Source organism: Streptomyces sp. DH41 (assembly GCF_029813785.1).
Lineage (GTDB): Bacteria > Actinomycetota > Actinomycetes > Streptomycetales > Streptomycetaceae > Streptomyces.
The window spans coordinates 1-44399 of sequence record NZ_JARVKY010000040.1; the positions used below are offsets into that span (position 1 = coordinate 1).

31 protein-coding genes and 17 pseudogenes are annotated in these 44399 nt (G+C 69.1%); 26 read left to right on the forward strand and 22 right to left on the reverse strand.

The window, feature by feature from the left end; genetic code table 11:
• The 4 genes and pseudogenes from QC283_RS37115 to QC283_RS37130 all read right to left on the reverse strand — a co-directional run.
• A pseudogene (locus tag QC283_RS37115) lies at window positions 1-190 on the reverse strand (cupin domain-containing protein); the annotation flags it as partial.
• An 83-nt stretch (window positions 191-273) separates the two neighbouring features.
• A pseudogene (locus tag QC283_RS37120) lies at window positions 274-525 on the reverse strand (helix-turn-helix domain-containing protein); the annotation flags it as partial.
• A gap of 728 nt (window positions 526-1253) precedes the next feature.
• On the reverse strand, window positions 1254-3398 hold the full coding sequence (locus QC283_RS37125; protein ID WP_279566202.1) for a cellulose binding domain-containing protein: 2145 nt from the start codon (window positions 3396-3398) through the stop codon (window positions 1254-1256).
• Between the two features lie 288 nt (window positions 3399-3686).
• Window positions 3687-3893: pseudogene (locus QC283_RS37130) on the reverse strand (IS3 family transposase); the annotation flags it as partial.
• 227 nt (window positions 3894-4120) lie between these two features.
• On the opposite strand from QC283_RS37130, the pseudogene QC283_RS39700 reads away from it, so the two are divergent.
• Window positions 4121-5882 (forward strand): annotated as a pseudogene (locus tag QC283_RS39700) (IS481 family transposase); the annotation flags it as partial.
• A 51-nt stretch (window positions 5883-5933) separates the two neighbouring features.
• On the opposite strand, the pseudogene QC283_RS37155 reads toward QC283_RS39700, so the two are convergent.
• Window positions 5934-6214, reverse strand: a pseudogene (locus QC283_RS37155) (Hsp70 family protein); the annotation flags it as partial.
• A gap of 317 nt (window positions 6215-6531) precedes the next feature.
• Entirely contained in the window at window positions 6532-6921 is a 390-nt protein-coding gene (locus tag QC283_RS37165; RefSeq protein ID WP_279566205.1) for a MerR family transcriptional regulator, read from the reverse strand.
• A 170-nt stretch (window positions 6922-7091) separates the two neighbouring features.
• Here QC283_RS37165 and QC283_RS37170 point away from each other — a divergent pair, with 170 nt between their 5' ends.
• The 4 genes and pseudogenes from QC283_RS37170 (at window position 7092) to QC283_RS37185 (ending at window position 11560) form a co-directional block, all read left to right on the forward strand.
• Window positions 7092-7583, forward strand: coding sequence for a flavin reductase family protein (locus QC283_RS37170; RefSeq protein ID WP_279566206.1), 492 nt, complete (start codon window positions 7092-7094; stop codon window positions 7581-7583).
• A 13-nt stretch (window positions 7584-7596) separates the two neighbouring features.
• Window positions 7597-8937: an NtaA/DmoA family FMN-dependent monooxygenase gene (locus QC283_RS37175; RefSeq protein ID WP_279566207.1), complete on the forward strand. Its 1341-nt coding sequence runs from the start codon at window positions 7597-7599 to the stop codon at window positions 8935-8937.
• A gap of 210 nt (window positions 8938-9147) precedes the next feature.
• Window positions 9148-10572: a GTPase ObgE gene (obgE, locus tag QC283_RS37180; RefSeq protein ID WP_279566208.1), complete on the forward strand. Its 1425-nt coding sequence runs from the start codon at window positions 9148-9150 to the stop codon at window positions 10570-10572.
• A 56-nt stretch (window positions 10573-10628) separates the two neighbouring features.
• Window positions 10629-11560 (forward strand): annotated as a pseudogene (locus QC283_RS37185) (IS5 family transposase).
• Here the strand turns inward: QC283_RS37185 and QC283_RS37190 are convergent.
• Window positions 11541-11978, reverse strand: a pseudogene (locus QC283_RS37190) (protein kinase domain-containing protein); the annotation flags it as partial. The pseudogenes QC283_RS37185 and QC283_RS37190 overlap by 20 nt on opposite strands.
• Window positions 11979-12623: 645 nt before the next feature.
• Here QC283_RS37190 and QC283_RS37195 point away from each other — a divergent pair.
• Both QC283_RS37195 and QC283_RS39510 read left to right on the forward strand, forming a co-directional pair.
• Window positions 12624-13120: pseudogene (locus QC283_RS37195) on the forward strand (transposase family protein).
• Window positions 13121-13648: 528 nt separating this feature from the next.
• Window positions 13649-13813 carry a CGNR zinc finger domain-containing protein gene (locus tag QC283_RS39510; protein ID WP_336620687.1) on the forward strand — a complete coding sequence of 55 codons (165 nt, stop codon included), beginning with the start codon at window positions 13649-13651 and terminating at the stop codon, window positions 13811-13813.
• Between the two features lie 246 nt (window positions 13814-14059).
• Here QC283_RS39510 and QC283_RS37205 read toward each other — a convergent pair whose 3' ends face one another.
• Entirely contained in the window at window positions 14060-15043 is a 984-nt protein-coding gene (locus tag QC283_RS37205; protein WP_279566211.1) for a helix-turn-helix transcriptional regulator, read from the reverse strand.
• A 132-nt stretch (window positions 15044-15175) separates the two neighbouring features.
• On the opposite strand from QC283_RS37205, the gene QC283_RS37210 reads away from it, so the two are divergent.
• On the forward strand, window positions 15176-16528 hold the full coding sequence (locus QC283_RS37210) for an MFS transporter (protein ID WP_279566212.1): 1353 nt from the start codon (window positions 15176-15178) through the stop codon (window positions 16526-16528).
• A 279-nt stretch (window positions 16529-16807) separates the two neighbouring features.
• Here the strand turns inward: QC283_RS37210 and QC283_RS37215 are convergent, their stop codons facing one another.
• Window positions 16808-17281 (reverse strand): MFS transporter, encoded by a 474-nt coding sequence (locus QC283_RS37215; protein WP_279566213.1) that lies wholly within the window; start codon window positions 17279-17281, stop codon window positions 16808-16810.
• A 214-nt stretch (window positions 17282-17495) separates the two neighbouring features.
• Window positions 17496-18146 carry a type III effector protein gene (locus tag QC283_RS37220; protein WP_279566214.1) on the reverse strand — a complete coding sequence of 217 codons (651 nt, stop codon included), beginning with the start codon at window positions 18144-18146 and terminating at the stop codon, window positions 17496-17498.
• A gap of 127 nt (window positions 18147-18273) precedes the next feature.
• Here QC283_RS37220 and QC283_RS37225 point away from each other — a divergent pair, with 127 nt between their 5' ends.
• From QC283_RS37225 to QC283_RS37235, 3 genes and pseudogenes are all read left to right on the forward strand, one after another.
• On the forward strand, window positions 18274-18711 hold the full coding sequence (locus tag QC283_RS37225) for an Hsp20/alpha crystallin family protein (protein ID WP_279566215.1): 438 nt from the start codon (window positions 18274-18276) through the stop codon (window positions 18709-18711).
• A gap of 128 nt (window positions 18712-18839) precedes the next feature.
• Window positions 18840-18965 (forward strand): annotated as a pseudogene (locus tag QC283_RS37230) (DUF2267 domain-containing protein); the annotation flags it as partial.
• Between the two features lie 72 nt (window positions 18966-19037).
• A complete protein-coding gene (locus QC283_RS37235) occupies window positions 19038-19478 on the forward strand; it encodes a DUF2267 domain-containing protein (RefSeq protein ID WP_279566216.1) in 441 nt (146 codons plus the stop codon).
• Window positions 19479-19614: 136 nt separating this feature from the next.
• Here the strand turns inward: QC283_RS37235 and QC283_RS37240 are convergent.
• A pseudogene (locus QC283_RS37240) lies at window positions 19615-19842 on the reverse strand (ISAzo13 family transposase); the annotation flags it as partial.
• 1 nt (window position 19843) lies between these two features.
• On the opposite strand from QC283_RS37240, the pseudogene QC283_RS37245 reads away from it, so the two are divergent.
• The 3 genes and pseudogenes from QC283_RS37245 to QC283_RS37255 all read left to right on the forward strand — a co-directional run.
• Window positions 19844-20222 (forward strand): annotated as a pseudogene (locus QC283_RS37245) (TerD family protein); the annotation flags it as partial.
• 208 nt (window positions 20223-20430) lie between these two features.
• The gene (locus QC283_RS37250; RefSeq protein ID WP_279566234.1) at window positions 20431-20811 is read left to right on the forward strand and encodes a hypothetical protein; all 381 of its coding nucleotides are present in this window, start codon (window positions 20431-20433) and stop codon (window positions 20809-20811) included.
• Between the two features lie 131 nt (window positions 20812-20942).
• Window positions 20943-22121 carry an ABC transporter substrate-binding protein gene (locus QC283_RS37255; protein ID WP_279566217.1) on the forward strand — a complete coding sequence of 393 codons (1179 nt, stop codon included), beginning with the start codon at window positions 20943-20945 and terminating at the stop codon, window positions 22119-22121.
• Window positions 22122-22343: 222 nt separating this feature from the next.
• On the opposite strand, the pseudogene QC283_RS37260 reads toward QC283_RS37255, so the two are convergent.
• Together QC283_RS37260 and QC283_RS37265 are read right to left on the reverse strand one after the other, a co-directional pair.
• Window positions 22344-23151 (reverse strand): annotated as a pseudogene (locus tag QC283_RS37260) (IS5 family transposase).
• 1156 nt (window positions 23152-24307) lie between these two features.
• Window positions 24308-25069: a hypothetical protein gene (locus QC283_RS37265; protein WP_279566218.1), complete on the reverse strand. Its 762-nt coding sequence runs from the start codon at window positions 25067-25069 to the stop codon at window positions 24308-24310.
• A 455-nt stretch (window positions 25070-25524) separates the two neighbouring features.
• Between QC283_RS37265 and QC283_RS37270 the strand changes: the two genes are divergently transcribed.
• The 3 genes and pseudogenes from QC283_RS37270 to QC283_RS37280 form a co-directional block, all read left to right on the forward strand.
• Window positions 25525-27891 carry an Orn/Lys/Arg decarboxylase N-terminal domain-containing protein gene (locus QC283_RS37270; RefSeq protein WP_279566219.1) on the forward strand — a complete coding sequence of 789 codons (2367 nt, stop codon included), beginning with the start codon at window positions 25525-25527 and terminating at the stop codon, window positions 27889-27891.
• A 399-nt stretch (window positions 27892-28290) separates the two neighbouring features.
• Entirely contained in the window at window positions 28291-28524 is a 234-nt protein-coding gene (locus QC283_RS37275; protein ID WP_279566220.1) for a TetR/AcrR family transcriptional regulator, read from the forward strand.
• Window positions 28525-28643: 119 nt separating this feature from the next.
• Window positions 28644-29251 (forward strand): annotated as a pseudogene (locus QC283_RS37280) (MFS transporter); the annotation flags it as partial.
• Here QC283_RS37280 and QC283_RS37285 read toward each other — a convergent pair.
• The 4 genes from QC283_RS37285 to QC283_RS37300 form a co-directional block, all read right to left on the reverse strand.
• On the reverse strand, window positions 29133-29738 hold the full coding sequence (locus QC283_RS37285) for a GNAT family N-acetyltransferase (RefSeq protein WP_279566235.1): 606 nt from the start codon (window positions 29736-29738) through the stop codon (window positions 29133-29135). The pseudogene QC283_RS37280 and the gene QC283_RS37285 overlap by 119 nt on opposite strands.
• Window positions 29732-30217 carry a rhodanese-like domain-containing protein gene (locus QC283_RS37290; RefSeq protein ID WP_279566221.1) on the reverse strand — a complete coding sequence of 162 codons (486 nt, stop codon included), beginning with the start codon at window positions 30215-30217 and terminating at the stop codon, window positions 29732-29734. The genes QC283_RS37285 and QC283_RS37290 overlap by 7 nt, the downstream gene beginning before the upstream one ends.
• Window positions 30218-30379: 162 nt before the next feature.
• The gene (locus QC283_RS37295; protein WP_279566222.1) at window positions 30380-31360 is read right to left on the reverse strand and encodes a helix-turn-helix domain-containing protein; all 981 of its coding nucleotides are present in this window, start codon (window positions 31358-31360) and stop codon (window positions 30380-30382) included.
• A gap of 87 nt (window positions 31361-31447) precedes the next feature.
• Window positions 31448-32329: a helix-turn-helix transcriptional regulator gene (locus tag QC283_RS37300; RefSeq protein WP_279566223.1), complete on the reverse strand. Its 882-nt coding sequence runs from the start codon at window positions 32327-32329 to the stop codon at window positions 31448-31450.
• Between the two features lie 209 nt (window positions 32330-32538).
• Here QC283_RS37300 and QC283_RS37305 point away from each other — a divergent pair, with 209 nt between their 5' ends.
• The 4 genes from QC283_RS37305 (at window position 32539) to QC283_RS37320 (ending at window position 35827) form a co-directional block, all read left to right on the forward strand.
• Entirely contained in the window at window positions 32539-33555 is a 1017-nt protein-coding gene (locus QC283_RS37305) for a zinc-dependent alcohol dehydrogenase family protein (RefSeq protein WP_279566224.1), read from the forward strand.
• Between the two features lie 27 nt (window positions 33556-33582).
• Window positions 33583-33993, forward strand: a complete 411-nt coding sequence (locus QC283_RS37310) for a (R)-mandelonitrile lyase (RefSeq protein WP_279566225.1) — start codon at window positions 33583-33585, stop codon at window positions 33991-33993.
• Window positions 33994-34262: 269 nt separating this feature from the next.
• Entirely contained in the window at window positions 34263-35030 is a 768-nt protein-coding gene (locus tag QC283_RS37315) for a glucose 1-dehydrogenase (protein ID WP_279566226.1), read from the forward strand.
• Window positions 35031-35059: 29 nt separating this feature from the next.
• A complete protein-coding gene (locus QC283_RS37320; protein WP_279566227.1) occupies window positions 35060-35827 on the forward strand; it encodes an SDR family NAD(P)-dependent oxidoreductase in 768 nt (255 codons plus the stop codon).
• 373 nt (window positions 35828-36200) lie between these two features.
• Here the strand turns inward: QC283_RS37320 and QC283_RS37325 are convergent, their stop codons facing one another.
• Both QC283_RS37325 and QC283_RS37330 read right to left on the reverse strand, forming a co-directional pair.
• Entirely contained in the window at window positions 36201-36593 is a 393-nt protein-coding gene (locus tag QC283_RS37325; protein WP_279566228.1) for a hypothetical protein, read from the reverse strand.
• Window positions 36594-36965: 372 nt separating this feature from the next.
• Window positions 36966-37424 carry a winged helix-turn-helix transcriptional regulator gene (locus QC283_RS37330; RefSeq protein WP_279566236.1) on the reverse strand — a complete coding sequence of 153 codons (459 nt, stop codon included), beginning with the start codon at window positions 37422-37424 and terminating at the stop codon, window positions 36966-36968.
• Window positions 37425-37534: 110 nt separating this feature from the next.
• Here QC283_RS37330 and QC283_RS37335 point away from each other — a divergent pair.
• A pseudogene (locus QC283_RS37335) lies at window positions 37535-38728 on the forward strand (MFS transporter).
• Between the two features lie 105 nt (window positions 38729-38833).
• Here QC283_RS37335 and QC283_RS37340 read toward each other — a convergent pair.
• Window positions 38834-39460 (reverse strand): TetR/AcrR family transcriptional regulator, encoded by a 627-nt coding sequence (locus QC283_RS37340; protein ID WP_279566229.1) that lies wholly within the window; start codon window positions 39458-39460, stop codon window positions 38834-38836.
• A gap of 99 nt (window positions 39461-39559) precedes the next feature.
• On the opposite strand from QC283_RS37340, the gene QC283_RS37345 reads away from it, so the two are divergent.
• Together QC283_RS37345 and QC283_RS37350 are read left to right on the forward strand one after the other, a co-directional pair.
• On the forward strand, window positions 39560-40213 hold the full coding sequence (locus QC283_RS37345) for a CatB-related O-acetyltransferase (protein ID WP_279566230.1): 654 nt from the start codon (window positions 39560-39562) through the stop codon (window positions 40211-40213).
• A gap of 58 nt (window positions 40214-40271) precedes the next feature.
• Complete coding sequence (locus QC283_RS37350) at window positions 40272-41468, forward strand: macrolide family glycosyltransferase (RefSeq protein ID WP_279566231.1); 1197 nt, start codon at window positions 40272-40274, stop codon at window positions 41466-41468.
• Between the two features lie 379 nt (window positions 41469-41847).
• Here the strand turns inward: QC283_RS37350 and QC283_RS37355 are convergent.
• Both QC283_RS37355 and QC283_RS37360 read right to left on the reverse strand, forming a co-directional pair.
• A pseudogene (locus QC283_RS37355) lies at window positions 41848-42036 on the reverse strand (cytidine deaminase); the annotation flags it as partial.
• 185 nt (window positions 42037-42221) lie between these two features.
• A pseudogene (locus QC283_RS37360) lies at window positions 42222-42823 on the reverse strand (helix-turn-helix domain-containing protein).
• A 160-nt stretch (window positions 42824-42983) separates the two neighbouring features.
• Here QC283_RS37360 and QC283_RS37365 point away from each other — a divergent pair.
• Both QC283_RS37365 and QC283_RS37370 read left to right on the forward strand, forming a co-directional pair.
• Window positions 42984-43559 carry a class I SAM-dependent methyltransferase gene (locus tag QC283_RS37365; protein ID WP_336620686.1) on the forward strand — a complete coding sequence of 192 codons (576 nt, stop codon included), beginning with the start codon at window positions 42984-42986 and terminating at the stop codon, window positions 43557-43559.
• A 55-nt stretch (window positions 43560-43614) separates the two neighbouring features.
• Window positions 43615-44103, forward strand: a pseudogene (locus tag QC283_RS37370) (DinB family protein).
• The last annotated feature ends 296 nt before the right edge of the window (window positions 44104-44399 follow it).

Sequence of the window (44399 nt, forward strand, 5' to 3'; positions counted from 1 at the left end):
GGCCGTCGCCGTCGAAGATCGTCACCATCCGGCCCTCGGCGCCGTCCGCCGCGACCGCGGCGCTGTAGGCATGGAGCACCTCAGGGTCCCAGGCGAAGCCCTCGACGGGTTTCGCTCTCGACCCCAGTCCGAGGTGTACGGGGGTGGTCCGCAGGTCGATGGCGTTGGGTTCGTGATTGACGAGTCTCATGCCGACGATCGTCACAGGACGGCAATCGGGTGGTCCTGAAGGAAAGGGAACGGAAGCCGACGCGATGGGCGGCCGGTCGGCGACTACCCGGTCCCGAGCAGGACTTCGCCTCGGCGCCATGCTGTCGGCGATCGGCCCGTGAACTCGCGCCAGTCCCGGGCGAGATGGGCCTGGTCGGCGTAGCCGGAGACGGTGGCCACATCGGCCCACGGAAGCGGGTCGTGCATGGTGGCCAGTTCGTGCGCGTGCTCGAAGCGCAGAACCCGGGCGAAGGTCTTCGGCGACAGGCCCACCTCACCGCGAAACCGCTCGGTGAGATACCGACGGCTCCACTCCTCAGCACCACGCCGGTGTCCTCGTCGACCAGGGTGACGGTGGCATCCGGCATCACACCGTACGCGCCGACCCAGGCGACGAACTTGTTTCGGGCCTCGGCCTCCTCCCCCACCACGCCGTGCATGGTGGGGAAGCCTGCGGCGGTCAGGGTCAGGTGGTAGCGCTGGTCCGGGCAAGGGATCGTCCTGCCAGACTTCATCCGGCGTGTAGGCCCCTCAGGGGCAGGCCCGCCGCGGCAGCACCCGCACGGAGGTCATCGAGGAAGTCCTCCAGGGCCGAGTGCGGGATCCGGGGAATGGGCCTCACACAGCCGAGTGCTGCGCGGGCCCATCTGCCGTACCGGAACCGGTCCAGGTCGCGATGGGGGCTGAGCACCGGAAGTTACGAACGCGGCAGCAGTGACAAGGAAGCTGATGCCAAGGCTGGGGAACATCTGGACGACCTGCCGAGGGCCATCACGCCGTGGCGCACCTCCTCGCTACCCCGGAAGGGCGCGGTGGGGGCAGGAAAGCGGCGGAGCACTGGCTCGCCGATCTTCGCTTCTACGGAGCGGTCCGGCTGGGCGCCTGCATCAGCCACCCGCAGCAGGCGAGAGAAAGCATCGAGCAGCGCCAACAGTTCGCCGCGCTCGGGGTGGGTGGGCGACGGGTGACCTGACTCGGCGCGCCCGCACCCGCGCTCCCGTGGCCCGACCCGTCGGAGGGCGGAACGGGCCACGGGCGTCGGCTCAGGAGGTGCGGCAGACCGTGCCGTTGAGGGTGAACGTCCTCGGGGCGGGGTTGGCTCCGTCGTTGGCTCCGACGAATCCGAAGGTGGCGGTGGAACCTCCGCGCGGGGCCAGCTCGGCGTTGGTGCCGTTGTCGGTCACATGGACGCGCGTGCCCGAGCTGGTGACGTTCGCGTTCCAGGAGCTCTGCACGGACTGGCCGGCGGACGGCCAGGTGAAGTCCAGGGTCCAGCCGTTGATCGGGGCGTCTCCCACGTTGGAGACCGTGACGGTGGCGACGAACCCACTGCCCCAGCCGCTGTCCACCCGGTAGTTGACCAGGCAGCTGCTGTCGTCCGGAGCCGTGGTGGCGAAGGTCAGCGGCTCGGAGGGGCGCGAGAGGCGGCCGTCGGCGTCCCGGGCGAGGATGTTGACCGTGTGCTCGGAGCCCGGCGGCAGGTTGTGCAGCGTCGCCGAGGTGGAGGTCGAGGTGGCGAGCAACTGGGCGTTGGTGCCCAGGCGTTCGTACACCTCGTAGCGCACCGCCTTGCCGTTCGCTGGGGCCGTCCAGTTCACCGTGGCGGTCGAGCTGCCCACGGCGGTGGTCTTCGGTGCGCCGGGCGCGCCGACCGGGGCCGCGGCGGCGTGCGGGGCGACGGTGATCGTGGTGATCGAGTACGGCGGCAGCACCTGGTCGCCCCCGGCGGTGGCGGCCACCTGGGTGACATCGGTGTCGCCGCGGCCGTAGCGGTGCACGACCGGTGTCTGCGTAGTGGGCGTGTATCCGGCATAGCTGATGTCCGCGGTGCGGGAGTTCAGCGGGTCTTTGTTGATCAGCATCACGCTCAGCGTGCCGTCGGCCCGGTGCACGGCGTGCGCGGAGACCTGGTCGCTGTCGGTGGCGGAGGCGACCATCGTGTCACCGGGACGGCCCAGCTTGGTCAGCGACTTGATGCCGTAGTACGGGTGGAACGGCGTGTTCACGGCCGGCTGGCAGACGTCGCCGACGCAGCCGCCGCTGGAGAGCAGGCCGAAGTCGTTGAAGTCGGTGTCGCCGTCCACCGTCTCCACCTTGGTGGGCCCGTTGTGGACGTTCCACCAGTCGACGTTGAAGACGCCGTTCTCCAGCGCCGTCATATAGGTGTCCGCGGCGAACAGGCCGTTGGGGCGGCTGTTCATCTGGACGTTGGAGTTGACCTCGGTGAGTGCGATGCCGATCTTCGACGAGCGTTCCCCGGCGTACCGGTCGATCTGCCGGCGGACCTCGCGGAGCTGTCCGGGCAGCCGGGCGGTCCGGTCCAAGGCCTCGTCGGCGGTGGCGCCGCCCGGGTAGGAGTGCACGATGGCGAAGTCGATCGTCCCGGCGACCGCGGACAGCACCGTGTGGTTCCAGTCTGCCGAGTCACCCGGGCCGACGATGCCGTCCGGCCAGTCGCCCGGGGTGGTCAGCACGGCGCCGATTTTGATCGTCGGGTCGACTGCCTTCATCGCCTCCGCGTAGGCGAGGACGTTGCGGGCGTACTCCCGCGGGCTCTTGTCCGGGTGGTCGTCGGCCTCCCAGCCGCTGCCGTAGTGGCCGTTGCCGTAGATCTCGTTGCCGATCTCCCAGTACTTTGCCCCGTAGCCGCGGGTGACGTTGGCATACCGGACCCAGTCGGCGGCCTCCTGCGGTGTGCCGGTGCCGTAGTTGGCGATGATCATCGGCTGGGAGCCGGAGGCGCGGACGCTGCCCATGAACTCGTCGAAGGTGGTGCCGGGAGCCACGTAACCGCCGGGGGCGGTGTGGTCCTTCCAGTGGTAGATGTCGCCGTAGGAGCCGCCTGGGTAGCGCATCACGCCGACGCCCGCCTCGCCCAGCAGGCCGGTCACCTCGGGGTCGTTCATGTGCGAGTCCCAGAGCGCGTGGTTGACGCCGAACGCCGCCTTGTCGATGGTGCCGAGCCCCACCCCCGCGTTGACGGAGACCTCGACGGTCGACGCCTCGTCGGCGGCCGTCACCGCGGCGGTCCGGCCGGTCGCGGCGGGCGCAGGGGGAGCGGCGGCGAGGGCGGCGACCGTGGCCAGGGCGCAGAAGAGCGCGGCTGCGGGGCGTCTGCCCGCTGTTTTTCCGGCTCCGCGGGGCGGCCGGCCTAACCGGCTGGTGCGAGGGAGGTGTGCGAGCGGCATGACGTGTCCTCCTCGGGCGAGCGCCGCGTAGGCCGGCAGGACGCCCGGTGTGTGATCGGTGGGGTGCCTTCGGTGCGACGCCCATGGGAGCGCTCCCACGATGATGCGGGGGAGGCATGACTGCGTCAATGGTGCGGACCAGGGCGATCCGACGCCCGCCACCCGTGCCGCCGCGGGGCGAGCCGTTCGGCCTCCGCGTGCCACCAGGCGGGCGGAGGCGGGCTGGTGACGCGGGCGTCGGCGGCCCGGGTACAAGCGGGACTGCTGCATGATCGGGTGACAGCGGGGTTATGCAGCCAGAGCTGCGGGTGGGGTCGTGACGGTCTCGTACTCGACGGAGGCTAATCGGCCCAAGCGTCTGTGGCGCCGGCGTCGGTGGTAGGTCCGCTCGATCCAGGTGACGATCACGATCCGCAGCTCCTGACGGGTGGCCCAGGTGCGGCGGTCGAGGACGTTCTCCTGCAACAGCGCGACGAAGCTCTCCATGGCTGCGTTGCGAAGCGAAATGATCACAGCAGTACCGCCATCCGACGGGAGCGTCCCGCCTCACCCCTTGGTGGGGCTCAGCGCCGGAGAACAGCACCGGGGTGCCGGCGATTCTCGGTGTGAGGTCTCAGGAGATGCTTGACCGTTTGTGCTCTGGACATGGTTGACACGATCGGTTGAACGTCCGCCGTCTGCTGGCCTTTGATGAGCCAGCCAGCGGTGCTTCGGTCGATGGCGTGGATGTTCAACAGTTGGCGGAGTACCGCTACCGGGCTGTCCACGAGATGCTTGGCGGGCTCCCGATCGTTGAGGTCGCGGCCCGGTACGGCACTTCGCGTCAGACGCTGCGCAGCTGGCGGCGGCGGTTCGAGCAGGAGGGCATGCCCGGTCTGCTGGATCGCTCGCGACGCCCGCGGAACAGTCCCACACGCCTGTCGGCCGAGGTGGAGGCCAAGATCTGTGAGCTGCGTCGCCGGCATCCGCGCTGGGGTGCCCGTCGGATCTCCCGTGAACTGGCTGTCAGCGGGCTGAGGTCGGCGCCGTCGCGGGCCACGGTCCATCGGGTGATGTCACGCGACGGCCTGGTCCGCATCCAGGAACAGCGAAGTCCGCGCAAGTACCGTCGATGGCAGCGCGCCCAGGCACCTGTGGCAGTTGGAGCTGGTCGGCGGGGTGCCGCTGGCCGACGGCCGGGGGTGCAAGATGGTCACCGGCATCGACGACCACTCCCGCTTCGTCGTGATCTTCTCTGTCGTGGCCGTGCCCAGCGACCGCACTGTGTGCTCGGCCTTCACCGCCGCGATGCGCCGCTTTGGGGTGCCCTTCGAGGTCCTGTCGGACAACGGCAAGCAGTTCACCGGCCGTCATACCCGCCCTCAGCCGGTGGAGGTCCTCTTCGAACGTATTCGCCGGTAGAACGGCATCACCCAGCGCCTGACCCTGACCAAGCCGCGTTCACCCACCACTACGGGCAAGATCGAACGCTTTCACCGCACCCTGCGCGAGGAGTTCATCGATCACGTGGTGCCGTTCGAGTCGCTGGCCGCAGCCCGGGAAGCGATCAACGGCTGGGTGCACGCCTACAACCACCAGCGTCCGCACCAGGCCCTGAACATGGCTACCCCCATCAGTCTCTTCCGGCCTCACACCGCTGCTGTCGGTCGCGATGACGAGCATCCTGAATAGGCGGTCGCAGCGCCTGAGTTGTCCATCGAGGTCGTCGAACCCTCGATTCTGCCGCCGCAAGGCACCGCGGTCGAGTTCGAGGTGCGGGTGCCTCCCAGCGGCGAGATCACCCTGGTGACGGGCAGGCAGCGAGTGGGCATCCACCAGGCACTGGCCGGCAGGATGCTGACGGTCTGGGTGAATCACCGCAGCGTCCACTTCCTCCTCGACAGGCACCTCGTCACCGCGGTCCCGACCCGGCTGCGGCCAGAGGATCTCGCCTACCTGACCATGCGCTACGGAGACCGTCCGGCCGGCCCCGAGCCCGCACCCGCGGCTCTGCCCAGGCCCGCAGCGGCACGGCGATCCTCGCCGCCGGCGAACCTGTCGAGGTCGACCGCAAGGTCCATCACGACGGGCTCGTCAGGCTCGACGGCGGCCGTTACCAGGTCGGATTCGCTTTCGCCGGCCGCACGATCACCCTCCGCCTCGACGGACACCCCATGCACGCCATCGCCGACAACGCCCTGATGGGAACGTCGCCCTGCCCCGTTCCGGCCGACGGTCTGGGGCAGATCGGACGGGGCACGGACGGTGACGTCCCCGCTGCGGCCTCCGCCCCTGCCGGCCGGCGCCATCCGGGCCCAGCGCAAGGTGCATACGAGCGGCCGCTTCATGATCAACGGCCAGTTCATCAAGCTCGGCCCGCGCCATGCGGGAAAGATCGTCACCGTCGTCACCGAGGACACGCACTACCGGATCCTGCATGGGGAGGACGAACTCGCTGCCAGGTCTCGCAAGAACCTCGAGCCGATCACCAGGCTCCACGGCAAAGGCATGGGCACCCAGAGGGACCGTCAAGAGTCTCCTGACGACAAACCGTCAAAGCTTCTGCAGCACGAAGGCGCTGATCTGCTGCGGGTTGATGTCCTTGCCGTCCAGGTTGACCCCTTCCAGTCGGTGCCCGTGTGGCGCTTGACCGACCGGATGGTCCTGTCGACGTTCGGGACCGCCTGACGCTTGGCCACCTCGCCGACCAGCACCTCACCGTTCTTGGCGAAGGCGACGACGGACGGCGTGGTCCTGACGCCCTCGGCGTTGGTGATGACGGTGGGCTCGCCGCCCTCCAGAACGCTGACGACGGAACTGGTCGTGCCCAGGTCGATGCCGACCGCACGCCCCGCGGCGGAACGTGGAGGACTGCCGGCTGTCCGGGGCGGGGTCGTGGTGCGTACCTCCCGGTGCAGCTGGGCAAGGCGGTCGTGCACGTGCTGTGCCGACTGCGGGCGGTGTCCCGGATCCCGGCGCAGCAGTCCGGCAATGAGCTCTGTCAGCGCAGGTGGCAGGCCGACGCCTAGGACTTGTCCGGCCGATCATGTGCGGAGCCAGGTGATCAGGGCTGCAGCGGTGGCTGTGCCGAGGAAGACGTGGCCGCGCTTGTCGTACCTGGTTGCCACGGCTCGGGACTGCTTCAGCAGGCGGCTCACCGTGCGCCCGCCGCAGGCAGCACCCCTGCCGTGATGTCCATCGCCTCGATGTAACGGGTGAGTGCGTCGCGGTTCTGCTCCAGGAAAGCGATGCGCTCGGTCATCTTGTCGCGTTGCGCGATCAGCATCTCGCGCAGTTCCGGGTCCGGATCGGCCACCACGATCTCCGGGCCTTGGTGAAGGCAGGGCAGCATGTCGCTGATGATGCGCGTAGGTACGCCTGCATCGAGCAGCCCGCGGATCTTGTGTACGCGGTCGATGAGGTACTCGTCATACTCGCGGTACCCATTGTCGAGACGGCGCGGTGTGATGAGCCCCTGCTCCTCGTAGTACCGCAGCATCCGAGTGGGGACTCCGGTCTTCTTGGACAACTCCCCGATGCGCATGACTCCTCCTCATCGAGATGGGCGTCGATGCCACCGCGTGCGGACTGCCGTGTACGTCAGGCATCCGTCTCCGGTCCTTGCCCGCCGGTTGCGCCGGGTCGGTGGCGAGCGTCACTGTGACGACTTCCATTTGACATTAACATGGGTGTGAAGGTTGGACCATGTGTCTCATGACGCAGACAACCACACCGTCCGTGACGCCGACGGCGATGAGGCGCGCGCTCGCAGGCTTCGCGACGGGCCTGTCCGTCGTCGCCGCCGAGCTCGACGGACAGATCGTCGGCATGCCAGCCAACTCGCTCGCCTCGGTGTCGCTGGACCCCCCACTCGTGTCCCTCGCGTTCGCGCACACGTCGACGACATGGCCGATTCTCCGCCGCGCGCCGCGCTGGGGCATCAGTGTTCTCGGTGAAGCACAGGCACAGGTGCTCCAGGACCTTCGGCGGCCCGCCGCTGAACGCTTCGGCGGTATCGAGATGCACATCGACGGCGGTGCCGCGTTCGTCCCGGGCGCTCTCGCGACGATCACCGTCACTCCCCGCACGGCCGTGGAGGCCGGTGACCACACTCTCGTGCTGCTTGAGGTGAAGGACCTGCACAGGGACGAGACGCAGCGTCCACTCGTGTTCTTCGACAGCACGACCCACACGCTCTCCCACTGAAAGGAACGCCCGCATGGCAGGCAAGAAGATGATCCTCGGCATGGCACTGACCGACGGCTACGGCAACCTCGCCGGAGCCTGGCGCGCACCCCATGTCGACGCCGACAACTACGCCAGGATCGAGGCGAACATCCGCTACGCGCAGGCCGCCGAGCGCGGCGGCTTCGCCTTCCTGTTCACCCCGGACTTCCCCGCCGTACGCGGCAATGACGAGCGCTCGACGATCAACAACATCATGGACCCGATGATGCAGTTGGCCGCCATCTCGCAGGCCACCTCCCGAATCGGCTTCGTCGCGACGGGCTCCACTACCTTCCAGGAGCCGTTCAACACCGCACGCCAGTTCAAGGCGCTCGACGTGATGAGTCACGGTCGCGCCGGGTGGAACGCCGTCACGACGAGCGATCCGGCTGTGTCGGCGAACTACGGCAGACCCGTCGCGGAGCGCGCCGCGCGCTACCAGCGTGCACATGAGTCGATCCAGGTCGTCCAGGCGCTCTGGGGCAGTTGGCAGGAGGACGCCTGGATCAAGGACCAGACCTCCGGACGCTTCATCGACGCCTCGAAACTTCGGCCCATCAACCTGGAGGGCGAGTACGTCGCTTCTCGTGGGCCTCTCGCGATCCCGCCGTCGGAGCAGGGCCAACCGGTGATCTTCACCTCTGGGGGGCCCAGCCCACACCTGCTCCAACTCGCCGGCCGCTACGCGAGCGGCTTCATCGCCGAGGTGTGGACGATCGAGGAGGCCCGCGCACAGAGAGAGATGGTGCGCAACGCCGCGCGGGAAGCCGGCCGCGACCCCGACGAGATCAAGTATTTCGCGGGCCTGATGACGACGGTCGCCCCGACGGTGCGCGAGGGTCTCGACCGCCGCCTCGCCCTGGCAGGTGACGTCATCGAGGCGCGGCTGCCCCACCTTGGCGCGCTGCTGGGACTGCATATCGATCCGAAGCGCTACGACGAGCCCCTCACCCCGGATCAGCTGGCCGCCGCTTACGCGTCTCCGATGGATCCGCGCTCCTCCATCGCCTTGGAAGTCGCGCGCGGAGGCTGGTCGCCCCGCGACATCCTCGCCCACGGGGTGATCGACTACCACCCGACCACGGTCGGTCCCGGAGAGGTGCACGCCGATCACCTGCAGAAGTGGTTCGAGGCGGGTGTCGTCGACGGGTTCTGGCTCTCTCCCGACATCTACGAGGACGGCGTCGACGCATTCGTCGACGAGGTCGTGCCGATCCTGCGCGCACGCGGCATCTACCCCACCGAGTATCCCGGGACCACCCTGCGGGAGAACCTCGGTGTACCCAGGCAGTACGGTCCTGACCCCCGCATCAGGAAGGCTACGGCGGGGTGACGACCAGCCACCAGGGTCCGTCTTCAAACTGAGCTTGTTCCGCTCTGACGGAAGCCTGGGCCACGCAACGCACGGCCGGCCGTCACAGCACCCTCCGAGGGCGGATCTCAGCTTCCCCGCCAACCGGGGAAGCGGTCCGTCCTCGGCGCCTTGCATCAAGAGACATTCCAAGCATTCCCGTATTTTTCTGCAGTACCTGGAGGCCCCACCATGACGACCTTCGTGGACCGTGTCGAGCTGCATGTCTCCGCGGGTGACGGAGGCCACGGCGTGGCCTCCGTGCACCGCGAGAAATTCAAGCCGATGGGCGGCCCCGACGGGGGCAACGGCGGGCGCGGCGGCGATGTGATTCTTGTCGTCGAGCAGGCCGTCACCACGCTGCTGGACTACTACCACCACCCCCACCGCAAGGCCACGAACGGCCAGCCCGGCGCCGGTGACAACCGGTCCGGCAAGGACAGCCAGGACCTCGTGCTCCCCGTCCCGGACGGCACCGTCGTCCTCGACAAGGCCGGGAACATCCTCGCCGACATGGTCGGCCAGGGCACCACCTTCGTCGCGGGCCAGGGCGGCCGCGGCGGCCTCGGCAACGCCGCGCTCGCCTCCGCCCGCCGCAAGGCGCCCGGCTTCGCGCTGCTCGGCGAGCCGGGGGAGAGCCGGGACATCGTCCTGGAGCTCAAGACCGTCGCCGACGTCGCGCTCGTCGGTTACCCGAGCGCCGGGAAGTCCTCGCTGATCTCGGTGCTCTCCGCGGCGAAGCCGAAGATCGCGGACTACCCGTTCACGACCCTCGTGCCCAACCTGGGCGTCGTCACCGCGGGCTCCACCGTCTACACCATCGCGGACGTCCCGGGGCTCATCCCCGGCGCCAGCCAGGGCAAGGGCCTCGGCCTGGAGTTCCTGCGCCACGTCGAGCGCTGCTCCGTCCTCGTACACGTCCTCGACACCGCCACGCCGGAGTCGGACCGCGACCCGGTCTCCGACCTCGACGTGATCGAGGAGGAGCTGCGGCTGTACGGCGGCCTCGAGAACCGCCCGCGCATCGTCGCCCTCAACAAGGTCGACATCCCGGACGGCCAGGACCTCGCCGACATGATCCGCCCGGACCTGGAGGCCCGCGGCTACCGCGTCTTCGAGGTCTCCGCGATCGCGCACAAGGGGCTCAAGGAGCTCTCCTTCGCGCTTGCCGGGATCATCGCCGAGGCGCGCGCCACCAAGCCGAAGGAGGAGGCGACCCGCATCGTCATCCGTCCCAAGGCCGTCGACGACGCGGGCTTCACGGTCACCGCCGAGGGCGAGGACCTCTACCGGGTGCGCGGCGAGAAGCCCGAGCGCTGGGTGCGCCAGACCGACTTCAACAACGACGAGGCCGTCGGCTACCTCGCCGACCGGCTCAACCGCCTCGGCGTCGAGGCGGCCCTGATGAAGGCCGGCGCCCGGGCCGGCGACGGCGTCGCGATCGGCTCCGAGGACAACGCGGTCGTCTTCGACTGGGAGCCGACCGTGCAGGCCGGCGCCGAGATGCTCGGCCGCCGCGGCGAGGACCACCGCATGGAGGCACCGCGCCCCGCCGTGACACGGCGCCGCAAGCGCGATGTCGCGCAGCGCGAGTACGACGAGTTTGCCTCCTTCTGAGACCTGCGCCTCCTCCGGTCATGTGTCTGTCTGACTGGTGGCTCGTTGTCCCAGGCATGGGGCGGGGTGACTTGACAGATGCGGAGTGGGAACGGCTTCGGCCGTTCCTGCCGGTCAGCAACGGGCGTTGTGGCAGGTGGCGGGATCACCGGCAGGTGATCGACGGGATCCTTCACCGGGTGCGGACCGGGGTGCAGTGGCGTGATCTGCCTGAGCGTTTCGGGCCGTGGAAGACGGTGTACGAGCGCCACCGGCTGTGGTCGGCCGACGGCACCTGGGAACGGCTGCTGCAACAGGCCCAGGCCGAGGCCGACGCCGCGGGCGAGATCGACTGAGACATCGCGGTGGATTCCACCATCGTGCGCGCCCACCAGCACGCGGCCGGGGCCCGAACCGATCTGCCGCTGGCTCCGGCTTTAAAGGGGGCGGACGGCCTCGAACATCAGGCCGAGGCGTTGTGGCAGAGCCTGCTCGCCCGCCTGGCGGAGATGGTGCAGGAGGTGAGGGCCTGGGCCGCTCGCGCGGCGGGTTCACCAGCAAGCTCCACCTGAGCGCCGATGGCCGCTGCCGCCCGCTGTCCCTGGTCGTCACCGGCGGACAGCGGGCGGACTGCACCCAGTTCACAGCGGTGCTGGAGAAGATCCGCGTTCCTCGGACCGGGCCGGGCAGGCCGCGCACCAGGCCCGACAGCCTCGCGGCGGACAAGGCTTACAGCAATGGCCCCTGTCGGACCTACCTGCGTCGCCGGGGTATTCGGCACACCATTCCGGAGAAGTCCGACAGCCGGGCCGCCCGCCTGCGTAAGGGCTCACGCGGCGGACGGCCGCCCGGCTATGACGAAGAGTGGTACAAGAAGCGCAACACCGTCGAGCGGGCGATCAACAAGTTGAAGCAGTCCCGAGCCGTGGCAACCAGGTACGACAAGCGCGGCTACGTCTTCCTCGGCACAGCCACCGCTGCAGCCCTGATCATCTGGCTCCGCACATGATCGGCCGGACAAGGCCTAGGCGGTCCACCGCGGGCGCGTCCTCTTCGATCTTGCGCAGCAAGACGGCGTAGGCGTTGGTGTCGGTGAAAGGTGGGTGCCCGGTGAGCAGGGCGAACAGAACGCCGCCGAGTGCGTACAGGTCGCATCGGTGATCGGCTGCGGCTCCGGTGAACTGCTCGGGAGCTCCGTACTGCACGGTCCCGGCCGGGCTGAGCAACGAGCTCGAGGCGACGGTGAAGGTGTTGGTGATGTCGTAGTGGACGACACCGGCCTCGTGGGCAGCACAGAGCGCCGCGGAAACTTCCTCTCCGATCCGCAAGGTGTCCTCGATGCTCATCGGACGCTCGGGGCTCACATGCGCGGCAAGCACGCCGCCGCGGACGCGTTCCATGATCAGGTAGCGGTAGCCGTCGTAGGTGCCGCGGTCGTAGAGCGTGCGACGCGGGGGCGCGTGATCTGGGCGGCGGCCACGGCCTCCCGTTCGAAGCGGTAGTGCATTTCGTGCGACGCCGCAGGGTCGGGCACCAACAGCTTGACGGCGACATCGCGATGCAGGTCACGATCACGGGCGGCCCAGACCACCCATACCTCCCCGGCCCAGCCGTTCGGTCAGTCGGTACCTGCCGGCAATCGTCGTATCGCGCTCCGCCCTCACTTCCTCCCGCAGCAGCGCTCTCCGGACACCCTCAGTGCTACAGGGGACGTCGCACGGTCACGTCCGGTTTCCCAGCACGCCGCATTCGCACCATGCCCGTCCGAGTGAGCACCGCCCCCGGATCCGGAGCTGTTGGCGTCGGCCGACTGCCAAGAAGCAGGCTCTGCCGACGCCGGCGAGCTGCGCAACGGGACGACGCCCGGCTCGCGACCGGTTCGGTCCGGAGTGCACGCCTCCCCTGTTCACCATTGAGCTCTTTCAGAGTGGCCACTGATCAGGTGACCAGCCGGCGTCTCGCAACGCACGAACCTCCTGTGCCGTTGAGAGAGGTGTTCGACGTCTCGACTCATCAGCACAGGAGCCTCGTTGGGCTCTACCCTGCCTCACGCCCTGGTCGAGTGGGTAACCATGGTCATCGTCACCCGTGAGGGTGATCGCCGCTGCAAGCTCCGGCCGCACCAGCGTGCTCTCGCCGCCAAAAGCACCGCCGCCACGGCGTGAACCTGCAGGTCATCGCCGATCCTGCGGGCAACCTGCCCGGCCGCGCCCACGACCGGACCGCAGCCCGCACCCGCACCCACACCCACACCCACACCCACACCCACACCCACACCCACACCCACCGCATCATCCGGATCTGCGAACGCCAAGGCGTGCCCGTCCTCGCCGACCGCGCCTACACCGGTGCCGGCTCCTGGGTGACGACGCCGATCAGACGCCTTCCGCACCAGGAGCTCACCACGACCCAGCGGACGATCAACCGAGTCCTGTCGGTGACGCGGGCGCCAGTCGAACGAAGCGTCGCGCGACTGAAGTCCTGGCGCATCTTCCGCAGAGCCCGCTGCAGTCCCAACCGCATGACCGCCATCGCCAAAGCCGTCCTCACCCTGGAGAGGCGACGCTGAGAACGCTCATTGAGCCATTCTGGCCAGCGGCGAGGGCACGATGGACATGCCCGCCGGTGCGATGGGCGAGGGGGCACCGGTCCACCCGTACTGCACCTGGCGTACGGAGCAGGAAGTACGCGACGCCTGTGCGGAGATGACCTCCCCCCTGGGTTGTGCCGGGCGCGGCCCCGAGCACGTGCGGGGGTGCCTGCGCGCACTGCCGGTGAAGGAACTGCCGGCAGCGCCCCTGTTGCGGATGGCGAACCCCAGGACCTCTGGCGTGACGACCACGAGGTGGACAGATGGGCACGTGAGCACGGAGGTCTCGGCGGCGACGAGGAGCGCAGGTGGTTGCGCACCGCCCGAAACGCGCTCCAGGCGGTGGAGTCGGGCACATCGACGGAGCTTCGACTGGACCGGGTCCTCGCAGGCGTTCGCAAAGTCCCACAATCCAGCGCGTCGGGCATCGAGTGGCGCCTGGAGGTACCGCCTGAGCGCAGGCTCGCCGTGGAACTCGTCCTCGCGTGGGCGGACGTCAAAGAGCGTATGCCCGGGCGTCTACGGCCGTGCGAGAACTCCGAATGCCGGCTCTTCCTACTGGACCGCAGCCGTGCCAACACCGCACGGTGGTGTTCGATGAAGACCTGCGGGAACCGGCTCAAGGCCCGTCGGCACCTGGCACGGGCACGGGAGACCCCACGACCCGAGTAGGACGCCGGGAAGAGGGGTGGGCGGCCCTCACTCCGCCGGCCCAACCGGTCTCAGAGATCGAAACGTCGGCGAGGACCTCACCGCCGACAGCCCCTGCGGTCAGCGCGTCGGCTGGAGGGGGTGAGGGCCGTGCGGACCGCGTACCGGCCCGCCCATGAAGCCCGGCGGGGACGCTCACACCAGAACACGGCCCCGCGGTCGGCAAGCTGCGGGGCCGCGCAGACCCTGGCCGGACTTCGACCAGGGTCACACCCGCGTAGTCGCGGCAGTGAGGCCTGCCATCCGGGTCAGACGCAGGGAAGTGGACTCATCGGCCGGCGTCATCACGGTCATCCGGTGTCCCGTCTCGGACACGCTGGTGGAGACGAAGTTCAGCTGGAGCCGCCCGACAAGAGGGCTGTCGAGGCGTTTTGTCTCGTACTGCTGGGGCATTACGTCGTGACGAGCCCACAGGCGGGCGAACTCCTTGGAACGTTCCCGGAGGTCGTCAACGATTCCGGCAGCGGCAGGGGCACCGATGTCGGCGCCGACCTCGGCGCGCAGTCTCGCGACCATCCGGTCGGCAACCAGGTCACCGTCGACGTAGCGGCTGCGCCAGTCGGGGTCGGTGAAGAACCGCACCGCGCAGTTGCGTTCCCCAGGTGGGACGAGGTCCATGTCGGTGAACAGAAACCGATAGGCACGGTTGTACGCCACCACATCGAACAGCGGGGTCTGCAGGCACGCGGGGAACGGGTCGAGCTTGTCCAGGACAGGCTGGAACGCCGCTACGAGCCGCGGATCACATTCGGGCGACTCGGCTTTCGGCGTACCTGATCCGGCGAGCCGGTGCAGGTGTCGCCTCTCGGTGTCATCCAGTTGCAGGGCTCGGGCGACCGCCTGCAGGACCTGAGCGCTGACGTTGATGGGCCGGCCCTGCTCGAGCCAGGTGTACCAGGTGACGCCGACTCCCGCGAGGACGGCGACCTCTTCGCGCCGCAGTCCGGGTGTCCGCCGTCGCCCCGTGGACGGGAGACCAACCTGCTGCGGGGTCACTCGTTCGCGCCGGCTGCGGAGGAAGTCACCGACCTCGCGCCGGATCGCGGGGGGCCTGGTCTGCGTCATGCCCTCATCCTCGCGCACGGAGAACACGGTATCCAGGTGCTGGCAGTACCCCCATGAACGGACTCCTGGTTCCAGGACAAGCGGCTCTTCATGATCGACGGCATGACCACATCTTCTGCCCCGCATGACAGCCCTTCCTCCCCCGCAGGCGAACCAGGCAGGAAGGACGACCGCGCCGCGCCGCCGCCTCCCCGGGGTCTGTCCGAGCCTCCGGCTCCGGGACTGGGGACGGGCCGACTCCTGACGACACTGTCGGCGTTGCTGTTGTCGGTGGTCAGTTTCGCGGCGGCGGGTATCGCCGTGCCCGACATCGGCGCCTCTCTGGGGGCCACGGCTGCCGAGCAGTCGTTGGTGGTGTCGGTGTACGCGTTGGGTTTCGCCATTCCGATGGTCCTGGGGGGCAGGCTCGGGGATCTGTACGGGCGACGCCGGCTCTTCCTGCTCGGCATGGCCGGGTTCACCCTGTTCTCCCTGGTCGCGACCCTGGCCCCCGGCATCGCCGTGTTGATCGTCGCGCGGGCCCTCACCGGAATCTCCGCGGCGGCCATGGTCCCTCAGGTGCTGGCGACGATCACGGCGTCCACCCAGGGGCCCGAACGTGCCCGCGCCGTCGCACTGTTCGGTGCCACCGCGGGCGGGGCCACGGCGATCGGTCAGGTCCTGGGCGGCGTACTGCTGTCCGTCCCCCTGCTCGGCGCTCCGTGGCGAATGATCTTCGCGATGAGCGTACTCATGGGCGTGATCGCGTTCGGCGCCGCGCTGCGCTGGCTGCCCGATACCAGTGCGCCCGGCCACCCGTCGCTCGACCTGATCGGGACGACACTGCTCGGGCTCGGTCTGCTGGCACTCATGATCCCGATCTCCCTGGGCGGCGCACTGGGCTGGCCGGTCTGGTGCTGGGTGCTGCTGGGGGCGGCACCGCTACTGTTCGCGGCGTTCTGGCGGTGGCAGTTGCGGCTGCACCGTGGTGACCGCGTTCCGCTCGTTCCGCCGCCCCTGTTTCGACTCGGCTCCTACCGGATCGGACTGGTGATGGCGTTGATGCTCCAGTCCGCGTTCGGTGGGTTTACGTTCCTCTACGCGATCTCCACGCAGACGGGGCTCGGATGGTCTCCCATGCACGCGGCTCTCGTGCTGGTGCCGTTCTCCCTGTGCTTCCTCACCGTGTCGATCTGGTCGGGGAAGCTCGCATCCCGTTTCGGGTTCCGAAGGCTCCTCACCATCGGCGGACTCATCCAAGCCGCACTCCTGTGCGTCACAGCCGTCTCCGTGTTCCTCCAGGATTCCGGCCTGAACTCGTGGACGTTCGCCGCCCTCCTCGTCGGAGTCGGTGTCGGGCAGGCCTTCATGTTCGGACCGCTCGTCGGAGCGATGATCGCCGAGGTCCCTCCGGCATCCGCGGGAGCGGCATCCGGCGTCCTTCAAACCACACAGCAGGCCGCGATGGGCCTTGGCGTCGCCGTTGCCGGAGGTCTGCTCGGTACGACTCTGGCCGGTACCACGGTCCCGACAGCTCAGGCCTACACGAGCGCGCTGGCGGTCTGCATGCTCGTCCAGGCGGCATTCGCCATGACGTTCGCCCTGTGCGCGCTCGCCCTGCCCCGGCGCTGACGGCGTCGGACCGCCCTCGGGCCCCTGTTCGCAAACGCGGCACCGTCCGCGCCGTTCACCCGGTACCGGTCGGCAACCGACCCGGACACCGCCCGCGAACGGCTCGTACCTGATCTCCAGAACGCCGGCTTCGGCGACGGCCAGATGCGCGGGAGAGGGCAGGTGGAGGAGGCGGGCTGGAGCGCGGGCCACGCCCTCGGCCTCTGCGCCCCGCCCCCCTCGTTCCTGGTCCGTCGGGTCAGCGCGAGGACCCTCTGGAGCTCTGCTTCGTCCATCCGGTCAGGAGTTCCGGAGCGTCTCGCGGAAGGAACCGCCGCGCGGCAACGCGCGTTCGATGCTCTCCAGGGACTTGCCCCTGGTTTCCGGTACCTTCGCCGCCACGAAGGCGATGCACGCGACGTTCATCAGAGCGTAGACGAAGAACGTGCCGGAGCGGCCGATGGCCTGGATGGCGGTCAGGGCGGTCACCGCGATGAGCAGGTCGACACCCCACAGCGTGACGGTGGCCAGACTGGTCGCCGGACCGCGCACGCTCAGCGGCACGATCTCCGGACCGATGAGCCAGACCACCGCCTGAATCCCGATCCCGGCGAACAGGATGTACGCGAACAGCGCCACGATCACCGTCCAGCGCTGTGCCGCTGAACCCTCGGGACCGAGGAACACCAGGGCCATGACCGCCATGGCGAGCCCCGAACCCGGCAGGAAACCACAACATCGTCCGACGGCGGCCGGTCCGGGGCGCGCACCCAAGGACGTCTCTGCTCGAACAACTCGGCCGCGCGCATGCGACCACCTGAGGCGCGCCTTCGGTCCCACTGGTCTCTCAGCGAAGATCACCCACCGTGCACGCGTCACGGAAAGCGAGCCAGAACCGCTACCCGTGAACAAAGCCAGACGCGGCACCCACTGCCCTCGTGGCCACCGTGCAGAGCTCGAACGGACATCTGCAGCCGCCCTCCGGGGACTACACAGTCCTCCGCTCTTCCCCCGGTACGCGGAACTGGGCTGTGCGGCGGGTCAGGGCGTCGATGCGGGTGATCAGCTCTGAGTGGTCGGCTGCAAGGTGGTCGCGGGCTCGGGCCAGTGGGTCGATGAGATCGGCGGCGTCGTCGTGGCCGAGTGCCTGGAGGAGGGGGGTACGGGCCTTGGCCGGGAGGTCGGTGAGGGCGATGACCTGGCCGGCGAGCTGGCGCAGGTCGGCGGCGTTGCCGCGGGCCCAGGCGGTGACGGTGCGGTCGGCGGCGCGACGGTCCCGGGTGGCTTGTACGCGCTGTTCGCCGGTGGTGCCGGGGGCTCCGGGACGCAGGCGCAGATAGCGGCGTTCGGCGGCCTGCCGGCTGGCGACACCAAGGGGGCGGGCGAGATCGGCCCAGCTGGCCCCCGCATCACGTGCGGTTTCGATCAGTCCCGTTTCCCAGCCCGCGAGATGGGCGCGGACTTGACGCAGGAGCAGCAGCGCCGCAAGGGCCTGGCCAGGACTGACCTCGGTACCGGGCCGCTCTGCGGACTGACCTGTCTGGGCGGTGTGGACGGCTTCGTCGATCGCCGTCAGCGCCGCCTCGGCGGCAAGGAACGACGAGGGCTGCATACCGGCCTTCTGGGGTCCTGCGGTCATGATTCACCTCCATGTGATGCGTCACCCGACCGGTGACGTCTACGCTTGTCATCGTTCCGATGACATGCTACAAGAAATACAGGAAGCAGCGCATGAGCGGTTCTACTCGTACTGGAGGTGGTTCACGATGCTGATGCGCACCGACCCGTTCCGTGAATTCGACCGGCTCACCCAGCAGCTGTTCGGCAGTACACCCGGCACCTGGTCGCGTCCGTCGGCGATGCCCATGGACGCCTACCGTGAGGGCGACGCCTACGTGATCGCCCTCGACCTGCCCGGCGTCGACCCGGACGCGATCGACATCGACGTCGAGCGGAACATGCTGACCGTCAAGGCCGAACGCCGTCCCCTCACCAAGAGCGACGACACCCAGATGGAGCTCTCGGAACGCCCCCTGGGTGTCTTCTCCCGCCAGGTGGTGCTGGCCGACTCCCTCGACACCGAGCACATCAGCGCCGACTACGACGTGGGCGTGCTGACCCTGCGTGTCCCTATCGCTGAGCGGGCCAAGCCGCGCAAGATCTCCATCGGCGCCGGCGATGGGCGCAAGGAGATCTCCGGCTGACACGCCACCCCGGCAGGCGGAGGCGGACCCGGTCTCTCCACCGCATCCGCCCTCCGCCCGCCGGCACGGGCCGTCAGGTCAAGGAGGACCCCGTTGGCCGTGCGCTGGGACGTCGCTCTCGACCAGGTGCCGTGCACAGCGTGACCGCCGACGCCGCAGGGGAGGAACTGACCCACTGCCTCCTGCTGCAGCCATCACCCGGATATGACCTGCTCTTCGGCCGGCCTCAGAACGGCACCACATCCGATGGCTGAAACCTGTCCGCGTCCCTGGCCACCGGCCCGCACAACCGACACACCTACGAGCGAGAAAGGCTCCCTTCAGCGATGCAGACCACGACGACCCCGGAGACGATCACGACGATCCCGGCCATGTCGTTCGGCCAGATGCTGGAACAGGTCCGCTACAACGGCGCTTATCCCACCCGCGAGCGGGCCGAGGAAGTCGTCTTTGCCGTCCTGGCCGCCCTCGGTCGCCGCATCACCGGCGAGGAACGCGTGGACCTGGCAGCCCGCCTGCCCCGCGAAGCCGCGCAGATCTTCGCCGCCCAGATACCCGCCACCGACTCGATGACCGGCTGGGCATTCGTCAGGGACCTCGCCACCCGCACTGGCGGCACCCTGGCCACCACACGCTGGGACGTCGGCTCCGTCCTGGGCGTCGTCGCACGCATCGCCGGACCCGACCTGCTCGACCGCATCCTCGCCCGACTCCCCTCCGGCTACGCGATCCTTTTCGGCCGCGCAGAACTCACCCAGGCAGCCTGACCTCCGGCAGAACAGAACGAGGGGCGGGGCATCGCCAGCTCACCAGCGCGATGCGGTCTACCCAGGCCGATGCGGTCTCCGGCGGTGAACTCAACCAGATCAGCCAGCTGCGGTCCGGCTCAGGGCTTGCCGGAAATCAACACGTTGGTTTGATCTTGGTTTCGCCAGGGGCGAGGTACCGGGCGATGTCGTCTGGTGTGCGGAAACGTGCTGTTGAGGCAGGGAGGCAGACTCCGGTGACTTCGAGGAGTGGGCGGACGTCTTTCGCTGCACGGCTGATGGTCATGGCAGTGGTGTTGAAGAGCTGGCCGAGGAGCTCCTGAAGCGAGCTTTTCCGCAGGTAGAGGATGGTGGCCAGGATCTTCCAGCACGAGAACCCCGGTTGCCACGGCTTCCAGAACATGGGCCCCGCCTGGGTCCCCGTGCATCCGCCAGGTCTGCCTCAGACTGGGCGGCGAACTAGGACAAAAGGCTCTTCCCGTTCAACGTGCCAACCGCGGAGCCGGCCCCACGGAACGCCGGGAGCGCCTCGCTGACCAACTGTGCCTCGAGGGACGCCTCCAGTCGGAACTGCGCATCGACAACGCCCCAGGTGTTCTGGCCGTCGGCGCCGACCTGCGCACCGGAAATCTGCACACTTCCATCGAGATTCCGGCCCCCCCCCAGCAGGGCTACCCCCTCAGCTGGGCCCAGCGGCTCGTCCGGCGCCTGGCCGAGGCACCGGGCGACCTGCACATCGCTACCGAACCGGAACGGTTCAAACGCCTGCTCAGATCCACTGACCGGTGACAGCTGTCAAGGCTCCGACGTGGGTGTCTCCTTTCGGTGATTGATCAACCATCGTGCTGCTGTTTCACCCCCCGGGGGCCATGCCGTTCGGCCGGAACGTCGTTAGGGCTGATGGACCGGCTGACGTGGTCGGCAACGGTAGATGTGGAGGAATCAGGTGCGGATGTTCGGTGCGCGGCGTATCGCGGTGGTGGCTTCGATGGTGGGGATGGTGCTGGCGGCGCCGATGAGTGTGGCCACGGCGCAGGCCGGTGACACGGACGCGGGACCGGGGGGTGTGCTGTCCAACCTGTCCGGTAGGAACTCCTCCGGCCACGCCAACCTCTGCGGTACGGGAAAGGTGGCGCTGTTCAAGGACCGCACCTGCCTGTCCGAGGACACGGGTAAGAACAGTGGCGGTGACCAAGCCGGCCCCAGCGGCGGGATCCTTTCCAACCTGCTGTTCGCCCGCAACGCCTCGGGCCACAGCAACAACTGTGGCAACGAGACGGTCTCGGTGATGAGCCGCACCACGTGCGTCACCGTCGACCGCTCCGGCCGCTGACGAGGCGCCGGATCACAGAAGTACCGGCGGGGCCGGTGAGCAGTGGCGTCCTCCATCACCATGCTGCACCGGCCCCTTTCCGGCGAGCGATGAGAAAGCAGGCAGTACAGGTGAACGCATCCTCGGCTCAGTTGACGATTGGCGTGGTGGCGCCGCTGACGGGTCGTCTGGCTCCGTTGGGCAAGCCGCTGACGTACGTCCTTGAGGCGCTGGCACCGCAGCTGACCCACGTCCGCAACGGCAACCGCCGCTACGACGTGACGGTCGCCGTTCGCGACAGCCGCTCCGACCCCGTCACGGCTCAGCAGGCCGTCCGTGACTTGGTCACCCTTGACCAGGCGCACATCGTGTTGACCATGGCCGGCACGCAGGTACTGCCGGCGGTCGCGGACGCCTGCGAGGAACTGCGCGTTCCTTGCCTGTCGACCACCTTCCCGTGGCAGGCCTATGTCCACTCCCGTGGCGCCGACCCCGGGCATGCCTTCCGGTGGACCTACCACTTCGCGTGGGGACTGGACGACATCGCCACCGTCTTCTCCCGGATGTGGGAACAGATCGACGGCCCCCACACCGTAGGCTGCTTGTGGAACGACGACCTTCAGGGCTCACTCCTCCGCGACCACGAGTACGGTTTCGCCCCGGTGACGTCCGCGCGCGGACACACCCTGGCCGACCTCGGCGCATACCATGAGCCCGCTAACGACTTCCAAACACAGGTCGCCCGCATGCGGGAACACGGTGCTGCCATCGTCACCAGCGCCGCCACCACCGCCGACCTGGCTCTCTTCCACCACCAGGCCCGCCGGGCCGGGCTACGGCCGCGGCTGATCACCTGCTCGCGGTGGCTGACCTACCCCCACACCCACACCACCACCTCCCCGGACATCCACGCCGAACTCGCCGACGCCCGCGTCGCCACCCTCGTCTACTGGAGCCCTAACCACCCCTACCGCTCCAGCCTCGACGGCACCAGTTGCGCCGACCTCGCCCACTCCTACCAACGCGACACCGGTGAATCCTGGCTACAGCCCCTCGGGCTGGCCCACGCCCTCGTCGAAACCGCCCACCACGCGCTCAGTACGGCCGACGACCCCACCGACCACGCCTCCATCGCCCACACTCTCGCGGGCACCACTCTGTCCACCATCGCGGGTGCCCTGGACTGGAAACGGGGCCCCACCCCCAACATCGCGCTCCTCCGCCTGGCCGGCGGCCAGTGGCACCCCGGCCCGAAAGGCCCGAGCCTCTCCATCGTCACGAACCATGATGCTCCCGGCATCCCCGTCACCGGTGAACTTCAGCCCACCTGACCAGGCACCGCGCTCTGCCCTGGGAAGCGGTTGTCTTTCCGAGAGCGACGGGTTCTTTTCCGCTGGTCAGGCGTATGGTGCTTCGGCGGGAGGGACACGGTGTCGTGTTGTCTCTTTGGTGAGGGTGTCGGGATGCCAGAACCTCGCCCACTGTCTCACGCGCGAGCACGAACCGCTCCCCTCACCGTCTCGGCCTCCCGCAGCTCGGCCTAAGAAGCCATCTCATTTGGTGAGTCTGCGGTAGCAGATGAGGGTGCAGGCGATGCTGGTGAAGGCGAGGAAGTGGTCGGCCTTGCGTTCGTAGCGTCGGTGGAGGCGGCGGCAGCCGGCGAGCCAGGCCATGGTGCGTTCCACGGTCCAGCGGTGGAGGCCCAGTCGTTGCGAGGACTCGACTCCCTTGCGGGCGATGCGGTGGGTGATGCCGCGTTCGCGTAACCATCGTCGCAGGTAGGCGTAGTGGTAGCCCTTGTCGGCGTGGAGTTTGCCGGGCTTGCGCCGTCGTCGGCCTCGGCGCGAGCGGATCGGCGGGATGCCCTTCACGAGCGGTATCAGGGCCTGGCTGTCGTGCAGGTTGGCCCCGGAAATGCCGACGGATATGGGCAGACCCGACCGTTCGTGATCAGGTGGATCTTCGAGCCGTACTTGCCCCGGTCGACAGGATTCGGACCCGTCAGGTCCCTCTTTTCAAGGCCCGCAAGTTCACCGAGTCGATCGCGCAGCGGGACCAGTCCAGCTCGCCGCGGGCACCGAGTTCGTCGAGGGCCAGGCGGTGGAGCTTGGCCCACACTCTGGCCTTCGACCACTCCGAGAACCGCCGGTGGGCAGTCGCTCCCGACGGGCCGAACGACGCCGAAGGCAGCTGCTGCCAGGTACAACCCGACGTGGCCACGAACACGATCGCGGCCAGCACCTCCCGGTCGCCGTGCCGACGCCGACCACCACCCTGCGGCCTCGACGGCGCCTCCGGCACCACCCGCTGGAACAACTCCCACAACTCGTCCGGCACCAACCGCTCAACGATCCCCACCATGACTCACAGAATACCGACCCCCCCCAAATGAGATGGCTTCTAAAGGGGCCTCCACCCGATGCCGAGCAGCGCGTTCATGTTCCTCAGCGACCCCATCACCGAATCCCGGGTAGCGGGAACAGGATGCGCGGGGAGGCGGTGGGCTGTCGTCAACTCGTGGCCGTCCTCGGTCTGGAGCCGGTCCCGGCGTAGGGGGAAGGGAGCGGTTGGAAGCCAGGCGGCTGGCCGCACGGGGCTGGCTGACGCCGGAACGGCCAGTGCTGTTCACCGTGCCCGTCGGGCGAGGCGGCGGCTCATGACCCTGCTCATCGCTCACTCGATCACCGCCTCCGAGGTGTCGGTGCGCGTCTCGTGGTCGCGGGCCAGTCGGCGTGCGTGCATCAGCCACGCAATCGTGCACTCCACCAGCCACCTCTTCGGCAGCACGGCGAAGCCGCTGGTGTCGCCGCTGTTCTCTGACCACGGTCATCGCGATCCGTCAGGCCTCGCGGGTGAGTTGACCGAGCGCCCGGTGCAGCATCCGCCGGCCCCGCACCCGCGTGACGCGCCAGTGTCGTTCACGCAGCCGGGCCAGAAGTGTCCGTCCCGTGTCCCGGTCGGTGACCGAAGTCGCGGGCGTCATCACGGCTGGCAGCAGTCCGAGGTATCCACCATGGTGCCTTCTTCCGGCGCCGGCGGGGGCAAGGGCCTGGCCCCCGAGTACCACGACCGGGTCCTTCGAGCCGCGGTCCGGGATGCGGAGCCGACCGCAGCCGTCATCGGGGCGCAGTCGCTCGATGCAGCCGCATCGGTGCCGGCCGCGTACCGCTCTCCGGTTGTCCGCCACCGCCCTCCAGCCAGCCATCTGGCATCACTTCACGTACGACGGCTCACCCCGCGTCGCTCATGTCCGACGGATACTTCGGTCATCCGTACGGCAGGTCCACCATGTTCCCGAACTGGCGAGCGGGGCAACCACACGACAGGAGGGCTGAGGTGGGCGACATCCAGGCCGGCGCGGAAGGCAGCACCAGGGGCCTCCTGTCGCTCGGTTGAATTCGACACCCGCGAGCTGTGCGGGAGGCCCTGCTCTCATGCCCGGCCAGCCAGAAGATCACCCGCCCGGGTCGTCGACCTCGAAGGATCAGGCGGGCAGTACGGTTCACCTGGTGTCCGGTCAGTCGAGGGTGCTCTCCTCCACGTTCTCCATACGGGCGTAGAGCACGACTTCGTTGACTTCGAGGTTGTTGATCAGCCGCAGGCAGGCGGTGATGCCGTTGCCGACCAGTTCCTCCGCGACCTCGCCGTACTCGACTTGCAGAACCGTGTTCGGGGCTCGCGCGTCGTTCGCCATGCCCCCGGGATCGCGCCATGTGCCAGCGGCGCCGATCTCAGTGGCGGCGCGAAGCACGAAGGCGATGACGTGTGCCTTGTGCCGCGGCAGGGTCAGAGTCAACAGTTCTCGCTCCACCCGGTCCAGGCACACACCCGCCTCCTCGTCATCGAACAGCAATGCGTGGAGAAGGTCCTTCGCCTCCGTGAGCAGATGTTCACCTTCGGGGGAACGATGCTCGGGGCCGAGCAGGCAGCTTCCCTTCAGCGGTGGATCGATCAGCAGGCCGCGCCCGATCAGGGTGTCGCGGTCAAGCACCTGGTAGTCGTCGATGAACCGGCGCAGCCGCTCCAGGTCGAGAGCCAGAGTGTGTACGCGTTCCGCCCGCCGCTGTCGCTCGTCAGCCGGTTCCTCCGTCGGCGCCGCGGCGGCACGGATTCCGCGCTGGGCAGGCAGGCCGGGTGCCAGAACAAGGTCCAGCAGTTGCTCCACGAGCCATTCACGCGGCCGGTCGGCGAGAGCCTCTCGCAGCCGCAGACGCAGCTCACCCGCCAGTTCCTGGCGTACCTCACGAACCAGCGCACCAATATCCGTCACCTCGTCCATGCATAGGAAACGTAGCGATCACCTTGGTCAGCCGGGCTGTTCCAGGCTGCGAGTCAGCCCGAGGAGTGAACGGACTGCGGCAATTCCGACCGGACCGGCGGTGCTACGTGGCCTACCTTTCGGTGGCATGAACCAGACAGGCGCGCGACCGCGACGTCCACCGCGAGGCCGGACAATCCCTTCCAGCGCTTGCGCGCTCCACGAGGCCGCTTCGAGGCTTCGGGCTCATGCGCCGTGCCGCCACCGTCGGCACAGCGGGGTGGAGCCTTGGCAAGTGAGTGACGGGCAAAAGCTGCGTCACCTGCGTCAACGGGTGCCGGACGCGGTTGACGCGTCAAGGGCGGTCCACAACGTGACCCGTTGGGGTGGTTTGACCGGCATCGGACGACCGTGCGCGCGCAGGCCGCGAACACTGGTCGGGGGTGGCGCGGGTCACCGGGCAAGGGGGGTACGGCATGACCGACGGCACGGTCCTCGTAGCGGTGACGGAGCACCCGGAAGACAGAGGTGCCTCTGCTGGGCAGTTGGCGCGCATCGCCGAGGGAATCCGGGCGAGCGGCTTCCAGGTCCGGTGGGTGGTGAGCGTCTCCGACGCCGATGCGGTGCTCAGGACGGAGGCCGGCTTGGCCGCCGCGGTGGTGGCCTGGGATCTTCTGCCGGGACCCGAGGACGGGCCGGGCGGCGCGACGGTTCTGCGCAGGATCGGGCGCCGGTTCCAGAATCTGCCGGTGTTCCTGGTCATGGCGGACGAGGGGCTGCGCGAGCTGCCACTGTGGGTATCACAGTCGGTGGTGGGCTACGTGTGGCCACTGGAGGACACGCCTGCGTTCATCGCGGGGCGGATCACCACCGCCGCTCGTGCCTACCAGAACGCCCTGCTCCCACCGTTTTTCAAGGCGCTGCGGCGCTTCGACGGCGCGCACGAATACTCGTGGCACACCCCCGCGCACTCCGGCGGCGTCGCCTTCCTCAAGTCGCCCGTGGGCCGAGCCTTCCACGACTACTTCGGGGAACGGTTGCTGCGGAGCGACCTTTCGATCTCGGTGGAGGAGCTCGGCTCCCTGTTCGAGCACACCGGGCCGATCGGCGAGGCGGAACGCAACGCCGCCCGGGTCTTCGGCTCAGACCACACGTACTTCGTCCTGCACGGCGACTCCACCTGCAACCGTCTGGTCGGCCACTTCAGTGTGACGCATGACGAAATCGCCCTGGTAGACCGCAACTGCCACAAGTCGGTCCTGCACGGCCTGGTCGTCTCCGGCGCCCGGCCGGTGTACCTGGTCCCGACCCGCAACGGCTACGGGCTTGCCGGACCTCTGCCTGCGGCCGAGATCGCGGCGGACTCGGTCGCGGCGAGGATCACGAAGAGCCCTCTCGCAGCGGACGCGGTGTCACCGCGCGCTCAGTACGCGGTGTTCACAAACTCCACATATGACGGCCTGTGCTATGACGCATCGGCTGCGGCCCGGGCCTTCGCGGCCAGCACACCCCGGCTGCACTTCGACGAGGCGTGGTTCGCCTACGCCCGCTTCCACCCGCTGTACGCGGGACGCTACGGCATGTCGGTGGACGAGGAGACCCTCCCCGGCCCCGACCGGCCGACGGTCTTCGCGACCCAGTCGACACACAAGCTGCTGGCCGCGCTGTCTCAAGGCGCCATGGTGCACGTCCGGTCCGCCCCGCGAGCGCCGGTGGAGCACGACCGCTTCAACGAGGCGCTGATGATGCACGGCACGACGTCGCCGCTGTATCCGATGATCGCCTCGTTGGACGTGGCCACTGCGATGATGGACGGTCCGCAAGGGCGGTGGCTGGTCGACGAGGCGATCTCTGAGGCGGTCCGCTTCCGCCAGGAGATGGTGCGGATCGGGCGGCGGATCGAGGCCGCCGGAGACCGGCCTCCCTGGTTCTTCGGAGTATGGCAGCCGGACGAGGTGACCGCCCCTGAGAGTGGGATGCGGCTGCCGTTCGAGGAGGCACCGGCGGAACTGCTGCGGACCGAGATGTCCTGCTGGCACCTCGAGCCCGACGCGGACTGGCACGGTTTCCCCGGCCTGACCGATGGCTACTGCATGCTCGACCCGATCAAGGTGACCCTTACCTGCCCGGGACTCGACGCGACCGGTGTGATGTCCGACTGGGGCATCCCGGCGCGCGTCCTCACCGCGTATTTGACCACGCGCGGCATCGTCGTGGAGAAGACCGACAGCTACACCGCGTTGGTGCTGTTCTCCATGGGCATCACCAAAGGCAAGTGGGGCACGCTGCTGGATGCCCTGATGGACTTCAAGGACCTCCACGACAGTGATGCCCCGCTGGATCGCGTGCTGCCCGCCCTGATCACCGAGCACCCGCGGCGCTACGCAGGACGGAGCCTGCGCGACCTGTGCCAGGAGATGCACGCCCACCTGCGCGATGTCCGCCTGGTCGGACTGCTCGACACGGCCTTCCAGCAACTCCCGGAGCCGGTCGCCTCGCCCCAACTGTGCTACCAGCGCCTGATCCGCGGCGGCACGGAACGGATCCCTCTGGCGGACGCGGCAGGCCGCGTCGCCGCAGCGATGGTCACGGTGACGCCGCCCGGCATCCCCGTCCTCATGCCAGGCGAAAACGTCGGAGACGAAGACGGCCCTCTCCTGCGCTACCTCCGCGCCCTGGAGTCCTTCGACCGCCACTTCCCTGGCTTCGGCAGCGAGACGCACGGAGTAACCCGGGCCCCCGAAACCGGCGACTACCTGATCGAGTGCCTGCGCCCGGACGAGCACGAAGGACCCCGCGGCACCATCACGCCGGCGCAGCGACGGCGGGTACACGCACGATGAGTTGAGTCTGCTCACCGGACTCGTCGGAGCCCCGGCACGGGCAACTTCTGCACACGCCGGGGCCTGTGAGAGGGCTACGTCCGCCAGCCCGCGGAATCGGGACTGCGCTGACTTCGGCGTTTCGGGGTCTGGATCTGTGTCGGGACCGGTGACACGGTTCGCTCATCCCGACTCGGCACACGGTCAAGTAGTTACGGCTCGAACGATCCATAAGTGCTCAGGATCACTGTGGGCCGCCGAAAGGCGGGCGCTTGGCGGGGGTGGCGCTTGCTTTGTCAAGCAGTCGGTCCACTGTGGAGAAGAGGGAAGCGCCCTCGCCTTGGAACGCTTACCCCGCGCCCCAGGAGGTTCAATGCCTGCGGCAGCGGCGGCCGTCCCCGCGCCTTCGACATGGAGGCCGTGCTGGAGGCCGCGATGCTGCTGTTCTGGGAACAGGGCTACGAAGCGGCCTCGCCGGCGCAGCTGCGAGCGGCCACCGGGTTGTCCTCCGCGAGCCTGTACGTCGCCTCCTGGTCGAAAGAAGGGCCGTTCAAGCAGGTCGTCGAACACTGCGTGAAGGGGGCGGGCGGTGATGGCCCCGTCGAGGGTGAAACGGCCGGTTCAGTCGCGGACCTGCCAGCCACCACTCGATGAGACCTGCTGGACTGATCGCGAAACACGCTGCCTTCACAGGACGGAATGCCATGCAGGCGACCACCACCACTGCGGTCAGCGGCAAACTCTTACCCCCTCGGTCCCCGATGGGGTGGCTCATGCTCTTGCTGGCACTGGCGAACTTCCTTGCCGCCGCGGCACCCGACTACTGGCTCGTACTGACCTCCCGGATCATGGTCGGGATCACGATCGGCGGCTTCTGGTCGATCGGAGCCGGGCTGGCGGAACGACTGGTGCCGCCAGCCTCGGTCGGCAGGGCAACTGCTGTGATCTTCTCTGCCGTCCCGCTGGGATCCGTCCTCGGCGTGCCGACGGGCACCCTCATCGGGGATCTCGATGGATGCCGAACGGCCTTCACCGTCATGGGAGCTCTGACGGTCGGCGTACTGATCATGCTGCTCCTGTTCGTGCCGCCGCTTCCTCCGGTCCAGGCCACACGGCTGGGCGTGCTCAACGGCATGCTCCGCAGCGTCAACACTCGCTTCGCACTCCTGCTGACGTTCCTCATTGTGTGGCTCACTTCGGCACCTACACCTACGTGACACCATTTCTGGAACAGGTCACCCACGCCAGCGGTGGTCTGATCACTACGTTCCTGCTGCTCTATGGCGCCGCTGGCATTCTCGGCAACTTCCTGGGCGGCGCCTGGGTGGCCCGGTATCCGCGGACCGTCTTCGGGCTCGCGGCCGCCCTGATCGCCACGGCGGGTCGGGCATCTGCCGGGCGGGCAGGGAGCGAGAACCGGATCTTGGGCCGGGCTCGGGCCCCGCGCGGTGGTAGAAGCGGATGGCATCGGTGTTCCAGTCAGGCGTCTGCCACTGTATGTGTGCGACGCCACGGATCGCCGCCGCGTCCTTCACGGCGCTGAGCAGGGCGCGCCCCCAGCCCTCTCCTCGGTGCGGTTCGGTGACGACCAGGCAGTCCAGGTGCACGTAGTCGGTTGCCTGCCAGGTGGAGAACTCCAGGGAGAAGGTGGCGTAACCGATCAGTTCGCCCTCGCGTTCGACTACGAGGCACCAGGCTCTCGGAGATGCCGAGAACAGCACGGGCCCCAGGCGGGCGGCGAGATCCGCCGGCACCGGTCCGGCGCGCTCGAAGGCAGCGTGGGCGGCGCACAGGCGGGCGATCGCCGGCAGGTCTGCCGGGACGGCCGCACGGATCACGCCGCACGGCCGTCCGGTGTCCTTCAGCACGCGCAGGAGACGCCCGAACGCGGGGCGGTCAGGTCGTCGACAGGGCGCTGCCCGGTACCGGTGGCGGAGTCGTAGGCGAAGCCCTCGCGGGCCCAGTACTCGAAGCCGCCGAGCATTTCCTTGACCTGGTAGCCGAGGCGGGCGAAGGCCAGCGCCGCGCGGGTCGCACCGTTGCAGCCGGGTCCCCAGCAGTAGGTGACCACGGTCCGGTCCGGGTCGATGAGCCGCGGTGCCAGGTCGGCGATCCGTGCGGTCGGGATGTGAAGAGCACCGGGGATGTGGCCCTGGTCCCAGCCGGCAGTGCTGCGGGTGTCGACCACCACGATCCCGGGTGCGCCGGATCCCAGATCGGTGTGGACGTCGGACACGTCCGCCTCGAAGGCGAGACGGGCGGCGTAGTGGGCGGCGGCCTCGGCCGGCGTGGCGGCGGGCACGCTCAGGACGGCACTGGAGATCTCGGCGTAAGCGGTGGCGGACATGGGTGCAGTACCTCTTGTTCGTGCTGGTCGGAACGGAACGGGCCCTGCGCGCCACGCCGGGTTTCCCGGCTGGCGACGACTCCATCCTCCGCTCCCGGGGTCCGCCCCGCGAGTGGCGCGAATGCCACAGGCCATCAAGATCCCGCCAGCCGTCTCCGACCCCTATAGGTGTGCGGGGGTGCGGCTGAACGTCTTGCGGTAGGCCGTCGGCGTCGTACGCATCTGACGGGTGAAGTGGTGCCGGTACGTCGCGGTGCTGTCGAAGCCGACCGCCGCGGCGACCTCGTCCACGGTGCCCTCGCCGGACTCGAGCAGGAGCAGGCTGGCAGCCACCCGCTGGGCGATGACCCAGCGCATGGGGCTCACGCCGTTGCGGCGGGTGAAGTGCCTCGCGTACGAACGTTCCGACATGCACGCGGCCGCGGCCAGGGCGGGCACGGACAGCGGTGTGCGCAGATGGCGCAGCGCCCAGTTCATGCTCCGCGTGACGCCGTCGCCCTCGGGGTCGATCTCTCCCACCGCGGCCTCGATGAACTGGGCCTGTCCGCCCTCGCGGTGCGGTGGTACGACGAAGCGGCGCGCCACCGCGTTGGCGACGGCCGCACCGTGATCGGCCCGGACGAGGTAGAGGCACAGGTCGATGCCGGCCGCGCTGCCCGCGCTGGTGAGGACGTCGCCGTTGTCGACGTAAAGCACGTCGGGGTCGACCTCGATCCCGGGATGCCGTTCGGCAAGCGCGCGGGCGTAGCGCCAGTGCGTGGTGGCGCGCCGGCCCTCCAGCAGGCCGGTCTCGGCCAGCGCGAACGCCCCCGAGCAGATCGACACCAGGCGAGCCCCTCGCGCATGGGCCCGCAGCAGCGCGTCCACCAGGGCGGGCGAGACCTCCGCCCCGGTCTCGGCCACTCCCGGCACGATCACCGTGTCCGCGGCGGCCAACGCGTCGAGGCCGTACTCGGCGCGCACCGTGAACCCGCCGACCGCCCGCAGATCCCGGCCGGGTTCCTCGGCGCACACCCGCAGCTCGTACCAGGGCAGCTCCCCCAGCTCGGGCCGGGACAGACCGAAGACCTCCACCACCACACCCAGCTCGAAGGGCGCCATGCCGTCGAAAGCCAGTACGGCCACCACATGCCTCTTCGTCATGGCTGCATGTTAACGATCCCCAAGATGCAGCCAGGGAGGCGGCTGGAGGTGCCCATGGTGCGCTCGGTCACGGTTGGCCGGGGATCGTCAGTCGCTCGGGTGGGGTGCGAGGGCCTGGGTCGTGGCGGCCCAGGAGGAGAGCAGGCGTAGGCCCTCTTCGGAGGGCGAGCCGGGTTCCGCGGTGTAGACGGTGAGGGTGAGGCCGGGTTCGGCGGCCATCTCCAGACCCTCGTAGGCGAGGGTGAGGTCGCCGACGGTGTGGTGGTGGAAGCGTTTGGTGCCGGTGCCGTGGTGGCGGACGTCGTGGGCACCCCAGCGGGTGCGGAAGTCGTCGCTGCGGGTGGACAGCTCGCCGACCAGGTCGTGCAGGTCCTTGTCGTGGGGGTCACGGCCGGCTTCGGTGCGCAGGATGGCCACGGCGATGTCGGCGGCCTGGTCCCAGTCGGGGTGGAAGCGACGCGAGGAGGGGTCGAGGAACTGGAACCGGGCCAGGTTGGCCTGGTTGCCGGCCGAGGCGTAGACGTCGTCGTAGAAGGCGCGGGCGAGCGGGTTCGTGGCGAGGATGTCCATGCGGCCGTTGCGGACGAAGGCCGGGCCGGCGGTGACGGCGTCCAGCACCCATTGCAGGCTCCGGTGCGCGGTCCAGGTTCGGGCGGCGCGGCGGCGGGGCCGGGTGAGGGCGTCGGAGCCGTCGGCGGCATGTGCCAGGTTCAGGAGGTGAGCGCGTTCGGCGTCGTCGAGCCGGAGGGCACGGGCGACGGCTTCGAGGACGGCCGGGGAGGCTCCGGCGAGGTTTCCGCGCTCCAGCTTGGCGTAGTACTCCACGCTCACATCGGCGAGCGCGGCGACCTCGCTGCGGCGCAGACCGGGCACTCGCCGGCGGCTGCCTGCGGGCAGTCCCGCCTGCTCGGGGCTGATCCTCGCGCGCCGCGAGGTCAGGAACTCGCGGACCTCTGCCTGGTTGTCCACGCCTTCGACGGTACGTCCTGCCCGCGTCCATAGGGATGTACTGGCAGTACACCCCTTGATGGTGTCTCGCTACGGGCGCGAGGACCGGGTTACCTGGATGACGTGGTGCTTTCCGCCCGTCCCGTCACGACGGGCGTGCACCCCCTGTACACGGCGACGGTCCGGTCATCCGGCGACCGTACGCCTCGGCACGCGAAGGAAGTCTGCTCATGCGCGGCGCAGTGATCCACGCTCCCGGCGATGTCCGGTTCGAGGCCGTGGACGACCCCAGGATCGTCCACCCGACCGACGCGGTCATCCGGACGGCCGTGACCTGTGTGTGCGGCTCGGACCTGTGGCCCTACCGCGGCGCGGAGCCGATCGGCGACCCGCACCCGATGGGCCACGAGTACGTCGGCTTCGTGGAGGAGGTCGGCTCCGCCGTCACCTCGGTGAAGCCGGGCCAGTTCGTCGTCGGCTCCTTCGCGACCTCGGACAACACCTGCGCGAACTGCCGCAACGGCTTCCCGTCGAACTGCCTGCACCGCGAGTTCCTGTCGACCTGCCAGGCCGAGTACGTCCGCATCCCCCACGCCCAGGGCACCCTGGTCGCCACCGATGAGGTCCCCGACGAGGAGTTCTGGCCCGGTCTGCTGGCCATTTCCGACGTCATGGGCACCGGCTGGTGGGCCGCCGACGCCGCCGAGGTCGAGCCCGGCTCGACGGCCGTGGTCGTCGGCGACGGTGCGGTCGGCCTGTGCGGCGTGATCGCCGCGACGGAGATGGGTGCGGAGCGCGTCATCGCCATGTCCCGGCACGCGTCACGGCAGGAGCTGGCCAGGGAGTTCGGCGCCACCGACATCGTCGCCGAGCGCGGTGAGGAGGGCATCGCCCGCATCAAGGAGATGACCGGCGGGATCGGCGCGGACTCCGTCCTGGAGTGCGTCGGCACCGCCGAGGCCATGCGACAGGCCCTCCACACCGCCCGGCCCGGCGGGAACGTCGGCTTCGTCGGCGTCCCGCACGAGGTCGCGATCGACGGGCAGGAGCTGTTCTTCTCCCACGTCGGCCTGCGCGGCGGCCCCGCCCCCGTCCGCCGCTACCTGCCCGACCTCATCGACCGCGTCCTCACCCGCCGGATCGACCCCGGCAAGGTCTTCGACCTCACCCTTCCCCTCGCCCAGGTCGCGGAGGGCTACAAGGCCATGGACGAACGCCGCGCCGTCAAGACCCTCCTCACGCCCTGACCCCCTCCACCGGACAAAGGAGCTTCCGTGCAGATCACCCGCAGTTCGATCGACACCGCCAAGGGCCCGGCCGACTGGTTCACCGGCGACGTCTACATCGACGCCGTCGCCGCCGCCCCTGCCCCCTCCCGGGTCACCGCGTCCCTGGTGCACTTCATGCCCGGCGCCCGCACCCACTGGCACCGTCACCCGCTGGGCCAGACCGTCTTCGTCACCGAAGGTGTCGGCCTGTGCCGGCGCCGCGGCGGACCGGTGGAAGTCATCCGCCCCGGTGACCGCGTCCTGTTCGAGGCCGACGAGGAGCATTGGCACGGCGCCGCACCGAACCGGCTGATGGTCCACCTCGCCATCAACGAGGGCGACGACGACCACGCTGTCGTGCACTGGCTGAACCCCGTCACCGACGAGGAGTACCACGCCGCCTCGGCCACCGGCTGAAACCGGGGACCCGGTCCTCGGCCTCCCCACGTCTCACTACCGGGGCGCCGGCCGGTCTCGGCCGGCGCCGTCTCCCGCCACCCTCACCTGCTGCCGCTGACCGTCCCTGCCCTCAGCGGCACCCGTAACCCGACACGGACCCTGACCCAGCGCAGTACACCGATCCCCGAGATCCCCGTGCACGACGACATCACCGCACCGTCGCCCACCCAGCACTGACCCGCCTCCAAGCCCTCCGCCACGGGCCGCCCCTCGATGGGAGAACAGACATGACCGTCACCTACGACTTCCACGGCAAGACCGCCTTCGTCACCGGTGCCGGCTCCGGCATCGGCCGCGCCACCGCGCTGGCCTTCGCCCGCGCGGGCGCGCAGGTCGCCCTCGTCGACCTGTCCGCCGACGGTCTGCGCGAGACCGCCCGCCTCATCGAGTCCGAGGGCGGTCGGGCCCTTGCTCTGACCTGCGACGTCACCAGCGAAGAAGATGTCCGGGCGGCCGTCGGCCGGACTGTTGGGCACTTCGGGCGTCTGGACGCCGCGTTCAACAACGCCGGCGTCGAACAGCCCGTCCAGTCGGCCGCCGACACCACCAAGGACGACTGGGACCGCATCCTCGGCGTCAGCCTCACCGGCGCGTTCCTGTGCACCCGCGCCCAGATCCGGCAGATGCTCCAGCAGGACGGCACAGGCGCCATCGTCAACGTCTCCTCCGGCGCCGGCGTCAAGGGTTTCAAGGGGCAGGCCGCCTACGCCGCCGCCAAGCACGGGGTCATCGGCTTCACCCGCTCCGCTGCCCTCGACCACGCCTCCGCCGGCATCCGCGTCAACGCACTCTGCCCCGGCATCGTCGACACCGAGATGATCCGCCGTTTCGGCGAGACCCGCCCTGGGGGCCACGAAGGACTCATCGCCGACGAACCCGTCGGCCGCCTCGGCAGACCGGAAGAGATCGCCTCCGCCGTGCTGTGGCTGTGCTCCGAGGACGCCGCCTTCACCACCGGCACCGTCCTCGTCGTCGACGGCGGCCAGACCACCTGACCCCCTCAACCCCTTCCTGGAGATCTCCGATGAACCCCACGTACGACTTCACCGGCCAGGTCGCCTTCGTCACCGGCGCCTCCTCCGGCATGGGGCTGGCCACGGCCCGTGCCTTCGCAGCCTCCGGCGCCTCAGTCGCCCTCGCCGACATCGACGAAGCGACCGTGACCCGGGTCGCCCAGCAGCTCGAGGAGGAGGGGCACCAAGTCCTGGCGCTGCTCTGCGACGTCACCGTCGAGGACCAGGTCGCCGCTGCCGTCGACCGCACGGTGGACATCTTCGGCCGCCTGGACATGGCCTACAACAACGCCGGAATCATGCCCCCGCCCACCGACGCCGCCGACGAGAGCGCCGACCAGTTCGACCGCGTCAACGCCGTCAACCTGCGCGGCATCTGGGCGAGCATGAAGCACGAACTGCGCCACATGCGCACCCGGGGCAGCGGCGCCGTCGTCAACTGCTCCTCCCTCGGCGGCCTCGTCGGCAACCCCGGCCGCGCCGCCTACCACGCCACCAAGCACGGCGTGATCGGCCTGACCAGGAGCGCCGCCCTCGAATACGGCCCCCGCGGCGTGCGTATCAACGCCGTCTGCCCCGGCACCATCGCCACCCCCATGGTCGATGCCATGGTCGAAGGCGGTGAACTCGACCGCGACCAGGCCGAAGCCGGCCAGGCCATCGACCGCCTCGGCGCCGCCGACGAGGTCGCCCAGGCCGTCCTGTGGCTCTCCAGCCCCGGATCCAGCTACATCACCGGAATCGCTCTCCCCGTCGACGGCGGCTACACCGCGCAATGAGAGCCTCCCGCGTCGCTTCCACCGCGGTCTGGGCCCGTCACACCCACCGTCGGGTCGGCGAACCGTCCTCGTTCTCGTCCCCTCGTTCTCGTCCAGCTCCGGTGCGTCCGGGTCACGCGTGCGGAACTGGAGCACCGCTGCGGCATCCACCAGTCAGTCCTCGTGCTGTCGGGGCCCCACGGCAGCCAACTGGCAGCCCAGGGTGACCAGCGCCTGCTGCCATTCCCGGCGCTCGGCGGCGAGGGCCGGCCCGGGACTTTGCGCAAGCATGCCGGCACCCCAACAATGCGCCGACAGCCCTCAGTTCGAGGCGCCGGCGGCGAACTCCGGCGCAGCCTCCGCCAGGTTCGCCGCTCCACACACGCACGCGAGATCAGTTGCCTGGCGGGAACTCCTGGTCCAGAAGCTGAAGTACCTCCTGCTGCCGACAATGGAACCCGGGCAGCACAGACCGCAGGAGGGCGAGATGCTCCGTGATCGACAAGCCCCGGTGGGCGGGCGGCCGCGCGGGATGATTCCGGTCAAGGGCCTTGTTCAACGAAGCACAGAACAGGTACGCCGTTCCCATAGCCTCCGAGTCGAAAACGACGCGTCCGGCGGCCACTGAATCGACCGGACCACAGACGCCTTCGACCAAGGCGCCCAGCACATCGACGGCGACGGTCGGATCACCGTCCGGGTCCCACCGGGCATGCCTGAACGCAGCGCGCATGCCCTCAGCCAACTCCGACGCTGACGACTCTGCCGGATCGCTCGCCATCTCCATCGTCCCAGCCTGGCACAACGACACCAGGCCCCACGGTGGTCTCCAGACAGAACGTGCCCGTCTTCCGTTCCGCCATCGCCGCCCTGGCCACCGGCTGAGGGAGCCCTCACATCACCGGAGCCACCCACCCCCTGGAGCGAAGAGGTGCCGTCCGCCTGCGCCGTACCGTCCGGCCGGGCCACCGTTACCGACGTGCCGAGGGCGGTGTTGGAGGTCGGCACCGGCGCGGGGCCCGACACCCAACAGCGAGCGTGAGCCGGCGGGCTGAGACCGGCGCCTTCCCCACAGACCCTAGTCGCTGCGGGCCAGGAGGTCGCTGACGTTGGTGACGGGTCGCCGGCCGCTGGGAGTGCCAGGCGGCCTCCCTTGTGGTCAGCGATCGCGCAGCACAGAGGTCGTATCGACGTCCACGGGCCTGCCACTCGCGTCGGTGGGACGCAGCTCCGAGAGCGGGAGACCGCTGTCGTCGACGAGAACTGAGTGAGTCTCACCTGGCGCGAAGGCGTGCCGTTCACCCCACTGGCGCACAGCCACGACGATGGCGAAGAGGTCTCGGCCGGCCTCTGTGAGGACGTAGTTCTGTCGTCTGCCTGTCGGGGCGGTCTGCCGATCGAGGATTCCTCGTTCGACCAAGCGATTCAGGCGGTCGGTGAGGATGTTTCGCGCGATTCCGGTGCGGTGCTGGAATTCGGTGAACGCTCGGGCGCCGTCCATCGCGTCTCGAACGATCAGCAGGCTCCATCGCTCTCCGACCAGGTCGAGCGTGCGTGCGACAGGGCAGGCGGGGTCGGTCCAGGACGCCCCATCGGATCTGGGCGCTGTGCGAGCCATCACTCCTCCTGAAGAGTTGCGGATCGAGACCATTCTGCCGTACCTTCATTTTGGTTGCAATTTGCTACTCATTTGGGGGTGTGACGGTGAGTCTCACGTTCGGCCGGAGGATGCTGTTCCCCGTGATCTGCGCGGTCGCGGTCGCGACGATGTACGTGGCGCAGCCCGTACTGGCCCAGATCGGCGGCGACGTGGGCCTGCCGGAAGCCGACCTGGGGTGGATCGTCACCACCGGGCAGCTCGGCTACCTGATCGGCTTGGCCCTTCTCGTCCCTCTGGGGGACATGTTCGACCGGCGCAAGCTCATCGCCGGGCATCTTCTCCTCGCCGCGGTCGGCATGGCTCTGGCCGCAGTCGCCGCCCAGCCATGGCTCCTGCTTGCCGGGCTTGCCCTGGCAGGCTTGTTCGCGGTCGTCGTTCAGACCACAGTCGCCTTCGCCGCCGACCTGTCCACAGCAACGGACCGCGGCCGCACACTCGGCGCCGTTACATCCGGCGTCATCATCGGCGTCCTCGGAGCGCGCGTACTCGCAGGCAGTCTCGCCGCACTCTGGGGATGGCGAAGCATCTACGTCGTATTCGCCGTCCTCCTCATCGCGCTCACCGGCTTCGTCCTGAAGCTCCTGCCACCCGACCCACGCGACGTCCGGACCACGTACGGCGCGGTGCTGATCTCGCTCGGGCGCCTGTTCAGTGAGCGCCTGTTCGTCTCGCGTGGACTGATCGCGTTCTTCCTGTTCGCTTCCTTCGGCACGCTGTGGAGCGGCCTGGCTCTGCCGCTCACAGCCGAGCCGTGGCACCTGAGCACGGCCCAGATCGGCCTCTTCGGGATTGCCGGGCTCGCCGGAGCGCTGGGCGCCTCCCGAGCCGGGCAGAGGGCTGACGCCGGCCGTGCCGACGTCATCACAGGCAGTGCACTCGCACTCCTGGCCGCTTCATGGTTGGCGACCGGGCAGGCGTCCTGGTCGCTCTGACCAGTCATCGTCGGCGTGATCGTCCTCGACTTCGCGGTGCAGGCAGTACACGTCAGCAATCAGCACCTGCTCACGGACGCATACGCACACCGGACGAGCAGCGTCATCGGCGGCTACATGCTCTTCTACTCCGTCGGCTCCGCCGTCGGAGCAACCGGCACCACCGCTGTGTACTCCGCCGCGGGGTGGGCCGCATCCAGCCTTCTCGGCGCCGCCTTCGCCCTTTGCGCACTCGTCGTCTGGGCCGTCAACCGACACGGAAGGCGTCCTCGACGTTCACCTACGACGCCGTCGGTGACGAAAACTCGTAGAAGAGCCCTCAAGAGTTGAGCTCGGGGCTATGTGCTCCCTGATGTCCGAACCAGGGCTACTGAACCGTGAATCAGGTTCTGTCTCGCTCTCGATCGCGCTTGCGTTCGCCCCCTGCCTCCTCGATCACACGCCCTCTTCCCGACGGACGGAGAAGGCGCCCGCGGCAGCCGCCAGGACGGCCGCCTCCGCGGCCCGTCCCGGGAGTCGCGGGTCCGGATCGGCACGCAGGAGCACCAGCTGGTGGTACAGCGGTGCCGTGGCGGCTATCAGCAGGCTCCGCGCGTCCGTGTGCTGGGCGGGGAGTTCACCGCGCTCGACGGCGCGCTCGACGAGGAGCTCGCACTGGGTGTACCGGTCCGTCCACAACCGGGTCTGGGCCCGCGCGGCCTGTTCGGAGTGGAACGAGGCGGCCATCAGGGCGATGGCGAACGACGGCTGCAGGACAAGGGCTTCCTGAATCTCCTGGTTGAGGGCCGTCAGATCGCCTCGCAGCGAGCCGGTGTCCGGCGGCTGCCAGTCGATCTCGCCGGCGGCGTCTATGACGTCGACGAGCAGGCCGCCGACATCGCGCCAACGCCGGTAGACCGTGGCGCGGTGCACTCCGGCGCGCGTCGCGACACCCTCCATCGTGAGTCCTTCGTGACCGCCTTCAGCGAGTTCGGCGCGCACGGCATCGAGAACCAGGGCGCGGATGCGGGCGGTACGACCGCCCGGACGGCGGTCCGACGTCGTGTCCAGTGGGTCTGTCATCGGCAATCAGTATCCGGTTGATCAATGCGGCAGGGCTGTGCCAGCATCTTAACGCGACAGTTGTCGCTCTAGGCCCGCCAGAGAGGAACCGCTTCCGCGATGCCGCCCGTTCCCGCTGACCCCACCGTGCTCCATCCAATGCCCGAACACCCGCGCGTGGTTCTGCTCAAGCCGCTGGTGAAGTCGCCGCTGATCGAGGCCGGTGACTTCTCCTACTACGACGACCCGGACGACCCGACCGCGTTCGAGACGCGCAACGTCCTGTACCACTACGGCCCCGAGCGGCTTGTCATCGGCAAGTACTGCGCGCTGGGGACAGGCACCCGGTTCATCATGAACGGCGCCAACCACCGCATGGACGGCCCTTCCACCTTCCCGTTCCCCACCATGGGGGGCTCCTGGGCGGAGCACTTCGACCTGATCACCGACCTGCCCGGCCGGGGTGACACGGTCGTCGGCAACGACGTGTGGTTCGGCCACGGCGCCACGGTCATGCCCGGTGTACGCATCGGTCACGGCGCGATCATCGCCGCCGGCGCCGTGGTCACGGGCGACGTCCCCGACTACGGCGTCGTCGGCGGCAATCCCGCCCGACTCATCCGCACCCGCTACGACGACGCTGACATCGCCCGGCTCCTCGCCGTGGCGTGGTGGGACTGGCCCGTGCGGCACATCACCAGGCATGTACGGACGATCATGTCGGGGAGCGTCGCCGACCTGGAGGAGGCCGCCGCGCGGATCGCCCGGCCCTGACACCACGTCCTCGCCACACCGCCCGCTCCTGTCCCGCGCCAGAAACGAGTGATCGCCCATGTCCCGTCCTCGCGCCCATGTCGCGATGGTCGGCGTCCCCATCGTCAGCCATGTCCTGCCCAGCCTCGCGCTCATCCGTGAACTGGTGGACCGCGGGCACCGGGTCACCTACGCCAACGACCCGTTCGTGGCCGACCGGATCGAGTCCGCCGGCGCGGAGCTGGTGCCCTGCACCTCCACGTTGCCCGTCGCGGACAACGCCTGGCCCGCCGATCCCATAGCAGCGGCGAGCCTCTTCCTCGACGACGCCGTCCAGGCGCTCCCGCAACTGCGCGCCGCCTACGACGAGGATCCGGCCGACCTGTATCTCTACGACATCGGCGCCCATGCCGCGCGCGCCCTCGCCGAAGCCCAGGGCCGCCCCCTCGTGCAGCTGTCCCCGACGTTCGTCGGCTGGGACGGCTACCAGGAGGAAGTCGCGGCGCAGCTGCGGAAGCTGCCGGGCGCCGACGCGTACCGGGACAGGTTCGCACGGTGGCTCGGCGACTGCGGTGCGACCACCACGGACGTGGACACGTTCTCCGGCCCGCCCGCCCGGGCCCTCGCCCTGATCCCGCGAGCGATGCAGCCACACGCCGATCGAGTCGACACCGACACGGTGACCTTCGTCGGCCCCTGCTTCGACACCCGAGCGGACACGGAGGGCTGGACCCGCCCGGCGACCGCGGACAACGTGCTGCTGGTCTCGCTCGGCTCGGCATACACGCGCCAGGCCGCGTTCTACCGCCAGTGCATAGCGGCCTTCGGCGAGCTGCCCGGCTGGCACGTCGTACTCCAGATCGGCAAGTACACCGACCCCGAGGAACTCGGCACCGTCCCGCCCAACGTCGAAGTGCACTCCTGGGTCCCGCAGCGGGCGATCCTGGAACAGGCCGACGCCTTCGTCACCCACGCCGGCATGGGCGGCTGCGGCGAAGGGCTCCTCGCCGGCGTTCCCATGATCGCCGTGCCGCAGGGAGCCGAGCAGTTCATGAACGCCGACCGGCTCGTGGAACTCGGCGTCGCTCGCCGTGTGGACACCGCTGACGCCACCGCCGAGACCCTCCGCACGGCACTGAACGACCTGGTCACGGACCCGGAACGCATCGACCGGTCCAAGCAGTTGCAGGCCGCCGCCCGGGCCGAGGGCGGCACCCCGCGCGCCGCCGACCTCATCGAGAACAGACTGGCCGCCGCCGAGGGCCCCGCACTCTGAAGCACTGCCGCTTCCGTTTCCCCGGCCGGCGCCGTCCTCGACCGAGGGCCTTCCGCCGCAGGACGAGCGTGGAAGAACGTCTTCACGGCGTCGCGGTAGTCGTGACAGAGGGCTGCGGCAAGCTTCCCCTACGTCGTTGTCTCTTGCTGATCTCCTCGGGTGCGGGAGCGGACTGTCTGACCAGCGAGCCCATGGCCGCAGATTGTCTTGGACGCGCCGGCAGATCCCGGCCCTTCCTCACACAGGCTCCGGAAGCGGACCGAGGTGCGTGACCACGCGCTCACGCAGCAGGAGGTATCCCTTCCGGCGGCGGGACAACGGGCCCGGTGGTCGCCAGTGCCGCATCAGGAAACGTTCGCCCTGTAACAGCGTGGGGCGATCAGGTCGAGGTGAGTGGCGCGCTCTTCTCAGCGTCGATCTGGTGGTCCGCCCAGATGTAGCTTTCAGGAAGCAGGTCCGTGACAGGCACCATCCGGAGGCTGCCCGTCCCGACGAAGACCTTGAGGGATGGGAAGTAGTCGAGAAGGACTTGGCGGCAGCGGCCGCATGGGGGCACGACGCCTTCGTCCGTCAGGTCGGCGCCCTGCCAACGATCTGGCGCCCCAGCAGGTCAGAGACTCGACATCCGACAGGCTCACTGCGACAGGACACGCAAGTCGCAGGCCCGGCAGATGACATGGGCCGCGAGAACCCACAGGATGACGGCTTGGCGTCGGAACGCGCAGCGAGCGGCCTGAAGACCCAGGCTGATGCTCAGGTGGTGCGTGCCCTGATGTGTGCGCGTTCGCCCTGCCGACCGAAGAGGATCAGCAGTTCGGCCGCTCTGCCGTCGGCGCTCCCAGGAAGTGTGGGAGTCCGGTGTCGAACTCCGCGGCCTCGCCGGGCGGCAGCACGACGTCCTGATCGCCGTGGAGCAGCCGCAACCGTCCGTTCAGGACGTACAGCCATTCGAACTCGTGCGTCTGTGGCGTCGGTTCGGCCGGAGCGTCCCGGCCGGGAATGAGCATCTTGAACGCCTGCATCCCGCCCGGCCTGCGGGACAGCGGAATGAACGTCATGCCGTGCCGGTGAAGCGGCTTGAGATGGACGCGGGGGTCGCCGGTGGGCGGGGCGCCCACGAGGTCGTCCAGCGGGACACCGTAGACGCGGGCCAGTGGGAGGAGCAGTTCCAGGTTGGCGCGGCGCCGGCCGCCCTCCAGCCGGGACAGCGTGCTCTCCGAGATTCCCGTGGTCGCGGCCAGCTCGGCGAGGGTGATCCGGCGCTGCCGACGCAGCGCGCGCAGCCGCGGGCCGACGGCATCGAGCACGCCCTCAAGGTCGTTCGGGTCGCTCCGGTCGCCGTCCGTGGTCAGCATCATGCCGACACAGCAAGTTCTTGTGCAATTCCGGCCGGTGCTCGGGCAGTCTCATCTCACTACGTCCGATGAGGAGCGCATCGTCGATGACCGAAAAGACCATGCCCGAGGGGCACTCAGAGCGGCCCGCTTCTGGGAAGAGCACTACCGTTCCCGTGATATGACCACCGGGCGCCGGGTGAATCCCCTGCTGGTGGAAATCGCCTCCGGGCTCGCGCCTGGGACCGCACTCGACCTGGGCTGCGGCACCGGTGGTGACACTCTCTGGCTGGCCGGTGCGGGCTGGCGGGTGACCGCCGTCGACGTTTCCGGCACGGTCACGGCACAGGTCGCCGACACGGCTCGCGAACGCGGGCTCGGTGACCTCGTCCACACCGAGCGGCACGACCCGGCCGTCGGCTTTCCCGAAGGCCGCTTCGACCTGGTGACCGCCCTGTACCTGCAGTCGCCGTTCGACCTGCCGCGCACGCAGGTGTTGCGGACCGCGGCGCGGGCGCTGGCACCGGGCAGACGGCTACTGATCGTCGACCACGGATCGATCGCCCCGTGGTCGTGGAACCAGGACCACGACGCTTCGCACCCCACACCGGACGAGATCGCCGCCGGCCTCGCCCTGGACCCGGACGGCTGGTCGATCGAGAGGGCGGCCTCGCCACGACGGATCGCCTCCGGGCCGGACGGTCGAACCGCCGAGGTCGTCGACCACGTCCTGCGGATCCGCCGGACCACCGTCTGAGCAGCACCACCCGTCTCACCCGCCTGCTCAGCCGTTCACACAGAAGGGCACTTACATGACGCCCACCCGCCGCCGTGACCTGCCGCCGCCGAGCACCGGCACCTCGGAGAAGGACGTACTGCTCGGCTTCCTCGACTACTTGCGCGCCTGCATGGCGCCAAGATCGAGGGCATGCCGGAACCGCAGGTGCGCACGCCCAGTGTTCCGTCGGGCACCGACCTGCTGGGACAGGTCAACCACCTCGCCCACGTGGAGCGTTCCCTGTTCCTCGGTGAGCAGGTCGCCGACTGGCAGGCCACCTTCGCCGCGGCTCCCGGCGACGCGGTCGACGACGTCCTGGCCGCCTACCGCGGCGCGGCCGCCCGGTCGAACATGGTCGTCCGCGCCGCCTCCCGACCTGACCGCCACCGTCGCCCGCCCGGCGTCCCGGCCGGAGGGACCGTCCCTGCGGTGGGCGCTCACGCACATGATCGAGGAAACGGGACGTCATGTCGGCCACGCCGACATCCTGCGCGAACTCCTCGATGGAACCACGGGCCGCTGAACCGTCCGGACGGAACCTCGCGCGACACCCGCGGCGTCTGGGTGCACTCCCCCCCCCGAGCGCGCTACTTGCCGAACGCACGTCCTTAAGGCCACGGACGGATGCACAGACATGGTCTGCGTGAAGAAGCCGTCAGGCGCTCGGGTGAGCCGTCGACCATCGGTTCGGGGGGGGGTGCCTCTATGTCCTTCGTCAAGCGAGTCGAGGGCTCCTCGGCTCGTAGAAGGTTCCGTCGCGGAGCAGGGCGAACAGGACGCTGATGCGATGGCGGGCGAGGCGGAGGAGGGCCTGGGTGT

Excerpts from the sequence above, each read along its gene's own strand:
- QC283_RS37125 (WP_279566202.1), bottom strand. The coding sequence starts at position 3,398 with ATGCCGCTCGCACACCTCCCTCGCACCAGCCGGTTAGGCCGGCCGCCC.
- QC283_RS37165 (WP_279566205.1), bottom strand. The coding sequence starts at position 6,921 with ATGCGCATCGGGGAGTTGTCCAAGAAGACCGGAGTCCCCACTCGGATG.
- QC283_RS37170 (WP_279566206.1), top strand. The coding sequence starts at position 7,092 with ATGACGCAGACAACCACACCGTCCGTGACGCCGACGGCGATGAGGCGC.
- QC283_RS37175 (WP_279566207.1), top strand. The coding sequence starts at position 7,597 with ATGGCAGGCAAGAAGATGATCCTCGGCATGGCACTGACCGACGGCTAC.
- obgE (WP_279566208.1), top strand. The coding sequence starts at position 9,148 with ATGACGACCTTCGTGGACCGTGTCGAGCTGCATGTCTCCGCGGGTGAC.
- QC283_RS39510 (WP_336620687.1), top strand. The coding sequence starts at position 13,649 with ATGCCCGGGCGTCTACGGCCGTGCGAGAACTCCGAATGCCGGCTCTTC.
- QC283_RS37205 (WP_279566211.1), bottom strand. The coding sequence starts at position 15,043 with ATGCGGGGCAGAAGATGTGGTCATGCCGTCGATCATGAAGAGCCGCTT.
- QC283_RS37220 (WP_279566214.1), bottom strand. The coding sequence starts at position 18,146 with ATGACCGCAGGACCCCAGAAGGCCGGTATGCAGCCCTCGTCGTTCCTT.
- QC283_RS37225 (WP_279566215.1), top strand. The coding sequence starts at position 18,274 with ATGCTGATGCGCACCGACCCGTTCCGTGAATTCGACCGGCTCACCCAG.
- QC283_RS37235 (WP_279566216.1), top strand. The coding sequence starts at position 19,038 with ATGCAGACCACGACGACCCCGGAGACGATCACGACGATCCCGGCCATG.
- QC283_RS37250 (WP_279566234.1), top strand. The coding sequence starts at position 20,431 with ATGTTCGGTGCGCGGCGTATCGCGGTGGTGGCTTCGATGGTGGGGATG.
- QC283_RS37265 (WP_279566218.1), bottom strand. The coding sequence starts at position 25,069 with ATGGACGAGGTGACGGATATTGGTGCGCTGGTTCGTGAGGTACGCCAG.
- QC283_RS37270 (WP_279566219.1), top strand. The coding sequence starts at position 25,525 with ATGACCGACGGCACGGTCCTCGTAGCGGTGACGGAGCACCCGGAAGAC.
- QC283_RS37290 (WP_279566221.1), bottom strand. The coding sequence starts at position 30,217 with ATGTCCGCCACCGCTTACGCCGAGATCTCCAGTGCCGTCCTGAGCGTG.
- QC283_RS37295 (WP_279566222.1), bottom strand. The coding sequence starts at position 31,360 with ATGACGAAGAGGCATGTGGTGGCCGTACTGGCTTTCGACGGCATGGCG.
- QC283_RS37305 (WP_279566224.1), top strand. The coding sequence starts at position 32,539 with ATGCGCGGCGCAGTGATCCACGCTCCCGGCGATGTCCGGTTCGAGGCC.
- QC283_RS37315 (WP_279566226.1), top strand. The coding sequence starts at position 34,263 with ATGACCGTCACCTACGACTTCCACGGCAAGACCGCCTTCGTCACCGGT.
- QC283_RS37320 (WP_279566227.1), top strand. The coding sequence starts at position 35,060 with ATGAACCCCACGTACGACTTCACCGGCCAGGTCGCCTTCGTCACCGGC.
- QC283_RS37325 (WP_279566228.1), bottom strand. The coding sequence starts at position 36,593 with ATGGAGATGGCGAGCGATCCGGCAGAGTCGTCAGCGTCGGAGTTGGCT.
- QC283_RS37330 (WP_279566236.1), bottom strand. The coding sequence starts at position 37,424 with ATGGCTCGCACAGCGCCCAGATCCGATGGGGCGTCCTGGACCGACCCC.
- QC283_RS37340 (WP_279566229.1), bottom strand. The coding sequence starts at position 39,460 with ATGACAGACCCACTGGACACGACGTCGGACCGCCGTCCGGGCGGTCGT.
- QC283_RS37345 (WP_279566230.1), top strand. The coding sequence starts at position 39,560 with ATGCCGCCCGTTCCCGCTGACCCCACCGTGCTCCATCCAATGCCCGAA.
- QC283_RS37350 (WP_279566231.1), top strand. The coding sequence starts at position 40,272 with ATGTCCCGTCCTCGCGCCCATGTCGCGATGGTCGGCGTCCCCATCGTC.
- QC283_RS37365 (WP_336620686.1), top strand. The coding sequence starts at position 42,984 with ATGACCACCGGGCGCCGGGTGAATCCCCTGCTGGTGGAAATCGCCTCC.